This is a genomic window from Citrobacter europaeus (assembly GCF_037482245.1).
Taxonomy (GTDB): Bacteria; Pseudomonadota; Gammaproteobacteria; order Enterobacterales; family Enterobacteriaceae; genus Citrobacter; species Citrobacter europaeus.
Genome location: NZ_CP148084.1, coordinates 1,671,856 through 1,729,526, shown reverse-complemented (window position 1 = coordinate 1,729,526; position 57,671 = coordinate 1,671,856). Strand labels below are relative to the sequence as shown.

52 protein-coding genes and 1 tRNA gene (2 of these 53 only partly in view) are annotated in these 57,671 nt (G+C 53.0%); 21 read left to right on the top strand and 32 right to left on the bottom strand.

What is annotated here, in order from left to right:
- Nucleotides 1–437 carry the start of a fused PTS fructose transporter subunit IIA/HPr protein gene (gene fruB / locus WHR59_RS07890; RefSeq protein ID WP_043016976.1) on the bottom strand. 694 nt of this gene lie to the left of the window's left edge, so only the first 437 of its 1,131 coding nucleotides appear in the window; it begins with the start codon at nt 435–437; its stop codon lies off the left edge, out of view.
- Nucleotides 438–805: 368 nt separating this feature from the next.
- Here fruB and setB point away from each other — a divergent pair, with 368 nt between their 5' ends.
- Nucleotides 806–1,987: a sugar efflux transporter SetB gene (gene setB / locus WHR59_RS07885; protein ID WP_043016978.1), complete on the top strand. Its 1,182-nt coding sequence runs from the start codon at nt 806–808 to the stop codon at nt 1,985–1,987.
- Here the strand turns inward: setB and WHR59_RS07880 are convergent.
- Complete coding sequence (locus tag WHR59_RS07880) at nt 1,984–2,238, bottom strand: YkgJ family cysteine cluster protein (protein ID WP_016153739.1); 255 nt, start codon at nt 2,236–2,238, stop codon at nt 1,984–1,986. The genes setB and WHR59_RS07880 overlap by 4 nt on opposite strands.
- 157 nt (nt 2,239–2,395) lie before the next feature.
- Here WHR59_RS07880 and yeiP point away from each other — a divergent pair, with 157 nt between their 5' ends.
- On the top strand, nt 2,396–2,968 hold the full coding sequence (gene yeiP / locus WHR59_RS07875; protein ID WP_005129255.1) for an elongation factor P-like protein YeiP: 573 nt from the start codon (nt 2,396–2,398) through the stop codon (nt 2,966–2,968).
- A gap of 461 nt (nt 2,969–3,429) precedes the next feature.
- On the opposite strand, the gene torD is transcribed toward yeiP, so the two are convergent.
- Genes torD through torC form a run of 3 tightly spaced genes read right to left on the bottom strand, consistent with a single transcriptional unit; the run spans nt 3,430 to nt 7,693 of the window.
- On the bottom strand, nt 3,430–4,062 hold the full coding sequence (gene torD / locus WHR59_RS07870) for a molecular chaperone TorD (protein ID WP_080624913.1): 633 nt from the start codon (nt 4,060–4,062) through the stop codon (nt 3,430–3,432).
- Nucleotides 4,052–6,550, bottom strand: coding sequence for a trimethylamine-N-oxide reductase TorA (torA, locus tag WHR59_RS07865; RefSeq protein WP_075145904.1), 2,499 nt, complete (start codon nt 6,548–6,550; stop codon nt 4,052–4,054). The genes torD and torA overlap by 11 nt, the downstream gene beginning before the upstream one ends.
- A gap of 9 nt (nt 6,551–6,559) precedes the next feature.
- Nucleotides 6,560–7,693 (bottom strand): pentaheme c-type cytochrome TorC, encoded by a 1,134-nt coding sequence (gene torC, locus WHR59_RS07860; protein WP_087051317.1) that lies wholly within the window; start codon nt 7,691–7,693, stop codon nt 6,560–6,562.
- Between the two features lie 165 nt (nt 7,694–7,858).
- Here torC and WHR59_RS07855 point away from each other — a divergent pair, with 165 nt between their 5' ends.
- The gene (locus WHR59_RS07855) at nt 7,859–9,334 is read left to right on the top strand and encodes a PLP-dependent aminotransferase family protein (protein ID WP_338843787.1); all 1,476 of its coding nucleotides are present in this window, start codon (nt 7,859–7,861) and stop codon (nt 9,332–9,334) included.
- Between the two features lie 42 nt (nt 9,335–9,376).
- Here the strand turns inward: WHR59_RS07855 and uxuA are convergent, their stop codons facing one another.
- Nucleotides 9,377–10,567 (bottom strand): mannonate dehydratase, encoded by a 1,191-nt coding sequence (gene uxuA, locus WHR59_RS07850; protein WP_043016983.1) that lies wholly within the window; start codon nt 10,565–10,567, stop codon nt 9,377–9,379.
- 202 nt (nt 10,568–10,769) lie between these two features.
- Here uxuA and WHR59_RS07845 point away from each other — a divergent pair, with 202 nt between their 5' ends.
- The 9 genes from WHR59_RS07845 to yejF all read left to right on the top strand — a co-directional run bounded on the left by WHR59_RS07845 (nt 10,770) and on the right by yejF (nt 22,431).
- Nucleotides 10,770–12,236, top strand: a complete 1,467-nt coding sequence (locus tag WHR59_RS07845) for a mannitol dehydrogenase family protein (protein ID WP_087052513.1) — start codon at nt 10,770–10,772, stop codon at nt 12,234–12,236.
- Between the two features lie 119 nt (nt 12,237–12,355).
- Nucleotides 12,356–13,342, top strand: coding sequence for a CobW family GTP-binding protein (locus WHR59_RS07840; RefSeq protein ID WP_047409913.1), 987 nt, complete (start codon nt 12,356–12,358; stop codon nt 13,340–13,342).
- 28 nt (nt 13,343–13,370) lie between these two features.
- Complete coding sequence (locus tag WHR59_RS07835) at nt 13,371–14,090, top strand: phosphatase PAP2 family protein (RefSeq protein WP_220771458.1); 720 nt, start codon at nt 13,371–13,373, stop codon at nt 14,088–14,090.
- A gap of 413 nt (nt 14,091–14,503) precedes the next feature.
- A complete protein-coding gene (gene mepS, locus WHR59_RS07830; RefSeq protein ID WP_003027474.1) occupies nt 14,504–15,073 on the top strand; it encodes a bifunctional murein DD-endopeptidase/murein LD-carboxypeptidase in 570 nt (189 codons plus the stop codon).
- Nucleotides 15,074–15,246: 173 nt separating this feature from the next.
- The gene (locus tag WHR59_RS07825) at nt 15,247–16,806 is read left to right on the top strand and encodes a cyclic di-GMP phosphodiesterase (protein WP_043016987.1); all 1,560 of its coding nucleotides are present in this window, start codon (nt 15,247–15,249) and stop codon (nt 16,804–16,806) included.
- Nucleotides 16,807–16,905: 99 nt separating this feature from the next.
- Nucleotides 16,906–18,720 (top strand): extracellular solute-binding protein, encoded by a 1,815-nt coding sequence (locus tag WHR59_RS07820; protein WP_043016988.1) that lies wholly within the window; start codon nt 16,906–16,908, stop codon nt 18,718–18,720.
- Complete coding sequence (locus WHR59_RS07815; protein WP_043016989.1) at nt 18,721–19,815, top strand: microcin C ABC transporter permease YejB; 1,095 nt, start codon at nt 18,721–18,723, stop codon at nt 19,813–19,815.
- A complete protein-coding gene (locus WHR59_RS07810; RefSeq protein WP_043016990.1) occupies nt 19,815–20,840 on the top strand; it encodes an ABC transporter permease in 1,026 nt (341 codons plus the stop codon). The genes WHR59_RS07815 and WHR59_RS07810 overlap by 1 nt, the downstream gene beginning before the upstream one ends.
- Before the next feature lies 1 nt (nt 20,841).
- Complete coding sequence (gene yejF, locus WHR59_RS07805; protein WP_087051314.1) at nt 20,842–22,431, top strand: microcin C ABC transporter ATP-binding protein YejF; 1,590 nt, start codon at nt 20,842–20,844, stop codon at nt 22,429–22,431.
- A gap of 3 nt (nt 22,432–22,434) precedes the next feature.
- On the opposite strand, the gene WHR59_RS07800 is transcribed toward yejF, so the two are convergent.
- From WHR59_RS07800 to rsuA, 3 genes are all read right to left on the bottom strand, one after another.
- A complete protein-coding gene (locus WHR59_RS07800) occupies nt 22,435–22,779 on the bottom strand; it encodes a YejG family protein (RefSeq protein WP_087051313.1) in 345 nt (114 codons plus the stop codon).
- A gap of 333 nt (nt 22,780–23,112) precedes the next feature.
- Nucleotides 23,113–24,303, bottom strand: coding sequence for a Bcr/CflA family multidrug efflux MFS transporter (locus tag WHR59_RS07795; RefSeq protein WP_087051312.1), 1,191 nt, complete (start codon nt 24,301–24,303; stop codon nt 23,113–23,115).
- Between the two features lie 15 nt (nt 24,304–24,318).
- The gene (gene rsuA / locus WHR59_RS07790) at nt 24,319–25,026 is read right to left on the bottom strand and encodes a 16S rRNA pseudouridine(516) synthase RsuA (protein WP_087051311.1); all 708 of its coding nucleotides are present in this window, start codon (nt 25,024–25,026) and stop codon (nt 24,319–24,321) included.
- A 151-nt stretch (nt 25,027–25,177) separates the two neighbouring features.
- Here rsuA and WHR59_RS07785 point away from each other — a divergent pair, with 151 nt between their 5' ends.
- Complete coding sequence (locus WHR59_RS07785) at nt 25,178–26,938, top strand: DEAD/DEAH box helicase (RefSeq protein ID WP_087051440.1); 1,761 nt, start codon at nt 25,178–25,180, stop codon at nt 26,936–26,938.
- Between the two features lie 124 nt (nt 26,939–27,062).
- Nucleotides 27,063–27,347, top strand: a complete 285-nt coding sequence (gene rplY, locus WHR59_RS07780; RefSeq protein ID WP_003027502.1) for a 50S ribosomal protein L25 — start codon at nt 27,063–27,065, stop codon at nt 27,345–27,347.
- Nucleotides 27,348–27,448: 101 nt separating this feature from the next.
- Here the strand turns inward: rplY and yejK are convergent, their stop codons facing one another.
- Nucleotides 27,449–28,456 carry a nucleoid-associated protein YejK gene (gene yejK / locus WHR59_RS07775; RefSeq protein ID WP_043016995.1) on the bottom strand — a complete coding sequence of 336 codons (1,008 nt, stop codon included), beginning with the start codon at nt 28,454–28,456 and terminating at the stop codon, nt 27,449–27,451.
- Nucleotides 28,457–28,590: 134 nt separating this feature from the next.
- Between yejK and WHR59_RS07770 the strand changes: the two genes are divergently transcribed.
- From WHR59_RS07770 to narP, 4 genes are all read left to right on the top strand, one after another.
- Nucleotides 28,591–28,818, top strand: coding sequence for a YejL family protein (locus WHR59_RS07770; RefSeq protein ID WP_003027506.1), 228 nt, complete (start codon nt 28,591–28,593; stop codon nt 28,816–28,818).
- A 31-nt stretch (nt 28,819–28,849) separates the two neighbouring features.
- Nucleotides 28,850–30,610 (top strand): LPS biosynthesis-modulating metalloenzyme YejM, encoded by a 1,761-nt coding sequence (yejM, locus tag WHR59_RS07765; RefSeq protein WP_043016996.1) that lies wholly within the window; start codon nt 28,850–28,852, stop codon nt 30,608–30,610.
- A gap of 74 nt (nt 30,611–30,684) precedes the next feature.
- A tRNA-Pro gene (locus WHR59_RS07760) sits at nt 30,685–30,761 on the top strand.
- A gap of 207 nt (nt 30,762–30,968) precedes the next feature.
- Nucleotides 30,969–31,616 carry a nitrate/nitrite response regulator protein NarP gene (gene narP, locus WHR59_RS07755; RefSeq protein WP_016153764.1) on the top strand — a complete coding sequence of 216 codons (648 nt, stop codon included), beginning with the start codon at nt 30,969–30,971 and terminating at the stop codon, nt 31,614–31,616.
- Between the two features lie 96 nt (nt 31,617–31,712).
- Here the strand turns inward: narP and WHR59_RS07750 are convergent, their stop codons facing one another.
- The 15 genes from WHR59_RS07750 to napF form a co-directional block, all read right to left on the bottom strand.
- A complete protein-coding gene (locus tag WHR59_RS07750; RefSeq protein WP_043016997.1) occupies nt 31,713–32,762 on the bottom strand; it encodes a cytochrome c-type biogenesis protein CcmH in 1,050 nt (349 codons plus the stop codon).
- Nucleotides 32,759–33,316, bottom strand: coding sequence for a thiol:disulfide interchange protein DsbE (gene dsbE / locus WHR59_RS07745; RefSeq protein ID WP_080626298.1), 558 nt, complete (start codon nt 33,314–33,316; stop codon nt 32,759–32,761). The genes WHR59_RS07750 and dsbE overlap by 4 nt, the downstream gene beginning before the upstream one ends.
- Nucleotides 33,313–35,268 carry a heme lyase CcmF/NrfE family subunit gene (locus WHR59_RS07740; protein WP_047409894.1) on the bottom strand — a complete coding sequence of 652 codons (1,956 nt, stop codon included), beginning with the start codon at nt 35,266–35,268 and terminating at the stop codon, nt 33,313–33,315. The genes dsbE and WHR59_RS07740 overlap by 4 nt, the downstream gene beginning before the upstream one ends.
- Nucleotides 35,265–35,744, bottom strand: coding sequence for a cytochrome c maturation protein CcmE (gene ccmE / locus WHR59_RS07735; RefSeq protein WP_080626297.1), 480 nt, complete (start codon nt 35,742–35,744; stop codon nt 35,265–35,267). Before ccmE ends, WHR59_RS07740 begins: the two co-directional genes overlap by 4 nt.
- Nucleotides 35,741–35,953 carry a heme exporter protein CcmD gene (gene ccmD / locus WHR59_RS07730; RefSeq protein ID WP_016157004.1) on the bottom strand — a complete coding sequence of 71 codons (213 nt, stop codon included), beginning with the start codon at nt 35,951–35,953 and terminating at the stop codon, nt 35,741–35,743. Before ccmD ends, ccmE begins: the two co-directional genes overlap by 4 nt.
- Entirely contained in the window at nt 35,950–36,687 is a 738-nt protein-coding gene (locus WHR59_RS07725; RefSeq protein WP_043017001.1) for a heme ABC transporter permease, read from the bottom strand. The genes ccmD and WHR59_RS07725 overlap by 4 nt, the downstream gene beginning before the upstream one ends.
- 75 nt (nt 36,688–36,762) lie before the next feature.
- Nucleotides 36,763–37,422 (bottom strand): heme exporter protein CcmB, encoded by a 660-nt coding sequence (gene ccmB, locus WHR59_RS07720; protein ID WP_003027542.1) that lies wholly within the window; start codon nt 37,420–37,422, stop codon nt 36,763–36,765.
- Nucleotides 37,419–38,039, bottom strand: coding sequence for a cytochrome c biogenesis heme-transporting ATPase CcmA (ccmA, locus tag WHR59_RS07715; RefSeq protein WP_087051309.1), 621 nt, complete (start codon nt 38,037–38,039; stop codon nt 37,419–37,421). Before ccmA ends, ccmB begins: the two co-directional genes overlap by 4 nt.
- Before the next feature lie 20 nt (nt 38,040–38,059).
- Nucleotides 38,060–38,662, bottom strand: coding sequence for a cytochrome c-type protein NapC (napC, locus tag WHR59_RS07710; protein WP_006683729.1), 603 nt, complete (start codon nt 38,660–38,662; stop codon nt 38,060–38,062).
- A 9-nt stretch (nt 38,663–38,671) separates the two neighbouring features.
- Nucleotides 38,672–39,121, bottom strand: a complete 450-nt coding sequence (gene napB, locus WHR59_RS07705; protein ID WP_016153772.1) for a nitrate reductase cytochrome c-type subunit — start codon at nt 39,119–39,121, stop codon at nt 38,672–38,674.
- Nucleotides 39,118–39,981 carry a quinol dehydrogenase ferredoxin subunit NapH gene (gene napH / locus WHR59_RS07700; protein ID WP_043017003.1) on the bottom strand — a complete coding sequence of 288 codons (864 nt, stop codon included), beginning with the start codon at nt 39,979–39,981 and terminating at the stop codon, nt 39,118–39,120. Before napH ends, napB begins: the two co-directional genes overlap by 4 nt.
- Nucleotides 39,968–40,663 carry a ferredoxin-type protein NapG gene (gene napG, locus WHR59_RS07695; protein ID WP_043017004.1) on the bottom strand — a complete coding sequence of 232 codons (696 nt, stop codon included), beginning with the start codon at nt 40,661–40,663 and terminating at the stop codon, nt 39,968–39,970. Before napG ends, napH begins: the two co-directional genes overlap by 14 nt.
- Before the next feature lie 6 nt (nt 40,664–40,669).
- Entirely contained in the window at nt 40,670–43,156 is a 2,487-nt protein-coding gene (napA, locus tag WHR59_RS07690) for a nitrate reductase catalytic subunit NapA (protein WP_043017005.1), read from the bottom strand.
- On the bottom strand, nt 43,153–43,416 hold the full coding sequence (gene napD, locus WHR59_RS07685; RefSeq protein ID WP_080626296.1) for a chaperone NapD: 264 nt from the start codon (nt 43,414–43,416) through the stop codon (nt 43,153–43,155). The genes napA and napD overlap by 4 nt, the downstream gene beginning before the upstream one ends.
- On the bottom strand, nt 43,406–43,897 hold the full coding sequence (napF, locus tag WHR59_RS07680) for a ferredoxin-type protein NapF (protein ID WP_087051308.1): 492 nt from the start codon (nt 43,895–43,897) through the stop codon (nt 43,406–43,408). Before napF ends, napD begins: the two co-directional genes overlap by 11 nt.
- Before the next feature lie 413 nt (nt 43,898–44,310).
- Between napF and eco the strand changes: the two genes are divergently transcribed.
- On the top strand, nt 44,311–44,808 hold the full coding sequence (gene eco, locus WHR59_RS07675; RefSeq protein ID WP_075146372.1) for a serine protease inhibitor ecotin: 498 nt from the start codon (nt 44,311–44,313) through the stop codon (nt 44,806–44,808).
- Nucleotides 44,809–44,903: 95 nt separating this feature from the next.
- Here eco and mqo read toward each other — a convergent pair whose 3' ends face one another.
- Nucleotides 44,904–46,565 (bottom strand): malate dehydrogenase (quinone), encoded by a 1,662-nt coding sequence (gene mqo / locus WHR59_RS07670; protein WP_043017007.1) that lies wholly within the window; start codon nt 46,563–46,565, stop codon nt 44,904–44,906.
- Between the two features lie 278 nt (nt 46,566–46,843).
- Here mqo and WHR59_RS07665 point away from each other — a divergent pair, with 278 nt between their 5' ends.
- Entirely contained in the window at nt 46,844–48,091 is a 1,248-nt protein-coding gene (locus WHR59_RS07665) for a SulP family inorganic anion transporter (RefSeq protein ID WP_043017955.1), read from the top strand.
- On the opposite strand, the gene mgtE is transcribed toward WHR59_RS07665, so the two are convergent.
- From mgtE to WHR59_RS07635, 6 genes are all read right to left on the bottom strand, one after another.
- On the bottom strand, nt 48,054–49,490 hold the full coding sequence (gene mgtE, locus WHR59_RS07660; protein WP_043017008.1) for a magnesium transporter: 1,437 nt from the start codon (nt 49,488–49,490) through the stop codon (nt 48,054–48,056). The genes WHR59_RS07665 and mgtE overlap by 38 nt on opposite strands.
- Nucleotides 49,491–49,595: 105 nt before the next feature.
- Entirely contained in the window at nt 49,596–51,239 is a 1,644-nt protein-coding gene (locus WHR59_RS07655) for a multidrug ABC transporter permease/ATP-binding protein (RefSeq protein WP_338843782.1), read from the bottom strand.
- A gap of 75 nt (nt 51,240–51,314) precedes the next feature.
- The gene (gene alkB, locus WHR59_RS07650; protein ID WP_043017010.1) at nt 51,315–51,965 is read right to left on the bottom strand and encodes a DNA oxidative demethylase AlkB; all 651 of its coding nucleotides are present in this window, start codon (nt 51,963–51,965) and stop codon (nt 51,315–51,317) included.
- Nucleotides 51,965–53,029, bottom strand: a complete 1,065-nt coding sequence (ada, locus tag WHR59_RS07645) for a bifunctional DNA-binding transcriptional regulator/O6-methylguanine-DNA methyltransferase Ada (RefSeq protein WP_087052503.1) — start codon at nt 53,027–53,029, stop codon at nt 51,965–51,967. The genes alkB and ada overlap by 1 nt, the downstream gene beginning before the upstream one ends.
- A gap of 79 nt (nt 53,030–53,108) precedes the next feature.
- Nucleotides 53,109–54,161 carry an FAD:protein FMN transferase ApbE gene (apbE, locus tag WHR59_RS07640; RefSeq protein ID WP_043017012.1) on the bottom strand — a complete coding sequence of 351 codons (1,053 nt, stop codon included), beginning with the start codon at nt 54,159–54,161 and terminating at the stop codon, nt 53,109–53,111.
- Nucleotides 54,162–54,276: 115 nt separating this feature from the next.
- Nucleotides 54,277–55,401 carry a porin OmpC gene (locus tag WHR59_RS07635; protein WP_043017013.1) on the bottom strand — a complete coding sequence of 375 codons (1,125 nt, stop codon included), beginning with the start codon at nt 55,399–55,401 and terminating at the stop codon, nt 54,277–54,279.
- Nucleotides 55,402–56,140: 739 nt separating this feature from the next.
- On the opposite strand from WHR59_RS07635, the gene rcsD reads away from it, so the two are divergent.
- Nucleotides 56,141–57,671: the 5' portion of a phosphotransferase RcsD gene (rcsD, locus tag WHR59_RS07630; RefSeq protein ID WP_043017014.1), read on the top strand. The gene runs 1,139 nt beyond the window's last position; only the first 1,531 of its 2,670 coding nucleotides appear in the window; its start codon is at nt 56,141–56,143; the stop codon falls past the right edge of the window.

Genomic DNA, 57,671 nt, shown 5'->3' with positions numbered 1-57,671 from the left:
TCGCTTTGCTTTTCGCCCATCAGCAACGCGCGCAACTCTTCCGCCGTGGTCGCAGATTTCAGCTGTTCAGCGACGGAGTCATCGCTCAGCACGTGCGTCAGCTGACGCAGTAAACCAAGGTGCTCATCGGAACTGGCGGCAATGCCGATCGCCACATAAGCAACCTGACCTTCGCCCCAGGTCACGCCTTGCGGAAACTGGAACACCTGCACGCCGGTTTTCAGCACCCGATCGCGCGTGTCCGTCGTACCGTGAGGAATAGCAATACCGTTGCCGAGGAACGTGGACGTCTGTTGTTCACGCGCCAGCATGCCATCGACGTAGCCTTCCGCCACGTTACCCGCCTGTACTAAGGCAGCGGCAACCTGGCGAATAGCCTCTTCTTTATTCCCGGCCTGTTCGCCCGGGTGAATATCCTGAACAGATAACTGGAACATGGTTCTCCTCTCCCGCTGATTTGAAACGATTCAGCTAACATGAGAAAAAAGGCGTCACCTGACTCCATCAGTTATGGCGAGATGACGCTGAAACGTTTCAAGAAGTCTTGCTCTTTTTTCTTCAGCACACAAGTAAAGTTGACAAATTACTTGCTGAATTTAGAGATAACGCACATTTTCTCTGCGTCGGAGAAAAAAATGCTGACGAAAAATCGGCGTCAGCATGTCAGATTCAGCAGCGTCAGCAAACGGCATTCTCTGACTGAAATGCTATTTTGATTTTTGATGCCGATTTTGATTTGGCTCCCTGTTTATTTTCTGACAAGCAGCGTAAACTCCGCGTCTCTTCACATCATTGATATCAAAACATGCATAACACCCCCGTAGCCGCCACACCCAAGGCGTTTGATTTAACGTCTTCGGCGTTCCTGCTTGTCGCATTTCTGACGGGTATCGCCGGTGCGTTGCAGACGCCAACGCTTAGCCTTTTTCTGACGGATGAAGTCCATGCCCGTCCCGGCATGGTCGGTTTCTTTTTTACCGGCAGCGCCGTGATCGGCATTTTGGTGAGTCAGTTTCTGGCCGGACGCTCGGATAAAAAAGGCGATCGCAAAAACCTGATTGTGTTTTGCTGCGTGCTGGGGATGCTGGCCTGCGTGCTGTTCGCCTGGAACCGTAACTATTTTATTCTGCTGTTTATCGGGGTATTCCTCAGCAGCTTTGGATCGACTGCCAACCCGCAAATGTTTGCTCTCGCCCGCGAACACGCCGACCGTACGGGTCGGGAAGCCGTCATGTTCAGCTCAATATTACGTGCGCAGGTTTCGCTGGCCTGGGTGATTGGCCCACCGCTGGCCTACGCGCTGGCCATGGGTTTCAGCTTTACGGTCATGTATCTCAGTGCGGCAGTGGCGTTTATTGTTTGCGGCATAATGGTCTGGCTGTTCTTACCCTCAATGAGTAAAAACGTGCCTCTCGCGACGGGCGCGGTAGAGGCCCCGCGCCGCAATCGACGCGACACGCTTTTGCTATTTGTTATTTGCACATTAATGTGGGGCACGAACAGTCTCTATATCATCAATATGCCGTTGTTTATCATCAACGAACTGCATCTGCCGGAAAAGCTGGCGGGTATCATGATGGGAACCGCCGCAGGGCTGGAAATCCCAACCATGTTGATTGCCGGCTACTTCGCTAAGCGTCTGGGCAAACGCCTGTTGATGAGGATTGCCGTCGTCGCCGGATTCTTCTTTTATGCCGGCATGCTGTTAGCCCACTCTCCGGCGATATTGCTCGGCTTACAGCTGCTGAACGCGATTTACATCGGCATCCTCGGCGGGATTGGCATGCTCTATTTTCAGGATCTGATGCCGGGACAGGCAGGTTCAGCCACGACTCTCTACACGAATACCATTCGCGTAGGCTGGATTATTGCCGGATCGCTGGCGGGGATTGCCGCTGAAATCTGGAACTATCACGCGGTGTTCTGGTTTGCGCTGGTGATGATCGTCGCCACCGTCGTGTGCCTGGCGCGCATCAAGGACGTTTAAGGCGCAGTCAGCGCTTCAAGCTCAATAAGATAAACCATGGCCTGGTGCGTCGTCTGTCCGCACATTTCCGCACTGGGCTGTAAACCGGCGCACACTTTTGGCCGCAGCGGTGATGCAAAAATTTTACAGCGCAGGGATTCATCCAACTGAACGCATGGCGTATTAGCGGGTTTGCCATCAGGCATACCGGGGATGGGACTGGAGATTGAAGGCGCGGTGCAGCATGCACCACAATCCGGACGGCATTCCATACAGTACTCTCTTTATCGTAAACCATCGGATTGTGTGGGAAGCGCACAGTACCACCTTTTTTGCACCAGCAAAAGCATGAATTCCGCTTGCCTGAATGCCCCGGCGCGAGTAGTTTTACGCGATATTTTAGACACTCCTCACTACAGGATTTTTTCGATGCCAAGAGCGAACGAAATTAAAAAAGGTATGGTACTGAACTACAACGGCAAGCTGCTGATTGTAAAAGATATCGATATTCAATCACCGTCCGCACGTGGTGCAGCCACGCTGTACAAAATGCGCTTTTCTGATGTCCGTACCGGTCTGAAAGTTGAAGAGCGCTTCAAAGGCGACGATATCGTCGATACCGTCACCCTGAGCCGTCGTGGCGTTGATTTTTCCTACGTCGATGGCAACGAATATGTCTTTATGGATAAAGAAGACTATACCCCGTATACCTTCACCAAAGACCAGATTGAAGAAGAGCTGCTGTTCATCCCGGAAGGCGGGATGCCGGACATGCAGGTCCTGACCTGGGATGGCCAGCTACTGGCGCTTGAACTGCCGCAGACCGTAGACCTGGAAATCGTTGAAACCTCACCGGGTATTAAAGGTGCTTCAGCGAGTGCGCGCAACAAGCCAGCAACCCTGAGCACCGGTCTGGTGATCCAGGTTCCTGAGTATCTGAGCGCGGGTGAAAAAATCCGTATTCATATCGAAGAACGTCGCTATATGGGCCGTGCAGATTAATCTCCTGTCGTTACAGGTGAACCAAAGATAATGACATGTTGTCTCTGGCAAAATGTTCCGTTCACTTTAGTGATATCACTTATCTGAAACAATACTGCCTGTGAACGTGTTAGGGTACTATCGCCGTACCCTTAACAATCCCGGCTCCCGGCGGGAAAATTGCCACTTCGTGGTCCCCTCCGCTTATTTCTTCAGGCTACCGGGCCGGGCGCGAGGTAGCATCCCTGCAAAGCGCGCCCTGAACCCGCATCCCAGCTGGTTCTCCCGGCCTTACGAAAACACGTCGGCAATTTTCAGCCGGACCAACCCACACCTGACCATCTGCGTTTTTTGTTTAAACAGCAAAACAGTGTTAACTGGAAGTCAGAGCGTTGAAGCGATGAGCATGAGATGAACGGAACTCTTTCTCCGAGATAGCCTGTTCTTTACCTCCGCCAGCACAGGTTGTCCCTTTGTCATATTCAGCGCTGGCTGCTGAGATAAAAATCATCCATCAGCAGTGATTCCAGATACTGTTCATCCTCGCGCATAAAACGCACGACCAGGTTAACCGCCTGAGGATAAAACCCCTCTTCATCACGCGCCAGGCAGCTATCGCGCAGCAACGACGCCCAGCACATAATATGATGATGCAAAAAGTAATATTGCGTGGAGAGCTTCTCCTCTTTAGCAACCATCCTCGCCATCAATGCCAGCTGTACAGCAATATGATCGGAGGATTCATTTTCCCGCGCCGCCAGCCCCTGCTCAACCAACAGCACATTCATTTGCCGACGTTCTGCCGCAGCTGTCGTATGTGGATAGTGCCCTGCATAGGGAGAAACACTGGCAGGCGGAGACAGCATAAACAACGAGGCAAAATCTGCCGCCAGCTCCAACTGCCGGGAGTCACGCCGCAGAACCCGCTCCAGGCTACGCACAAAATGTTTAACCTCGACAGACAATCCGGGAATTGCCGCCAGTGAGGCAATCCACGCCCGGTTATCGCCATTTTCCAGGCTGGCGAGCTGTTTTTCGTCCAGCTCACGAAATAGCAACTGTGAAAACCACTGATAGATCGCCGTCCGTTGCTGATGAATTTGATTATGCTGCACTTGTCCCCTCCTCTTTCACTGTCTGCGGACCACCGAATGCCGTTACCTGCGGGGCTTTCTGCTGATAACGCTCGACCTCCACCAGCACGGTATGCGCTGAAGGGCCCTGCGCCAGCTGTGAAGTACCGATATCCGCGCTCAGCACATTCGGATCGCCATAGGTGCATAACGTCCCGGCTTTTCCTCCTTCCTGCGGGGAGTACCACGCCCCTTCATGAATGCGTACCACGCCGGGTGGAAAATCCGGACTGACAACCACGCCTGCCAGCACCTGGCCACGCGCGTTAAAGACGCGGGCAATATCACCGGCTTTCAAGCCACGCGCGGTGGCATCCTGTTCGCTGATATAAAGCGGCTCTCTCCCGGCAACCGCATAGGTATTGCGAAACGCCTCGCTTGAGCACAACTGGGAATGCAGACGTTTATCCGGATGGCAGGATTGCAGATGCAGCGGGAATTTATCTGTTTTGTCGCCATGGCTACGCTCAAATGGCTCCATCCACACCGGATGCCCCGGACAGTCCTCGTAGGCGAAGCCCGCGATGGTTTTACTGTAGATTTCAATCAGACCTGACGGCGTTCCCAGCGGATTAAGGTCTGGCTGGTCGCGAAACTCACCGTGACGCACCCACGGCTGCCCTGGCGGATATTCAATATATCCTTCCCCCTGCCAGAACGTTGTAAAGTCCGGTAAGGAGACGCTGAGTGATGCGCCCATCTTCACACCTTCGTCATAAAGCGCCTGTATCCACTGCATTTCATCCCGGTTCTCACGGTACACAGCCTCCTTGTCAAAGCGCTTACACAGCCCGGCAAATACGTCGAAATCATGCCGCGCTTCATATTGCGGTTTGACTATTTGATGCAGCGCCATCAGCCCTTTATTCGAATGCGTACCGAACTGCTCAATATCGTTACGTTCAAAGCGAGTGGTAACGGGCAGGACGATATCGGCAAAACGGCACGACGCGGTCCATTGATGATCCAACACCACCACGGTTTCCAGCTTCTTCCACGCGTCGATCATGCGGTTTCTGTCCTGCTGCGCATGGAACGGATTGGCTGCGCTGTAGATCGCCATTTTGATGTCAGGCCAGGTTAACGTTGCGCCGTTGAAGGCAATTTTTTTGCCCGGCTCAAGCAGACAGTCCACGATGCGCGAGGTGGGGATATGCTCAGACGCGCCGCGAAAATCCGCTTTATATTTCGCCGGTGGAGGATTAGCAATACTCCCCAACCCAGAAAGTACGGGACCGGCGGATGTCACCGTCCCCCCGCCGTTATAGTGCCAGCCAAACCCTACGCCGCCGCCTGGCAAGCCAATTTGTCCAACCATGCTGGCCAGCACCACCAGCATCCACGGATACTGCTCACCATGGTGCATGCGCTGTACGCACCAGCCGCCCATAAACTGTGTCCGGCCTTTGACCAGCAGGCGGGCAAAGTCACGGATCTGCCCGGCCGTCAGACCGCAGATTTCCGCCGCCCATTCAGCGTTTTTGGGTTGTTTATCGCTCTCACCCAGCAGGTACGGCAAAAACTGTTCAAAGCCGACGGTGTAATCGGTAATAAACGCCGTGTCGTGCAGTTTTTCTTCGTACAGGGTATGCGCCAGCGCCAGCATTAACGCGACATCCGTTTGCGGTCGCAACGCCAGTTGTTCACAGCCAAGATAGTTTTGCGATTTGCTGCGTACCGGATCAACGCTGATAACGCGCATCTTCCCCTGCGCTACCGCCTCTTTAATTTGCTGCCAGTAGCCAAACGCATCGTGATCGGGAACCAAAAACTCGATCTGCAGATTCTTGATCGGATCGCATCCCCACAGCACAATGGTATTACTGTTCTCGATAACCAGCGGCAGTGACGTTTGTTGCTCATAAACTTCCAGCGAACCGATGACATGCGGCAAAATGACCTGCGCCGCTGCCGCAGAGTAGTCACCAACGGTCGTCACATAGCTGCCATGCAAGCCCAGTGCCCGGTCCATCGCCCCGCCCGCTTTATGGTATTTGCCCACCATTTGCCAGTCGGCGAGCCCGGTAAATACGCCTGATGAGCCATAGGTTTTTTGCACCCGCTCCAGCTCTTCGTAAAACAGATCCAGCGCCCGATCCCAGCTTACCCGCACAAAACGGTTATCTCCGCGCTGGTTGCGATCCGATTTCTCACGCTTACGCAGCCAGTCCAGACGTACCATCGGGTAGCGTACCCGCGAAGGGTTGTAGACCACTTCCCGCACCGCGTTCAGCATATCGCAGGGATATTTGTCATGTTTGAATGGGCGGGTCTCTGTCCACTCGCCGTTGACCACTTTGGCTTCAAAAGCGCCATAATGCGAGCCGGACTGGATCCACTGTTCGGGGTTTTCTCCCGCCGCCCACACTTTTGATATCAACGGATTGGGCGCCAGGGCGCTGGCAGCGCCCACTGCCAGCATACCGCTCAGAAAACGGCGGCGAGACGGATTAAAGTCATGAATATCCATACATTATCCTTACTTTTTAATGGGTTGAGACACATCGCTGGCATGGGTCTGGAGGTATTTCAGCAACGTACGCTCCTCCACCGGGTTAAGACGGTAATAGGTCGACATCGCTTTCAATCCGGCGATCCAGCCGTTAGCGGTATAACGGGTGGGAGGAGGAGTGCTATGGCAGGCACTACAGGTGGATTGCAGCATTTGATCTGAGTATTCCCAGATGGGCTCAAGCGTGCTGATAAGATCCTGCCCGGAGGTCCAGGCGGTGACGCTCACCTGCTGCCAGGCCTGATGTGAGTCAGGATCGACCTGGGTTTGTAGCACTTTTACGTTAGCCATCAGGGAGTCATCGAGAACGGCGGAAAACACGCGCTTACCCATATACTGGGTGATCACCCGCCCGCGTCCTTTGGTTTCACGCCAGCCCGTGATTTCGACCTGCACGTTACTGCCTCCTTTTTGCAGCACCTTGACCTCGGTGGCGGGAAATAACAGCGCTTTGCCTGCGGGGCTTCCTGCCGTTGCCGTCAGTGCTTTTTCACTTAACGAGAACAGCGTGCTCGCCTGCGATGACGACGCATCCTGACGCTGTAGCTGCTTAAAGCGATCGCGAAAACCGCTGCTCATATCGGGTTTGTGATGGGCAATTCCTTTGTGGCAATCAATGCAGTTGCTGTCTTTTGCCGCCGCCGCAGTCATTTGTGCCGCCGCATTTGCCGATTGTTTGCCGTGATCCATCGCCTCATAGCTGTGGCAGGATTTACACGCCGCTGAATTATTCGCGCTCATGCGCGCCCATTCCCGCTGGGCCAGCTCCGCCCGTTTTGCGGCAAATTTTTCGGGGGTATCGATCGAAGGAGAAATAAAGGTGTGGTAGAGATCGTTTAAGGCTTGCGTTTTACGAACCAACGTTGGCACGATGCCCGGCGGAATATGACAATCCTTACACTCCGCACGCACGCCAGAAGCATTGCGAAAATGCACGCTGGTTTTATATTCCTCTCCAGCCGTGCGCATCGAGTGACACGATAAACAAAACCCGGTAGTACTGGTGTAATGAACGCCTTGCCACGCTCCCCAAATCGCCAGGGCCATGACTACCGCTCCGACGAATGCGCACCACAGTGCATTTTTTCTTATCCACGACATGCTAGCCTCCATTTTTTTAATAGCGACACGCTAAGGGATAATAAAAATCAAAAATAGAGACAGCGCAGGCAGAGTATAGGAACAGCAATCACTCTATGAGATTCGTCAAATAGTAAAGAGCAGAAATTCGTAATATAGTGACCATCTATAAATAAGGATTTTCTCATGCTCACACTGACTCTCAATAGAGAAAGCCGTACTCCGCTACAGTTGCAGATATTTCAATTTTATTTACAGGCTATTCAGCAGGGAGATTTGTTGCGTGGAGATAAACTCCCTTCTATTCGCGAGCAGGCTCAGGTATTGAATGTAGCCAAAATAACGGTCGTGATGGCCTATGATAAGCTTATGGCGGCTGGGTTAATTAAGAGCCGACACGGCATTGGCTATGAGGTGATATTCACCACGCCTGTTCGTATCCCGCCTGCGCATGTTCCCATGTCCCAGGGCTCTCCGCCAGTAACACCCAAAGCAGCCGGGGTCTCTACCGATGTTTACGCAGAGCCTGGGCGGGAGTGTTACTGCCGGATGGGCGTCCCCGATCCCAATGCTTTTCCCTGGGCCAGTTGGCGAAAATGGAATAACGCGCCAAGCGTACTTAAAGAACAATTGCTTACCCGGTATCATTCACCAAACGGATTATTTTCACTGCGTGAACAACTGGTCAGATACCTTAATTTATCTCGTGGCATTAATACCCGGGCAGAGAACATCATTATTACCAACGGGATCCAGGAAGGATTGTCGCTGTTGAGTCAGATATTTATTATTCATCATGCCGTCAGCCAGCAAAAAAAAAGCCACGTTGTGACCGAATCCCCTTGTTATTCTGGCGCATGGCATCTGTTTAATTATTACGGCGCAAACATTACGTCAATTGCCGTAGATAACCACGGACTGCAAACAGATAATTTACCTGAATATGAAACTCAGCTTTGCTATGTGACGCCGGCCCACCAGTATCCGATGGGGAGCGTACTTTCGCTGGAGCGCCGTCAGGCATTATTAACGTGGGCACAGCGCGTCGGCGCTTATATCATAGAAGACGACTACGACGCTGTTTTTACCTATGGCGAGAATCACCTTCCTGCGCTGAAAGCCATGGATTATCACAACCGGGTTATCTACATGGGGACATTTTCTAAAACGCTGGGACCGGGGGCGCGTCTTGGCTACCTCATTTGCCCTGATGAATTGCTCCCGGCGGTACAGAATATGAAAGCGCTCAATAACAACGGCAGTCAGTGGTTGTTGCAGCAATTTTTAGCCGAATTAATGCAAAACCAGGTGTTTTATACGCATATCAGCAAGCTGGCCAGCAGCTATGCGGCGCGCCTCAACCAGTTACGCGATGGCCTTTCCGCGCGGTTTCCCACAGGGAAAATCGCTGGCGCAACGGCGGGTCTGCATCTCTCGTTACGCGTTGAAAGACACCCCGATACGATAGCCAGGCTGCAACAACGCTGCCTGCAGGCTGGGATCCGGTTTGACACTCTGGCGGATATAGAAAATGGGTCAGAAACCGCATGGCGTAAGGAGAACAGCGACGTGGTGATGTTTTTTGGCTTTGGCGGGTTGCAGATACAGCAGATTAATAGGGTACTGTCGGTACTGGAGCAGGCGCTGACGCAGCCTTGCTGAATAACAGGGATCGCGCCGGTGGCGCAATCCCTGTGGTAAGTCTTACAGCAGATCGCGGAACTGAGTTTGTTTCAGCGCCAGCTCAACGCCGCGAACTTCCGCCAGCCCTTTCAGACGACCAATTGCGGAGTAGCCGGGATTGGTTTTCTTGTGCAGATCGTCAAGCATCTGGTGTCCGTGATCCGGACGCATCGGGATAGGACGCAAATCACCCGCCTTTTTACGCCGCTGTTCTTCACTCAGGATGGCAGCGACCACCGATACCATATCCACATCGCCTTGCAGGTGCGCACCTTCGTGGAAGGTTTTCGGGTTATCTTCACGGCAGGTGGAGCGCAGATGCGTGAAGTGGATTCGATCGCCAAAGGTTTCGATCATTTTCACCAGATCGTTATCAGCACGCACGCCGTAAGAGCCGGTGCACATGGTGAAACCATTATTGATGCTGTCGACGGTTTCTTTCAGCCACTGCATATCTTCGATAGTCGAAACAATGCGCGGCAGGCCAAGGATCGGACGCGGCGGATCGTCAGGATGCACAGCCAGGCGCACGCCCACTTCTTCTGCCACTGGCACGATCGCCCGCAGGAATACCGCCATATTATCGCGCAGATCGTCTTTACTGATGCCGTCATATTCAGCGAGGCGCGCACGGAATTGATCCAGCGTATAGCCCTCTTCCGCGCCGGGCAGTCCGGCAATGATATTGCGGGTTAGCTTTTCAATTGCGGCATCGCTCATGGCATTGAAGTAGTCCAGCGCCTGACGTTGTTCTTCTGCGGTGTAATCCGCTTCAGCTCCCGGGCGTTGCAAAATATGCAGTTCGAAGGCCGCAAAAGCAATCTGGTCAAAACGTAGCGCTTTGGAGCCGTCTGGCAACTGATATTCCAGGTCAGTACGCGTCCAGTCGAGGATCGGCATGAAGTTATAGCACACAGTATCAATGCCGCAGGTCGCCAGATTGCGGATACTCTGCTGATAGTTGGCAATCCATGTTTGGTACTGGCCTGAACGCGTTTTGATATCTTCGTGAACAGGAATACTTTCCACCACCGACCAGGTCAGCCCTTTTTCAGCCAGAATGGCCTGACGCTGTTGAATCTCTTCTACCGGCCACACTTCACCGTTAGGAATATGGTGCAAGGCAGTCACAACACCCGTTGCGCCAGCCTGACGCACATCATCAAGCGATACCGGATCGTTAGGTCCGTACCAACGCCAGGTTTGTTCCATTGCTTCACCTCACAAGTTGTTATACCAAATTAAACTACCTGAATGATGACTACCATACAGGCATCCCATGGATGATCAACAGATGGCCGGTCATTGATTGATCCAGCTCACATTCCCCTGATAAATGAGGCACACCAATTCAATTTGCTGTCATATAACTTTATACTGCCATTGTTAATTAATGGTTAATCAGGTGTATTAAATGAAAACTATTGCCTCAGCGCCACTGGCGGAAAATGTCATGATGCCGCAGTACGACCGCCAGCAATTAAAAACGCGGATTGTGCATTTTGGTTTCGGTGCTTTTCATCGCGCCCATCAGGCGTTATTAACCGACAGGGTGCTGAACGCGCAGGGTGGAGACTGGGGAATTTGCGAGATCAGCCTGTTCAGCGGCGATCGGCTGATGCGTCAGCTTCGCGAACAGGACCATTTATTTACCGTGTTAGAAAAAGGAGCAAACGGCAATCAGCCCATCGTCATCGGCGCCGTTAACGAGTGTCTGAACGCCACGCTGGATTCGCTGGCGGCCATTATTGAAAAATTCTGCGAGCCTCAGGTGGCGATTGTCTCGTTAACTATCACCGAAAAAGGCTACTGTATCGATCCGGCGACGGGATCGTTGGATCTCTCTAATCCGCGAATTATTCACGATATGCAGACGCCGGCTGAACCGCACTCCGCGCCCGGAATAATTGTAGAAGCGCTGCACCGCCGACGTGAACGCGGGCTGCAACCATTTACCGTCCTCTCCTGCGATAACATCCCGGACAATGGCCATGTGGTAAAAAATGCCGTACTGGGAATGGCGGAAAAACGCTCACCTGAGCTGGCGCACTGGATCCAGGAGCACGTCAGTTTTCCGGGAACCATGGTGGACAGGATTGTTCCCGCCGCCACCGACGAGTCGCTGGCTGAAATCGCCCACGAGCTGGGTGTTGCCGATCCTTGCGCAATCAGTTGCGAACCGTTTATCCAATGGGTGATTGAAGACAACTTTGTGTGTGGTCGTCCGCAATGGGAAACCGCGGGTGTCCAGATGGTCGAAAACGTGTTGCCGTGGGAACAAATGAAACTGCGGATGCTGAACGGTAGCCATTCGTTCCTTGCTTATCTCGGCTATCTGGCCGGATTCCAGCACATCAGCGACTGTATGCAGGACAGCGCATTTCGTGAAGCCGCTTACCGGCTGATGCTCAATGAACAGGCCCCCACGCTGCAAATTACCGATGTGGATTTAGACCAGTATGCTTTAAGCCTGCTGGAACGCTTTGCCAACCCGGCGCTGAAACACAAAACCTGGCAAATAGCGATGGATGGTAGCCAGAAATTACCCCAGCGCATGCTGGAAGGGATCCGCGTACATTTAGCACGTCAAAGCGAGTGGCCGCTGCTGGCGCTCGGCGTCGCAGGCTGGATGCGCTACGTGAGCGGCGTGGATGATTCAGGCACTGCGATTGATATTCGTGACCCGTTAAGTGAGAAAATTGCCGCTCTGGTTAAACAGAGCACTGAATCAGAACGCGTCAGCGCCCTGCTTTCACTGCATGAGATTTTCGCCGCCGATCTCGTACAGAATCCGCAGTTTGTCGCGGCCATTCAGCAGGCCTGGCAGCGTATTGCCCAATACGGCGCGCATCAGGCTGTCATTGAAACGTTAAAAAATTAACGATTTCTGCCATTAAGCAGGACGAAGCACGTCTTCGTCCTCCCACCCCTTCTCTTTTTCCCCGTTTTTCGCCAGGATTGTTAAATGCCATTACGGTAATTTATGATTCTGGAGTAAATGTGACTAAAACCAATCTCATCACTGGTTTTCTCGGCAGTGGCAAAACCACCTCTATTCTTCATCTATTGGCGAACAAAGATCCCGCAGAGAAGTGGGCCGTGCTGGTCAATGAGTTTGGCGAAGTAGGCATCGATGGCGCACTGCTGGCCGACAGCGGCGCACTGCTAAAAGAGATCCCCGGCGGCTGTATGTGCTGCGTTAACGGTCTGCCAATGCAGGTAGGCCTTAATACGCTGCTGCGTCAGGGAAAACCCGACCGTCTGCTGATTGAACCCACCGGCCTCGGACATCCCAAACAGATTCTGGATTTACTCACCGCGCCGGTTTACGAGCCGTGGATCGACTTGCGCGCAACTCTCTGTATCCTTGACCCCCGCCTGTTGCTGGATGAAAAAAGCGTCGCCAATGACAATTTCCGCGATCAGCTGGCCGCCGCCGATATCATTGTTGCCAACAAAGCCGACCGGGCCACGATGGAAAGCGAAAATGCCCTGCAAAGCTGGTGGCAACACTACGGCGGCAATCGCCAGTTGGTTCATGCCGACCATGGGAAAATTGACGGGCAGCTACTGGATTTACCCCGACTCAACCTTGCGGAGCTTCCGACAAGCGCGGAGCATAATCATCGTCATGCCGACAAAAAGGGGCTGGCGGCGTTGAGTCTTCCGGCGCAGCAGCGCTGGCGGCGCAGCCTGAACAGCGGTCAGGGCCATCAGGCCTGCGGCTGGATTTTTGACGCCGATACGGTATTCGATACCATCGGTCTGCTGGAGTGGTCGCGTCTTGCTCCTGTTGGGCGCGTGAAAGGTGTAATGCGTATAAAAGAGGGACTGGTGCGCATTAACCGCCAGGGAGACGACTGGCACATTGAGACGCAAAACGTCGCGCCGCCGGATAGTCGTATTGAACTCATCTCTGATACCGAGACCGACTGGAATGCGTTACAGAGCGCATTGTTGAGACTTCGTTTAGACGCCAGCGCGTAAGGTTGCCTTCGTTTTATAGCAATGGTAAATGACGATGAAAACCCGATACCCTCTTATCCTCCTGCTTAATATCGCGGGCCTGGCGCTGTTTCTTTCCTGGTATCTTCCTGCCGGGCATGGGATCTGGTCTTCAATAGATACGGGCGTTTTCCGCTTCTTTAATCAGAAGCTGGTGGAAAGCCCGCTATTCTTATGGATTGTTGCTATTACCAATAACCGGGCATTTGATGGCTGCTCATTGCTGGCAATGGGCGCATTGATGCTGCATTTTTGGCTGAAAGAGACGTCGGAAGGTCGCCGACGCATTGTCGCTATTGGTCTGGTTATGCTGCTCACCGCAGTGGTATTAAATCAGTTAGGTCAGGCGCTTATTCCGGTTAAACGCGCCAGCCCCACTCTGATGCTGGATAATATTTACCGCGTCAGCGAACTGCTGCATATTCCGACCAAAGATGCGTCCAGAGACAGTTTCCCCGGCGATCACGGTATGATGCTGCTTATTTTTTCCGCATTTATGCTGCGTTATTTCGGAAAAACCGCCGGAATAATCGGCCTTATTATTGCTGTGGTTTTTGCCTTCCCGCGCGTAATGATTGGTGCTCACTGGCTCACCGATATCTTGATCGGTTCCATGACGGTCGTCCTGATTGGTCTGCCCTGGTGGCTAATGACGCCTTTAAGCGACCGATTAGTGACTCTGTTTGCGAATTACCTGCCGGGCAAAAACAAACAATTTTTAAACAAATAACGCAGAGTAATTAACATCATCAGAGATACTTCTGATTCCCTGATGATGCTTACTGATATTTCATCATTGTGGCTGTCATTCTCCTGTCATCTTATTCACGTTAAAAATGAGTAAGTTGCGTCTTTTTTATCCCAATTGTTCTTAATTTATACAATACCGATTATTCACTTTCTGTATCAATTTTTCTTATAAGAAATCACGTAAAATCACTCGCAATGACCGGAACGATCGGGTAATCTCGAACTCGTTTTGCCTCGCGGGATAATTATTCTCTTTATGAATAAATTTGTGCGTTCTGCCACAGATTTGACCTTAAAGAATTGTCTCATCGTGCGAGGGTAATTAGTCTCGTCACGTTTGGCATTTTTTATAACGATATTTATCGTTAAGGACTTCAAGGGAAAACAAACAAAATGGTCAAATCTCAACCGATTTTGAGATATATCTTGCGGGGCATACCCGCGATAGCAGTTGCGGTTCTGCTTTCTGCATGTAGCACAACGAACACCGCCAGGAATATGCATTCTGAGACGCATGCTGTGGGCAATGGAGATAACTCTTCACTGCAAGCCTCTCAGGATGAATTTGAAAATATGGTGCGTAATATCGATGTTAAATCACGTATTATGGACCAGTATGCTGACTGGAAAGGCGTGCGTTACCGCCTTGGCGGCAGCACCAAAAAAGGTATTGATTGTTCAAGCTTCGTACAACGTACGTTCCGTGAGCAATTTGGTTTAGAGCTTCCTCGCTCAACCTACGAACAACAGGAAACGGGTAAATCCGTTTCGCGCACTAACCTGCGCACAGGCGATCTGGTTCTATTCCGTGCTGGTTCCACCGGCCGTCACGTCGGTATTTATATCGGCAACAACCAGTTCGTACATGCCTCGACCAGCAGTGGCGTTATCATTTCCAGCATGAACGAACCTTACTGGAAAAAACGTTACAACGAAGCTCGCCGGGTCCTGAGCCGCAGTTAATTTCGTTTGGCAGCTATCCCTTGGCTATCCTGATGAGACATATTGAAAAGCACTGCTTCGGCGGTGCTTTTTTTTTGGCTTCGCCTCGTGACTAAGAAAAATCTCACAAGGTGAGTCATTTCAGGTTATATTCATACAGAATAAGCGCTTAACTCAGGTAAACATAAGGAACTATGTTCAGACGCTCCTCTTCATCCGGTCGGAAAATCCTGCTTTCCTGTATGTTAACGGGGCTTATCGTCGCGCTCCTTGTGAGTACCCTGCAATTTTTCGTGACCTGGCATAAACGAGACGTTAAGTACGACACGCTCCTTACCGATATCCAGAATTATGTCAGTAGCTACTTTGCCGATCTCCAAACCACCACTGATGCCCTTCAGCCACTTGTCGCCAACAGTTGCCAACAAGTCGGCGCTAAACTGACCTCCAGCGCGGCCTTTAGCCTCAACGTCCGCGCATTTTTACTGGTCAAAAACGGCATTGCTTTCTGCTCCTCCGCAACGGGTTCAATGTTCACCCCGATTTTAGATCTGGTTCCAAGTCTTGATATCAGTAGAACTATTGACGTGGAATTACTCCCCGGCACGCCCATGATGCCGAACAAGCCGGCGATAATGATTTGGCACCGCAACCCATCGTTTACTGACAGCGGCGTGTTTACCTCACTGAATATTAATCTGGCTCCTTACCTGCTTTATACCGCCCGACAGGATGATTTTGACGGCATTGCCATCGTCGTCGGTGATAACGCAATTTCGACATTTTCATCACGGATTATTGATGTCTCCGCCCTGCCTAAATCTCGCTGGCGGCAGGCGAGTCTGGAAGGTATCCCGCTACAGATTCGTTTATATGCCGATGAGTGGACCTACACCGACGTCTGGTATTCGATTATGTTGGGGTGTATGGCGGGGATTATTGCCGCTCTTCTTCTCTGGTATTACATCTACACCATCCGTTTACGCCCGGGCAAAGATATCCTCAACGCTATCAAACATAACCAATTTTATGTGGTGTACCAGCCCGTTGTAGAGGTGCAAACGCTCGAGGTGAAAGGTGCCGAGGTGTTATTACGCTGGAATCATCCGACAACGGGTGAAATCCCGCCGGATGCCTTCATTCACTACGCCGAATCACAGAAAATGATTGTCCCGCTGACCCAGCATCTCTTTAAGTTGATTGCGCAGGACGCGCCGATGCTGCAAAAAGTCTTACCCGCTGGCGCAAAATTGGGGATCAACATCGCGCCAACGCATCTGCACGGCGAAACGTTTAAAGACGACATTCATCGCCTGCAGGCTTCGCTTCCCGCCAACCATTTCCAGATGGTGCTGGAAATCACCGAACGGGATATGCTCAATCAACACGAGGCCACGAAGCTATTTGAATGGCTTCATTCAGCAGGTTTTGAAATTGCCATTGACGATTTTGGCACCGGTCATAGCGCACTGATTTATCTGGAACGCTTTACCGTTGACTATCTGAAAATCGATCGCGGCTTTATTAACGCCATCGGAACAGAGACCCTGACCTCTCCGGTTCTGGACGCTGTGTTGACACTCTCTAAGCGTCTTAATATGCTGACGGTTGCTGAAGGGGTTGAAACGCCTGAGCAAGCCCGTTGGCTGCGCGATCGTGGGGTGCATTTTTTCCAGGGATACTGGATTAGCCGACCATTAAAGCTTGCTGATTTCGTGCGTTGGATGGCACAGCCCAATAAGCCGACGTGGTGATCGCAGTATGCGAATCATAAACTCTCACTCGCCGCTACATCCCTTATCTTTCAGGCATGATGCCCGTCGGGTTGTAGCAGGAAAAGGAAATCGCTTTTAATGATCCCTCGCGTATTGCTTCTGTTCATCGCCCTCATCGGGTTTAGCGCCGAGGCGCAGTCCATCAAAGAAAGCTATGCTTTTGCCGTACTGGGCGAACCGAAGTACGCGTTTAACTTTAATCACTTTGATTACGTGAACCCTGCTGCCCCCAAAGGCGGGCAAATCACCCTCTCTGCCATTGGCACCTTCGATAACTTCAACCGCTATGCGATGCGCGGTAACCCCGGTGCACGTACCGAAACGCTTTACGACACGCTGTTTACCACCTCCGACGACGAACCTGGCAGCTACTATCCGCTCATCGCCGACAGCGCACGCTATGCTGACGACTATTCCTGGGTAGAAATCGCCATCAATCCGCGGGCGCGTTTTCACGATGGCTCCCCCATTACCGCCAGCGATGTCGCATTCACCTTCCACAAATTTATGACTGAAGGCGTGCCGCAGTTTCGTCTGGTCTATAAGGGAACAACGGTAAAAGCGATCGCGCCATTAACCGTACGCATTGAATTAGCCAAGCCGGGTAAAGAGGACATGCTCAGCCTGTTTTCATTACCCGTGATGCCAGAGAAGTACTGGAAAGATCATAAACTCAGCGATCCCTTATCATCGCCTCCGCTCGCCAGCGGCCCTTATCGCATCGCGAAATGGAAGATGGGTCAGTATATAGTCTATTCACGCGTCAAAGATTATTGGGCCGCGAACCTGCCAGTTAACCGCGGGCGCTGGAACTTTGATACCATTCGCTACGACTACTATCTGGATGACAACGTCGCCTTTGAAGCGTTTAAGGCTGGGGCGTTTGACCTGCGTCTTGAAAACGATGCCAAAAACTGGGCAACGCGTTATACCGGGAAAAATTTCGCCAATCATTACATCATCAAAGATGAGCAAAAAAACGAATCCGCCCAGGATACCCGCTGGCTGGCATTTAATATTCAGCGACCGGTGTTCAGCGACCGGCGGGTGCGGGAAGCCATCACGCTGGCCTTTGATTTTGAATGGATGAATAAAGCGCTGTTCTATAACGCCTGGAGCCGGACCAACAGCTATTTTCAGAATACCGAATATGCCGCGACAAAATACCCCGATGCGGATGAACTGGTGATACTCGCGCCTTTGAAAAAAGATCTCCCCCCTGAGGTCTTTAGCCAAATATACCAGCCGCCAAAATCAAAAGGCGATGGCTACGATCGTGACAACCTGTTGAAAGCCGATACCTTACTGGAACAGGCCGGATGGGTCTTAAAGGGACAGCAGCGCGTAAACAGCACCAGCGGTAAACCTCTGAGCTTTGAACTGTTGCTCCCGGCGGGCAGCAACAGTCAGTGGGTGCTGCCGTTCCAGCACAACCTGCAGCGCCTGGGCATTACAATGAATATCCGCCAGGTGGATAACTCACAAATCACAAACCGCCTGCGCAGTCGCGACTATGATATGATGCCAAGGTTGTATCGCGCAATGCCGTGGCCGAGCTCCGACCTGCAAATTCTTTGGGCCTCTGACTATATTGACTCCAGCTATAACGCTCCAGGAGTGCAAAGCCCGGTGATTGATAAACTGATCGGTCAGATCATCGCGGCACAAGGTGATAAAGCCAAGCTGATCCCGCTGGGCCGCGCACTGGACAGGGTATTAACCTGGAACTACTACATGTTGCCGATGTGGTTTATGGCAGAGGATCGCATTGCATGGTGGGATAAATTTTCGCATCCTGCTATTCGCCCAATTTATACTATTGGCCTCGACAACTGGTGGTATGACGTCAATAAAGCGGAGAAGCTGCCCGCAGCCAGGCGGCAGGGAGAATAAATGGGCGCTTATCTGATTCGACGTCTGCTGCTGGTGATCCCAACGCTTTGGGCCATCATCACCATCAACTTTTTTATCGTGCAAATCGCCCCCGGCGGCCCGGTTGAGCAGGCCGTCGCCGCTATTGAGTTCGGGCAAAGCGGGGCATTACCCGGCGCGGGCAGCGAAGGCGTTCGCGCCAGCCACGCGCAAACCGGCGTTGGAAACATCAGCGACAGTAATTATCGAGGCGGACGGGGTCTGGATCCGGAGGTTATCGCCGAAATCACTCGCCGCTACGGGTTCGATAAGCCTATTCATGAGCGTTATTTCAAAATGCTCTGGGACTATGTTCGTTTCGATTTCGGCGATAGCCTGTTTCGTAGCGCCTCAGTGCTGACGCTTATCAAAGACAGCCTGCCTGTTTCCGTTACGCTTGGGCTGTGGAGTACGCTCATCATTTATCTGGTGTCGATCCCGCTTGGGATCCGCAAAGCGGTACACAATGGCAGCCGATTTGATGTCTGGAGCAGCGCATTTATTATTATCGGCTATGCCATACCGGCCTTTCTGTTTGCCATTTTGCTGATTGTCTTTTTTGCCGGGGGAAGCTACTACGACCTGTTCCCGCTTCGCGGGCTGGTTTCCGCCAATTTTGACTCCCTGCCCTGGTATCAGAAAGTGACCGACTACCTTTGGCATATTACCCTACCGGTGCTGGCGACGGTGGTTGGCGGGTTTGCCGCGCTGACCATGTTGACCAAAAACTCATTTCTGGATGAGGTACGCAAGCAGTATGTCGTCACCGCGCGCGCCAAAGGTGTCAGCGAGAAAAATATTCTGTGGAAACATGTGTTTCGCAATGCCATGTTGCTGGTGATCGCTGGCTTTCCGGCGACGTTTATCAGCATGTTTTTTACCGGCTCACTGCTGATTGAAGTGATGTTCTCGCTTAACGGTCTGGGACTTCTGGGTTATGAATCCACCGTATCACGCGACTACCCGGTGATGTTCGGCACGCTCTATATTTTCACCCTGATCGGTCTGCTGCTGAATATCCTCAGCGACATCAGCTATACGCTGGTCGATCCCCGTATTGATTTTGAGGGACGCTAATGTCGCGATTAAGCCCCGTTAATCAGGCTCGCTGGGCGCGCTTTCGCCACAACCGTCGCGGCTACTGGTCGCTGTGGATTTTTCTGGTGCTGTTCGGTCTTAGCCTGTGTTCAGAACTGATTGCCAATGATAAGCCGCTGCTGGTGCGCTACGACAATAGCTGGTATTTCCCGCTGTTCAAAAACTACAGCGAAAGCGATTTCGGCGGACCGCTGGCGACCCAGGCTGATTATCAGGATCCGTGGCTACAGCAACGCCTGGAAAACCAGGGCTGGATCCTGTGGGCACCAATCCGCTTTGGGGCCACCAGCATTAACTTTGCCACCGATAAGCCCTTCCCTTCCCCGCCTTCGGCACAAAACTGGCTGGGCACAGACGCCAATGGCGGTGACGTGCTGGCGCGGATCCTCTACGGCACACGTATTTCTGTCCTGTTTGGATTAATGCTAACCCTGTGCTCCAGCGTGATGGGGATCATGGCTGGCGCAATCCAGGGCTACTATGGCGGCAAGGTGGATCTGTGGGGGCAACGATTCATTGAAGTTTGGTCAGGAATGCCAACGCTGTTTCTGATCATTCTGCTGTCGAGCGTGGTCCAGCCTAACTTCTGGTGGCTGCTGGGCATTACCGTGCTGTTTGGCTGGATGAGCCTGGTTGGCGTGGTGCGCGCGGAGTTTTTACGTACCCGAAACTTTGATTACATTCGTGCCGCTCAGGCGCTTGGCGTAAGCGATAGCAGTATTATTCTGCGTCATATGCTGCCCAACGCGATGGTCGCCGCCCTGACATTTTTACCGTTTATATTATGCGCCTCGATAACCACCCTGACCTCGCTGGATTTTCTTGGGTTCGGTTTACCGCTTGGCTCGCCATCGCTCGGAGAACTCCTGTTGCAGGGTAAAAACAACCTGCAGGCACCGTGGCTTGGGATCACCGCGTTCATCTCCGTCGCTCTGCTATTATCGCTACTGATCTTCATCGGTGAAGCAGTACGCGACGCGTTCGATCCCAATAAGGCGATTTAAGATGACACAACCGCTGTTAGCTATTGAGAATTTATCGGTAGGTTTTCGCCAACAAGAGACCGTGCGCACCGTCGTCAACGCCCTCTCACTGCGGGTTGATGCCGGACAAACTCTGGCGCTGGTGGGTGAATCTGGTTCGGGTAAAAGCGTGACCGCGCTTTCTATTTTACGGTTATTACCCTCCCCTCCGGTAGTCTACCTTTCCGGCGACATTCGTTTTCATGGAGAATCATTACTTCACGCCAACGAGCAGACGCTTCGCGGCGTACGAGGGAATAAAATCGCCATGATTTTCCAGGAGCCGATGGTGTCACTGAACCCGCTCCACAACCTGGAAAAACAGCTTTATGAAGTGCTGTCGCTGCATCGGGGGATGCGTCGCGAGGCTGCACGGGCCGAGATTCTGACCTGTCTGGATCGCGTTGGCATCCGTCAGGCGGCCAAACGTCTTGCAGACTACCCGCACCAGCTGTCCGGCGGTGAACGCCAGCGTGTGATGATCGCCATGGCGCTGCTAACACGACCGGAGCTGCTTATTGCCGATGAACCGACCACCGCGCTGGACGTTTCGGTACAGGCGCAGATCCTGCAGTTGCTGCGAGAGTTGCAGCGTGAGCTGAACATGGGATTACTGTTCATCACCCACAACCTGAGCATTGTGAAAAAGCTGGCCGATACCGTTGCGGTCATGCAAAACGGCCAGTGCGTTGAGCAAAATCGAGTAGCACAGCTGTTGGCTGCGCCAACGCATCCCTACACGCAGAAATTGTTAAACAGCGAACCTTCCGGCGATCCGGTGCCTGTACCTGCTGGGCAAGCTCCGCTGCTGGAAGTGGAGAAACTCCGCGTCGCCTTTCCCATCCGCAAAGGTATTCTGAAGCGCGTGGTGGACCATAACGTCGTCGTTAATAACGTCAGTTTTTCCCTCCGGCCCGGTGAAACGCTGGGGCTGGTTGGGGAATCTGGATCGGGGAAAAGTACTACCGGGCTGGCGCTGCTGAGACTTATCACCTCACAGGGTAGCATTGTGTTCGATGGTCTGGCGCTACATACCTTAAATCGTCGCCAGCTGTTGCCGGTCCGTCACCGCATTCAGGTGGTTTTTCAGGATCCCAATTCCTCGCTGAACCCGCGCCTGAGCGTGCTACAGATTATTGAGGAGGGGTTACGCGTTCATCAGCCAACCCTGTCAGCCGAACAGCGCGAAGCGCAGGTGAAAGCGGTAATGGCGGAAGTGGGTCTGGATAGCGAAACGCGGCATCGTTATCCGGCGGAGTTTTCCGGCGGCCAACGTCAACGTATAGCCATTGCCAGAGCGTTGATTCTCAAGCCTTCCCTGATCATTCTGGATGAACCAACATCGTCGCTCGACAGAACCGTACAGGCGCAAATCCTGACGTTGTTAAAGTCGTTACAGGAAAAGCATCGCCTGGCTTATATCTTTATCAGCCATGATTTGCACGTAGTACGCGCGTTATGCCATCAGGTTATTGTACTAAGGCAGGGAGAGGTCGTGGAACAAGGACAATGCGAGCACGTATTTAACGCGCCACAACAGGCATATACGCGTCAGCTGCTTGCGCTAAGCTGACGCTCAAAACGGATTGTTATTTGAAAACGGCTCTGCGATAGCCACGCCGAAATTTTTCAGCCTGCAGGTCGCGGCAAATTCATCCTGACGATTCACAAACAGGCACGGCTCTCCTTCGCATTCCAGTACAGAACAAGGTACCTCAATGTCGCTGAGGGCCTGGCTGAGTTTATGCATGACTGACCATGCGCTGTCACCATCAGGGCTAAGCAATTTGAGCGCCACCAGGCTGTTCTCATTGCTCTGACCGTTGTGCGGAATCGGTTCAACTTTTGAACCTGCGAAACCCACCGACCAACGATAGCACTGCGGCAGACGATGAACGATTGAGAGTTGTAATGTCATCACTTTCTTTCCCTGGAAGTACAATTACTTCACAATTATTTTACATCAATATTAACACATCATTGACAATACGTCTTTAAACAGTTGGTAAACGTTTACACCCTGTCGTTATGCCGTTTTCCGAACCCACTATTTAAATTTATTCAACGGTTCTGGCATATTTCCGCGCTATATGTACTCGTTTCTGCGATCTAACTCAACCTTTTTAACTACAATGATGTGACTTTTTACATAAATTGATTTTACATAAAATAAACATAAGCAGGGGAAATGATAGATTTGCGGTTGATGTACATCAACTCTGGAGGCCTTATGACCCCCAGGTTGTGTAATAGATCACCGTTTTTTGGCGCGACTGGCGTAGAGATAGAAGAGAATTGAACTGGTAGCGCAAAACGCTATCGACCATATCATTGGCCAGGCCGAGTTAAAGGTTGCCAGAGATAACAGCGCCCCAACGATAGCGCCAATGCCGAAGCGGAATGTCCCAGCCAACGATGACGCCGTTCCCGCCATATGCGGAAATTCATCCAGAATAACCGCCATGGCGTTGGATGACACCATCGACACACAGCCAACGAACACCGCAACACCCAGCACCAGCGCCCAGAAACCAACCCCGAACAGTGCGCTAAAGACCATCCAGCCCGCCATCACGAACTGGATCCACAGGCCGGTACGGAACATATTCAATGCGCCAACCCGACGAACAAAGCGGCTGTTGATGATGGTCATCACGAACAGGAAAACAATATTCAGCGCGAAGTAATAACCGAAATGCTGCGGCGAAACGTGGTTGATCTCAATATAGACAAAAGGTCCCGCGCTCAGGAACGAGAACATCCCGGCAAAGCTGAACCCACTGGCCAGCATATAGCTCAGTACGCGTTTATGGCGAAACAGCGAGGCAAAATTGCCAAGAGTAGTACGCAGGCGAAACGGCTGACGACGCTCTACCGGTAAGGTCTCTTTAATCAGCGTAAAGATCATCACCGATGCCAGAATAGCCGCCACGGCGAGGATCCAAAAGATGTAGTGCCAGCTCAGCCATACCAGCACCCAACCGCCTACGATGGGCGCTAACAGCGGCGCAATTGTCGTGACCAGCATGACAAATGACATCATGCGTGAAAACTCTTCCTTCGGATAGATATCGCGCATCAGGGCGTTGATAACCACGCTCGCCGCCGCAGCCGCCAGACCATGGAAGAAACGCATGACGATCAGTTGATCGATAGTTTGCGCCAGCGCACAGGCAACTGCCGCCGCCGCAAATACCAGCGTCCCGCCCAGAATAACCGGCTTGCGCCCAATGCTGTCAGCCATTGGACCATACAGCAACTGCCCCACCGCGAACCCAAGAATATAGGTGCTGAGGGTCATCTGCGCGCTACCTGCAGGCACACCAAACTGTTCAGAGATAACAGGCAGCGCCGGAAGATACATATCAATCGACAACGGCATCAGCATGGCTAATAAGCCAAGGATAAAGACAATGGCAATTGACGAGTTCTGCCGGGTGGTCACATTTAGCTCCTGAAATTAACGCGGGGTTAAGTTAACGCTGGCGATTTCTTCTTCAGTCAACGGACGGTATTGACCCGGCTCCAGATCATCATCAAGCCTGATGTCACCAATCCGTTCACGGTGCAGTTCCACAACGTGGTTACCCACGGCGGCAAACATACGTTTAACCTGATGATAGCGCCCTTCACTGATGGTCAATCGCACCTGAGTTGGCGTAATGACTTCCAGCACGGCCGGTTTGGTCAGGTCTTTTTCGTTATGCAACTGTACGCCACGGGCAAACTGTTCGGCGGTATCGTCTGCCACTGGCGACTCCAGCGTCACCAGATAGGTTTTCTCACAATGGTGACGTGGCGACGTGATGCGATGCGACCACTGTCCGTCATCGGTCATCAGCACCAGTCCGGTAGTGTCGATATCCAGACGCCCTGCCGCATGCAGTTTGTAGGCAACCGGTTCATCAAGGAAATAGAGGACCGTCGGGTGATCGGGGTCATCCGTTGAGCAAACATAACCCTGAGGCTTATTCAGCATAAAATAGCGCGGGCCATTTTGCTGAGCCAGGGAATTACCGTCATATTCTACGTCGTGTTCTGGCAGCAGCTTAAAAGCGCTATTTCTGACGATTTCACCGTCTACGGTAACGCGGTTAGCACGGATCTCACGCCCGGCAATAGCGCGGCTGACGCCGAGTTGCTGAGCGATAAATTTATCAAGTCGCATGAGTGTGATTTTTGCCTGTAAAAATACGAGAAGCGGGTTTGCGCCCGACAAGTTGGACTATTATCCGCCCAGTATAGCGGCGTTACACCATCCCTCAAGGGAAATGATTCATGGCATACTATACATTGTTGCTGTTTACCTTAATGAGCCCATGATTTTTACTCTTCGCCCGTACCAAAAAGAAGCCGTGGACGCCACGCTCAACCATTTTCGCCACCACCGCACGCCGGCGGTTATCGTCCTGCCAACTGGCGCAGGCAAAAGCCTGGTGATAGCGGAACTGGCCCGCGTGGCACGTGGTCGCGTGCTGGTACTGGCACACGTCAAAGAACTGGTCGCGCAAAACCACGCCAAATATTGCGCGTTAGGGCTGGAGGCCGATATTTTTGCTGCCGGGCTGAAGCGTAAAGAGAGCCACGGAAAAGTGGTGTTTGGCAGCGTACAGTCGGTGGCGCGTAATCTGGACGCCTTTCAGGGAGAGTTCTCGCTGCTTATCGTCGATGAATGCCATCGCATTGGCGATGATGAAGAGAGTCAGTATCAGCAAATCCTCACTCACCTGACTAAAGTAAATCCCCACTTACGCCTGCTCGGGCTTACCGCCACGCCTTTTCGTTTGGGTAAAGGCTGGATTTATCATTTTCATTATCACGGTATGGTGCGCGGCGATGAAAAAGCGCTGTTTCGCGACTGCATTTATGAATTACCGCTGCGTTACATGATTAAACACGGCTACCTGACGCCGCCAGAACGCCTCGACATGCCGGTAGTACAATATGACTTCAGCCGCCTGCAGGCGCAGAGTAACGGCCTGTTTAGCGAAGCGGACCTGAATCAGGAATTGAAAAAACAGCAGCGAATAACGCCGCATATCATCAGCCAGATTGTCGAGTTTGCCCAGACGCGCAAAGGGGTGATGATTTTCGCCGCCACCGTTGAGCACGCCAAAGAAATTCTGGGCCTGCTGCCCGCTGACGACGCCGCGCTAATCACCGGAGATACGCCAGGCGCTGAGCGCGACGTGCTGATTGAAGAGTTCAAAGCTCAGCGCTTTCGCTATCTGGTGAATGTGTCGGTCCTGACCACCGGCTTCGATGCCCCGCACGTCGACCTTATCGCTATTCTGCGCCCAACAGAGTCAGTTAGCCTTTACCAACAAATTGTCGGTCGTGGGCTGCGCCTTGCTCCGGGTAAAACCGACTGTCTGATCCTCGATTACGCCGGCAACCCACACGATCTGTACGCGCCGGAAGTGGGAGCGCCGAAAGGAAAAAGCGACAACGTTCCGGTACAGGTATTCTGTCCTGCCTGCGGGTTTGCCAACACCTTCTGGGGCAAAACAACGGCTGACGGCACGCTGATTGAACATTTTGGCCGCCGCTGCCAGGGATGGTTTGAAGATGATGACGGCCATCGCGAACAGTGTGATTTTCGTTTCCGTTTTAAAAACTGCCCACAGTGCAATGCGGAAAATGATATCGCCGCCCGCCGTTGTCGGGAGTGCGACACGGTGCTGGTCGACCCGGATGACATGCTGAAAGCCGCGCTCAGACTCAAAGATGCGCTGGTTCTGCGCTGTAGCGGTATGGTGTTACAAAATGGCCTGGATGAAAAAGGCGAATGGCTGAAAATCACCTATTACGATGAGGATGGCGCCGACGTCAGCGAACGCTTTCGCCTGCACACTCCCGCGCAGCGAACGGCCTTCGAACAACTGTTTATTCGCCCGCACACCCGAACGCCTGGCATTCCCTTACGCTGGATAACCGCCGCCGATATCCTCGCCCAGCAGGCGCTGTTACGTCATCCTGATTTCGTGGTGGCGCGTATGAAAGGTCAGTACTGGCAGGTGCGTGAAAAGGTCTTCGATTATGAAGGTCGCTTTCGCCGGGCACATGAATTACGCGGTTAATCGTACTTTTGATTGATGTACCAGCCGTTTGAGTATAGAATCTCGCCCGCTTTTGCATACGCAAAGCAGATCACTTACCTGTTGCTGGGTCGCCTGTAGCAGGAATTATTAAAGAGAGATTTAAATGTTTACTATCAACGCTGAAGTACGTAAAGAGCAGGGTAAGGGTGCGAGCCGCCGCCTGCGTGCCGCTAACAAGTTCCCGGCAATCATCTACGGTGGCGCAGAAGCCCCGATTGCTATCGAACTGGATCACGATGCAGTTATGAACATGCAAGCTAAAGCTGAATTCTACAGCGAAGTTCTGACCATCGTTGTTGACGGTAAAGAAGTTAAAGTTAAAGCTCAGGCTGTACAGCGTCACCCGTTCAAGCCGAAGCTGTCTCACATCGACTTCGTTCGCGCGTAATCGCCTGGAAGTTGAAGAAAAACCCCGCCCCGGCGGGGTTTTTTTATGGGGTTTATCCGTGGGCCGGATAGGGCTTTACGCTGCCATCCGACATTCACGGTTTATTTCCCGCCCGACGTGCGACGCTGGAGCTGATCGCGCAGGTTCGGCGGCGTACCTTTGATGGTCAAGGTGTCCGTCGCCGGATCCCAGAAAATACGCTCGCCAAGTAACATGGCGTCGAAGTTAATGGTTAACCCACCGCCGCTGCCGGCAAATTTGGTTAACTGACGCAACGTGCTGCGATCCGCCGGGAAGCTCTCTTCCAGCTCGTAGCCTTTATCAGCGGTAAATTCGCTGAAGCTAATTTCACTGACGCCGGAAAGCTCTTTGGACAGTGATTCCAGCTCAATCTCTTCACCAGCCTGCAACTGCTCGTTACAGTAGCTGTACACCTGCTGACGCACGTTCTGGCGTTCGGCTTTGTCGAGTTGCGCCTCATTGGTAAAGTCATCGACCGCCTGCAGCAGCCCACGGTTTTGCGCTTTGGCATTAAGACCTTCGCTGGCACCGAGGAAGTCCATAAAGAAATCGGCGACTTTGCGCCCTACCCGCCCTTTCAGAAACGTCAGATAGCGCGTGGACTCCGGGTTGGTTTCCCACTCGGTTAAATCAATACGCGCCACGATATCCGCATGATTGATATCCAGATAGTGCGTTGGGTTGATATCCAGATTTTCATTGACGCGCATACTGCTTAAATTGTTCAGCACGGCGACCAACAGATACTCTACCGCCAGATAGCGGTAATGGCAGAACAGAACAATACCGCCGTCGGCAAAAGGATATTTCGCCAGTTCGTCCCGCAAACGCCCTGTCGCTGCACGACTAAAGGCCAAAAAATCCTCTTCGCCCTGACGCTGTAAACGCAGCGTTTGCGCCAGTTCACTCTCTTCGCTAAACAGGCCATAAGCTTTATTCTTGGCGCTATATACCCGATGCAGCTCAGCCATCATATCGACAACGGTCGCTGTCGGTTCCAGTAATGAATCGCGCAAGACCAGCTCAAGGTTCTGCTCGTCGCGTTTGATAAGCTGGTGCAGGGCAATCTGGTTGATATCCAGACTCATGATAAACTCTCCTTTTAGACCGGGCGGTATTCAACCACCTGCCGGGCAGTGACGCAATAGAAGATAAAAAAGCAGAAAAAAAACTGTCCGTACGGTAATATGTTGCCCTTTCATGAACAGACTGATTTCGATTTATGCCACAAATTTCCCGCTATAGTGACGAACACGTTGAACAACTGCTGAATGAGATGCTCAACGTACTGGAAAAACATAAGGCGCCGACCGACCTTTCCCTGATGGTACTGGGAAATATGGTGACTAACCTTATCAATACAAGCATCGCACCGGCCCAGCGCCAGGCGATTGCCAACTCTTTTGCCCGCGCATTGCAGTCTTCGGTAAACGACGACCAAGCGCATTAAGAGCCTGCTCCGGGGAAACGAACAACAGTTTATGGTAACTCATCGTCAGCGCTACCGTGAGAAAGTCTCCCAGATGGTTAGCTGGGGGCACTGGTTTGCCTTGTTCAACATTCTGTTGGCCATGGTGCTCGGTAGCCGTTACCTGTTTGTCGCCGACTGGCCGACAACCCTTGCAGGTCGTGTATATTCCTACCTGAGCGTTGTCGGGCATTTTAGCTTTCTGGTGTTCGCCACCTATCTGCTGATCCTGTTTCCCCTGACGTTTATCGTCATGTCCCAGAGGCTGATGCGATTCTTATCAGCTATTCTGGCGACGGCAGGCATGACGCTGTTGCTCATCGACAGCGAAGTTTTCACCCGCTTCCACCTGCACCTCAATCCGATTGTCTGGGAACTGGTCATCAACCCTGACCAGAACGAAGCGGCGCGTGACTGGCAGCTGATGTTTATCAGCGTGCCGGTTATCCTGTTAATTGAAATGCTGTTTGCGACCTGGAGCTGGCAAAAGCTGCGCAGCCTGACGCGTCGTCGACATTTTGCTAAACCGTTAGCCGCATTCTTCTTCGTTTCCTTTATCGCCTCGCACGTGGTGTATATCTGGGCAGATGCCAATTTCTATCGCCCGATTACTATGCAGCGCGCGAACCTGCCGCTCTCCTACCCGATGACGGCACGTAAGTTCCTGGAAAAACATGGCCTGCTGGACGCGCAAGAGTATCAGCGTCGCCTGATCGAACAGGGCAATCCGGAAGCGGTTTCCGTGCAATACCCGCTTAGCGAACTGCGCTATCGTGATATGGGCACTGGTCAGAACGTCCTGCTGATCACCGTCGACGGCCTGAACTACTCACGCTTTGAAAAGCAGATGCCTGCGCTGGCTGAATTCGCCGGGCAAAATATCTCCTTTACGCGTCACATGAGTTCCGGCAACACCACGGATAACGGGATCTTCGGCCTGTTCTACGGTGTCTCACCAAGCTACATGGACGGCATTTTGTCGACCCGAACGCCTGCGGCGCTGATTTCTGCACTGAATCAGCAGGGTTATCAGTTAGGGCTGTTCTCCTCGGATGGCTTTACCAGCCCGCTTTATCGCCAGGCGCTGCTGTCAGATTTCTCCATGCCGAGCGTGCAAACACAATCTGATGAACAAACCGCAAGCCAGTGGATTAACTGGCTGGGACGCTACGCGCAGGAAGATAATCGCTGGTTCTCGTGGGTCTCCTTTAACGGCACGAACCTTGATGACAGCAACCAGAAGAACTTTGCCAGACGCTATGCCAACGCCGCTCAGGATGTGGATGCCAACATCAACCGCGTGCTTAGCGCCCTGCGCGACTCCGGCAAACTGAACAACACGGTGGTGATTATTACCGCAGGACGCGGTGTGCCGCTGACGCAGGAAGAGAACAATTTTGCCTGGTCACGCGGTCATCTGCAGGTGCCTCTGGTTATTCACTGGCCGGGAACGCCTGCCCAGCGCATCAATAGCCTGACCGATCATACAGACCTGATGACAACGCTTATGCAGCGCCTGTTGCACGTCAGCACGCCAGCTAACGAGTACTCGCAGGGGCAGGATCTGTTCAATGCAACCCGCCGTCATTACTGGGTTACCGCCGCCGACGGCAGCACGATGGCCGTTACCACGCCAGAAATGACGCTGGTGCTGAATAACAACGGTAATTATCAAACCTATGATTTACGCGGCGAGAAAATAAAAGATCAGAAACCACAGCTAAGCCTGCTGCTACAGGTTCTGACGGACGAGAAACGATTTATCGCTAACTGATTAATTATAAATCAGTTAGCGAAGCATCCTCTTGCATTCGCAGCGGAAAGCAGTAGTATTAGCAGCCATAGCGTCGGCACGTAGCGCAGCCTGGTAGCGCACCGTCATGGGGTGTCGGGGGTCGGAGGTTCAAATCCTCTCGTGCCGACCAAAAATCCCGGAAAAACCAACCCTTGTGGTTGGTTTTTTTATGTCTGCGATTCCGTCTTCCTGAGTATTACCACTACCTTCAGCACAGGTTTTACTACTTACCCATGCACAAATTGGGGTAAAATTTATCCTCTCATCAGCGTGATGAATCTGGACGATTGATGCGCTGAAAACAATAATGATACTAATAAAAACTCAGGAGAATAGTATGCCTGAAGCAACGCCTTTTCGGGTGCTGATTGTTGACGACCACCCACTAATGCGGCGAGGAATTAGTCAATTATTGCAACTGGATCCCGCATTTAACGTAGTCGCGGAAGCGGGTGATGGTGCCAGCGCTATCGATCTGGCAAACCGCCTGGACCTTGATGTGATCCTGTTAGATCTCAATATGAAAGGGATGAGCGGACTGGATACCCTGAATGCGCTGCGCCGGGATGGCGTCACTGCGCAAATTATTATTCTTACCGTTTCGGATGCCGCCAGCGATGTGTACGCCCTAATTGATGCCGGCGCGGATGGTTATTTGCTTAAAGACAGCGATCCTGAAGTCCTGCTGGAGGCCATTCGCAGCGGAGCCAAAGGCGGTAAAGCTTTTAGCACACGCGTCAGTGAATATCTGCGCGAACGCGACCTGTTCGGCGCTCAAGAAGATCCGTTCAGCATTCTCACCGAACGTGAACTGGATGTGTTGCATGAGCTGGCTCAGGGGCTGTCGAATAAACAGATTGCATCGGTGCTGAATATTTCCGAACAGACGGTGAAGGTGCATATTCGCAACCTGCTGCGCAAACTGAACGTGCGCTCTCGCGTTGCTGCCACCATCCTGTTTTTGCAAACGCGCGGCATGCAGTAATCAATGAGATGCCGGATGGCGACGCAGCAGCGTCTTATCCGGCCTACAAAGCCCGCACAGGCCCGAAAGCAACACGCCTTCGGGCAATCTGGACTCTTACTTCTCCTGCGGCGTTAGCTGCTCCATCGCCTGCTTAATACTGCGTTCTATTACCGCCCGACGGGTATCGTTGGCGGGTAATAATTTCAGCATCATCTCCCACGCCGCAACCGCCTCGCCGAAGCGCTGCTGTTCAAAAGCGTTAAACGCGTACATGCTGAGAACCCGCACGTTAGCATGCTCGCCACGCACCAGTTGACGTAACAGCTCCCCTCCCCGACGGTTATCATCAGGATCGGATGAACGGGTCAGCGCTTCCGCGTAGCCCAGCGCCGCATCGCTATTTTTAGGATCCAGTCGATAGGCATTGGCATAGGCTTCAGTGGCTGTACTGGCGTTACCGAGTACCATGCCAATACGCCCAAGCATGATCCAGCCTTCAACATTTGCGGGATCGGCTTGTAAACGCGTGCGCAGTCCCAGCGCCAGACGTGTCATATCCTCTTCATTGAGCGGGTCAGCTTTCGGATCCAACGCGCGTTCCAGCAGGGCCGGAGCCTGAGCGGTGGCCTGCTGCCAGACCTGAACCTGCTTATAGCTGCCGATTTCATAATAGCTCACTGCGCCAACCACCAGCGCTACCACGATACCAGGCACAAACAGCCCAAATCCACCGCGCTTGCCTTCCGGAATAACGTCGTCAGGAAACGCTTCCTGTTTCACCCGGACACGTCGGCGGGTACGGGCGAAAATAATCCAGCCACCCAGACCAATCGCTACCACCGGCATCACCCACAGCAGCACGGTAAGCGGTGTTAAGGGTGGATCGTAAGTGACGAAGTTACCGTAGCGCGCCACCATATAATCAACAATTTCTTTCTGACTTTTCCCTTCCTGCATCAGTTCATACACTTTCTGGCGCAGGTCAGTGGCAATCATCGAGTTAGAATCGGCAATACTGTTGTTCTGGCATTTAGGACAGCGCAATTGTTCGGTAAGCTGACGGAACTGCTGCTCCTGCGCTTCATCCTTAAACTGCATCACGTCGATAGTCGCAAGCGCAGATCCCGAGATAACCAGCATCAGCAGGCCCAGTAAAAATCTCATTGCTTAGCCTCCTTACTGTACTTATCCCACAACGGTTTGATCTCGCTCTCCCACACCCGGGCATTCAGATCACCGGCATGGCGATAGCGAATAATGCCTTTGCCGTCGATCAGAAACGTCTCCGGCGCGCCGTACACGCCCAGATCCAAACCGAGCATACCGTCGCCGTCAAACAGACTTAATGCGTATGGATTGCCCAGCTCTTTCAGCCAGACAATAGCTTTCTGACGATCGTCTTTATAGTTCAGGCCCACTACCCGCACACCTTGCGCAGACAGCTGATTCAGATACTGATGCTCGGCGCGACAGGTCGGGCACCACGTCGCCCAGACGTTCAGCAATACTGGCTTGCCCTGCGTCAGCACATCGGCCTGATAGTGCTGACCCGGATTTTCCAGCGACTCCAGGCGGAATGTCGGAACAGGTTTGCCGATCAGCGCCGATTCCAGATTCGTGGGATCGTCCCCCTGAGCGTTACGCGCTAACTGCCACAGCAATGCCGCTGCAATAATGAGAAAAATAATAAACGGAATTAACAGTGCGTTGCGCTTCATACAGCCTCCGACGCATTTTTTTGCACCGCAGCGCGAGGACGTGTGCGCTGGCGATAGCGTGGATCAAACAGGCAGAACAACCCGCCCAGCGCCATCAGCAATCCTCCGGCCCAAATCCAGCGAATAAACGGTTTGTAGTACAGACGCACAGCCCATGCGCCGTTATCCAGTTCTTCCCCCAGCGCAGCGTACAGATCGCGTGTGAATCCGCCGTCAATTGCTGCTTCGGTCATCATCGAGCTGGTGCTGTTATAGAAGCGTTTTTCCGCATGCAGCGTGGCTTCCGGTTTGCCATCACGGGTAACGCCGATAATGGCAACGCCACCCCGGTAGTTTGGTCCGGTAATGTCTTTCACTTCGCGGAAAGTAAACTGATAGTCATGGATACTGACGCTATCACCTGCTTTCATGCGCACATCGCGTTCTACACTGTAGTTCTGGCTAAAGGCGATACCGACAATGGTAACCGCCAGCCCAACGTGACCCGATACCATGCCCCAGTAGCTGGCCGTCAGTTTTGTCCCGCGGGAAACACGCAGGTACGCTTCGGACATCGCCAGCACGAATATCCAGCACGCCATCGCCAGCCCCACCACCGTCATAGCGGCAATGCGATCTTCAAATAGCCACGGCAGCAGCAGCGACAGAACAAGCGTGGTGACAAACGCGATAATCAGTAACGTTTTCAATTTACGCGGTCGGTCGCGGCCCCAGCGCACTAATGGCCCAATCCCCAGCAGCAGTGCGAACGGCGCCATCAGCCAGGTGAACATAGTATTGAAGAACGGTTCGCCAATCGAAATGCTGCCCAGCCCCAACTGTTTGTGCACCAGTGGCAACAGCGTGCCCAATAGCACGACCAGCATGGCGGCAATCAGCAGGACGTTGTTGCCCAGTAGTAGCGATTCACGCGACCACAGCGCGTTGTTTACCCGTGAGCGAACCTTGTGACCGCGCACCGCAAACAGCAGCAGGGAACCGCCAATGACCAGCACCATAAAGGCCAGAATAAACATTCCGCGCGACGGATCGGAGGCGAAAGCATGCACCGACACCAGCACGCCGGAACGCACCAGGAAAGTACCTAACAGGCACAGCGAGAACGCACAGATTGACAGCAGCAGCGTCCAGGCTTTAAAACTGGCACGCTGTTCAGTTACCGACAACGAGTGCATCAGCGCCGTCCCCACCAGCCATGGCATAAATGAGGCGTTCTCAACCGGATCCCAGAACCACCAGCCGCCCCAGCCCAGCTCGTAATAGGCCCAGGCCGAACCGAGCACAATGCCCAGCGTCAGAAACACCCAAGCCGCCAGCGTCCATGGACGAGAAAAACGGGCGAAGGTACTGTCCAGTCGTCCGCTCATCAGCGCGGCAATCGCAAACGCAAAGGCTACAGAGAAGCCGACATACCCCATGTACAGCAACGGCGGATGGAAAATCAGCCCCGGATCCTGCAATAGCGGGTTCAGATCGCGCCCTTCAATAGGGAAGTCAGGTAACGTGCGGGCAAACGGGTTAGAGGTAAACAGAATAAACAGCAGGAAGCCAACGCTCACCATCCCCATCACCGCCAGTACGCGGGCGACGATATCCAGCGGCATACGCTGACTGAACGCCGCAACGGCGAACGTCCAGCCGCTCATCAGCAGCACCCATAGCAGCAGTGAACCTTCATGCGCGCCCCACGTCGCCGCCACCCGATACCAGACCGGAAGCTGGGTATTGGAGTTACTGGCTACATAGGTGACGGTAAAGTCATTAACCACGAAAGCGTTGACCAGAATCAGGAACGCCCCCATCACGCAGATAAACAGAATCCAGGCAAAGGGCCGCGCGGAGGCCATCATCCGCACATCACCGCGCGCTACGCCCCACAGCGGATAGACCGACAGCAGTAATGCAACGCCAAGCGCAAGGCACAACAGCGCATTGCCAATTTCAGGCATCATGACGTTTTATCCTTATACACGCTTTCCGGACGACGGTGGTTTTCCTGCATCGCCTTTTCGACTTCCGGCGGAGTGTAATTTTCATCATGTTTGGCGAGCACTTCTTTGGCCTGCACATGATTTCCATTGTCCAGCTCGCCCTGAACGACGACGCCCTGCCCTTCGCGGAACAGATCCGGCAGAATGCCTTCATAAGTTACATCCACCACACCTTCGGCGTCGTAGATGCTGAAATTCACCTTCAACGACTGCGGATCGCGCTTCACGCTACCGGGCATGACCATGCCCCCCACGCGCAGGCGCTGACCGACTTCGGGCATCTGCTGCGTCTCGCGCTTACCGTAGAGTATCTCTCCCGGCGTATAAAATAGATCGATATTGGAACGCAGCGCGTAGAGCACCAGCGTAATGGTCAAAGCCAGACCCGCCAGGACCGCGCAGGCAATCCATAGCCGATTTTTACGTCGAATATTCACGCCGCCTCCCGTTGCACTTGCGCCGCACGCATGCGCGCTTCTCTCGCCCGCTGCTGCGCCACACCGCGTAAGATTGCGCGATGCTGTAACGCAGAATGCAGCACCAGCGCCACCAGTGGGATAACGCTCATGGCTACAGCCAGCCAGACATACAAGGCGTAACCGCCCATCGCGAAAAAATCACTCCATGATGCAAATGCAGGGGTCATTGGCGGCCTCTTTTTAAGATCAGTTCGCTCACCCACGGGCGGCGTTTTTCCATCATCAAAATCAGGTTACGCATGCGCATTAGCGCCAGCGTGACAAACAGTAACAGGTAGCCGACGATCGCCAGACGCAGCGGCGCGCGCATTGCCGGATCGATACTCTGCTGCATACGGGTTGACCCCTGATGCAGCGTATTCCACCACTCGACCGAGTAATGAATGATCGGTAAGTTGACCACGCCAATCAGCACCAGAATACCGGCAGCGCGACCTGCCAGACGACGGTCGTCAAAGGCATGCCACAGTGCAATGGCGCCAACGTAGAGAAACAGCAGCACCAGTTCCGAGGTGAGTCGGGCATCCCAAACCCACCAGGTTCCCCACATCGGTTTGCCCCATGCGGACCCCGTAACCAGCGCAATAAAGGTAAACACTGCACCAATCGGCGCCATCGCAGCCAGCGCCAGATTAGCCATTTTCATCTGCCAGACCAGGCCGATAAACGCGGCAACGGCCATCGAGGCGTAAATACCCATCGACCAAATCGCCGCCGGAACGTGCAGATAAATAATGCGATAGCTTTGCCCCTGCTGATAATCCGCCGGCGCGAAGCCAAAGCCCCAGATCCATCCTGTTATCAGTACCACCGCGCTGGCAATTGCCAGCCACGGGATAAACCAGCCACAGATCTGATAGAGCCGAGGAGGCATCGCCAATTGATGAAGTGTTTTCCACATAGTTCAGTCACCAGACTCCATAAATTAATATCCGTTTTGCCGGAGCGCCTTGCCCGGCCTGCACATCTAACTGCACTACTGCACGCTTATCCGTAACGCCGCGGCTGTGGCAAACGGGCTTAACGTAGCGCTGCCTACCAGCAACGCGCCCAGAATCGCCATGTACCCTTCGACCGGTAGGTGCATGGAAGCCGCATCCATCGCGGCGGTCGCAAAAATCAGTAAGGGTATGGTAAGCGGGAGTACCAACACGCTTAACAGCACGCCGCCGCGCTTTAAGCCCACCGTCAACCCCACACCCGGCGCGCCGAGAAAGCCCAGCGTCGGTGTTCCGAGTAACAAGGTCAGCGCCATAATTTTCCAGCCGTACATATCCATGCCCAGCAGCAGCGCCACCAGCGGCGAGAGGATTAACAGCGGCAGGCCGGTCACGACCCAGTGCGCCATCACTTTCGCCAGCACCACGGCCGGTAGCGGCAGCGGCAGCAGCATCAGTTGCTCAAGGCTGCCGTCCTGTAGATCATCACGAAACAGGCGTTCCAGCGCCAGCAACGACGCCAGCAGCGCCGCAACCCAGATGATGCCCGGCGCAATACGTGCCAGTAGCTGCGGCTCCGGCCCAATGCTCAGTGGGAACAGTGTGATAACAATCAGGAAGAACCATAAAGGATTAGCGATTTCCGCACTATGACGAAACGCAACCCGCAGTTCTAAACGGAAAATTCGCCACATCATTGCGTTGCCCTCTCGCTGGTCAGCGCAATACGTCGCACTTTATTAGTCTCGACATTGAGCGGTTGATGAGTGGTGAGAATAACAATACCGCCCTGCTCCGTATGCTGCGCCATACGCTGAGTCAGTCGCTCAACGCCGTTCACATCAATGGCGGTAAAAGGTTCATCGAGGATCCACAGCCGGGCGCGGGTCAGCCACAAACGAGCCAGCGCCACGCGCCGCTGTTGCCCGGCGGAAAGTTGGTTCACCGGGATATCTTCATATCCGGCAAGTCCCGCCTGCGCCAGCGCTGCCAGGCACTGTGCGATGTCGCCATCATGGTGGAAGAAACGCAGGTTCTCCAACGCCGAAAGCCGGGTTTTTATCCCCGGCTGATGTCCGATCCACAGCAATTGCTGATGGTAGCTGTCCCGTACGTGATGCAGCGGTTGCTCTTGCCAGCAAACCTCCCCTGCATCGGGACGCGCCAGCCCGGTAAGCAACCGCAGCAGAGTGGTTTTTCCTGCGCCGTTGCTGCCGGTAATTTGTACCCATTCCCCTGCGTTAACGCGAAATGACAAATCGCTGAACAGTATTCTGTCATCCCGCTCGCAAAGTAATTCTCTGGCTTCAAGCATACCTGGTTATCTACATCCTGTTAAAAGCCCGGTTTGACTTCGCGCATATCAGGCAGTTTGTGCGCTATCCCTTTATGACAGTCAATACAGGTTTGCCCGTCTTTCACGGCCTGGTCGTGCATTTTGGCCGCAACGCCTTTCTGGGCGGTTAAATCCATAAACTCGAAGTTGTGACAATTGCGACACTCTTGCGAATTATTATCTTTCATACGCCGCCACTCATTTTGCGCCATCGTCAGACGATGGTCTTCAAATTTTTGCGGTGTATCTATTAACCCCAGTGCTTTCGCGTACAGCTCTTTACTGGCCTTGATCTTACGGATCATTTTCGGAGCCCACTCATGTGGGACGTGGCAATCAGGGCAAGTTGCTCGCACACCACTGCGGTTGTTGTAGTGTACGGTTTCCATGTATTCCTGGTATACCGTATTGCGCATTTCGTGACAGCTAATGCAGAACTCTTCTGTATTGGCCTTTTCCATACCGGTATTAAAGCCGCCCCAGAAAATAATGCCGCCCACAAAGCCGATTAACAACAGCGTGCCGAGCGCCAGACGGCTGGGGCGACGCCACCATTGCCAGACGCGCTTAATCCAGCCTGGTTTACGGTTAGAATTTTCCATAATGACCTCTTATTTCCCGTAACCTTTCGAGGGGGTGAAGGTATTTTCAACAATCGGCGCGGCGTCAGCCTGCGGAACGTGACATTGCAGGCAGAAATAACGACGCGGCGCGACTTCAGCCAATACCTTGCCGTCGCTATCCATAAAGTGCGTCGGACTAATGCGCGGCGCACCGGTGGTGCGATAGCTTTCCACACCGTGGCATTGCAGGCAGCGGTTAGTGTTCGTCGTCACCTGATACCCTTCAACGCTGTGCGGAACCATCGGCGGCTGATTCACATAGTTCAGCGGCATACGCACTTGCTCTTTCGGCATGCGAATCGCCCCTTCCTGTGTCCCTGAGACTTCCGGTGACTGGCTCAGATCCACTCCGTTTGCAGCCCAAACGGCCCCACTGACTACCAGGGCCAGCGCAGCCGTCCATTGACTCAGCGCTTTAATCAGGTCATGGCTTTTCATGATTTCGCTCCCGAACTCCATCGTGTTGTTATTGTAAAAACATCCTCAGAACAGACATCCACGCAGCGACCGCAGGCCATGCAATCGCGGCTGGTTACCTGCACCGGACTTTGCTCATCCAGCACCGGCGCACGTAGCACATGCGGTTCCGGGCAAACATGAAAACAATCCATACAGCGGTTACATCTGTTACGTTCTTTTGCCGAAACGGTTAATGCACCCTTACTCCCCACCACGCTATACAGCGCACCCAGTGGGCAAAGATGCCCGCACCAGCCATGCTCAACGACCAGTAGATCAAATAAAAACAGCGCGAGGATCAGCAGCGCTCCGCTGCCAAATCCCATTACCAGGCTACGTCCGAGCAGCGAGACTGGATTTATCCACTCCCACAGCAGCGTACCGGTCAGCGCAGAACCGACCAGGATAACCACCAGCAGGACGTACCGTATATGGCGCGGCAGGGTTGCGGACTGATTCAGGTCAAACCTTCTGCGCAACCAGCTGGCTAAATCGGTGACCGGGTTCATGGGACAAACCCAACTGCAAAACAGTCGCTTACCGGCCAGGGCATACAGCACCGTGATGATGGCCGCCCCCGTGATTGCCACCGTCGCCGGCAGGTGTCCGCTGGCCAGGCTTTGCAGGGTAATCAGCGGATCGGTGAACGGAATGGCGTCCAACAACAAACTACTGCTGTAGTTACCATGCAGGATCCACACGCCAAGCCACGGGCCGCTCAGGAACATCGCCAGTATCAGAAACTGACTCAGACGACGCAGTAGCAGCCAGCGATGGCTCTTCCACCATCCTTTTTTTGCCTGCGCCTCACGCCCGGCATCACGTTTACGATTTGCCATTGTTCCCCTCCAGCCAACCGAAGCGGTAATGGTGTCCTAACTCCCCTTTCGCCAGCGACAGCGGCAGCACTTTTATTGCTGGCTGTTCCAGTACGCAGACTTTTTCGCATTTCCCACAGCCGGTACAGGCATCGCTGTGTACGGTTGGAATAAACCGCGCATGCTTGCCGGTACGCATGTTGCGGTCCAGCTCCAGGGTGATCGCCTCATCAATTTTCGGACACTCGCGATAGCAAACATCGCAGCGCAACCCTTGATAGTTGAGGCAGTTTTCGTGATCCAGCAGTACCGCCAGTCCCATACGCGAGTCGTCAATGGATTCAATTTCCCTGTCCAACGCGCCGCTGGGGCAGACTTTGGCGCACGGAATGTCCTCACACATTTCGCAGGGAATATCGCGGGCGACAAAATACGGCGTACCGGCTGCCAGCCCGGAGGCCAGCGTCGCCAGTTTCAGCGTGTCATATGGACATGCCTGAACGCACTGACCGCAGCGCACGCAGGCGCTGGCGAATGCTTCCTCGCTCAGTGCGCCTGGCGGACGCAACCGCACGCCGCTTGCACGAGCGGTTTGTTGTTGCAACCCCAGCGCCACGCCAACGACGGCCAGCCCGCCCGCTGCACGAACCATGTCGCGCAGAAAGCGGCGGCGGCCATTTTGGGGTTTTGCTGACCGGGACATAACGCGTTACACCTTCGCCAGTTTCACGGCGCACTTCTTGAAATCCGTCTCTTTGGAGAGCGGATCCGTCGCATCCAGCGTCAGGTTGTTCACCAGCTGTGCGGCGTCGAAGAACGGCATGTACACCAGCCCCTGTGGCGGACGGTTACGCCCGCGCGTTTCAACAATCGAGATAACTTCGCCACGACGGGAAACCACTTTGACTTTATCGCCACGGCGCAGATCGCGTGCTTTTGCATCCAGCGGATGGATAAACAGCACGGCTTCCGGGAAAGCACGGTGCAGTTCAGGCACGCGACGCGTCATGCTGCCGGTATGCCAGTGCTCCAGCACACGTCCGGTAGACAGCCACAGGTCGTACTCTTTATCCGGGGCTTCTGCGGCAGGCTCAAATGGCAGCGCGAAGATAACTGCTTTGCCGTCCGGCTTACCGTAGAACTTGTAGCTTTCACCCGCTTTCACATAAGGATCGTTACCTTCGCTGTAACGCCACTGGGTCTCTTTGCCCTCAACAACCGGCCAGCGTAAACCGCGCGCTTTGTGATAATCGTCAAACGGTGCGAGATCGTGTCCGTGGCCACGACCGAACCAGGCGTACTCTTCGAACAACCCTTTCTGCAGATAGAAGCCCAGCTCGCGGGATTCATCGTTAAGTTGATCTTCAGCCAGTTCAGCCACCGGGAATTTCGTCACTGCAGGCGTAGCAAACAGCACGTCATACAACGTTTTGCCGCGCAGCTCTGGTTTCTGCGCCAGCAGTTCTTCCGGCCACACTTCTTCGGTTTTGAAGCGACGGGAAAACTGCACCAGTTGCCACAGATCCGATTTCGATTCGCCCGGCGCTTTAATCTGCTGACGCCAGAACTGTGTACGACGTTCCGCATTCCCGTAGGCGCCTTCTTTCTCTACCCACATCGCGGTCGGCAAGATCAGGTCAGCTGACAGGGCGCTGACCGTCGGGTACGGATCGGAGACAATGATGAAGTTGCGCGGATCGCGCCAGCCCGGCATACGCTCTTCGTTGATGTTTGGACCGGCCTGCATATTGTTGGTACACATCGCCCAGTAGACATTGAGCTTGCCATCTTTCAGCGCACGGTCCTGTGCTACGGCGTGCAGACCAATTTTTGCCGGAATGGTCCCTGACGGAATATTCCAGTGCTTCTCGCAGATATCGCGGTGTTTTTCGTTCGTTACCACCATATCCGCAGGCAGACGGTGGGAGAACGTCCCGACTTCACGCGCGGTACCGCATGCGGAAGGCTGACCGGTCAAAGAGAACGGGCCGCAGCCTGGCTGGGAAATTTTGCCGGTCAACAGGTGCAGGTTATAGACCAGGTTGTTGGCCCACACGCCGCGTGTGTGCTGGTTGAAGCCCATCGTCCAGTAGGAGATGACTTTTTTCTTCGGATCGGCATACAGCTGCGCCAGCTGTTCCAGTTGATCTTTTGGTACGCCGGTCATTTCGGCGGTTTTATCCAGCGTGTACTCAGCAACGAAGGCTTTGTAATCCTCAAAGCTCATCGGTTCAGAGGCATCAGATCCCGGGTTCTTCGCCGCTTTTTCCAGCGGATGGGTTGGACGCAGACCGTAGCCGATGTCCGTCACGCCTTTACGCAGGTTAACGTGCTTGCTAAAGAAATCCTGGTTTATCGCATTGTTTTGAATGATGTAGTTAGCGATGTAGTTGAGGATCACCAGATCGGTTTGCGGCGTGAACACCATACCGTTATCCGCCAGCTCAAAGCTGCGGTGCTGGAAGGTGGAGAGAACCGCGACGTTCACGTTAGGATCGGACAGACGACGGTTGGTGATGCGCGACCACAGGATCGGGTGCATCTCCGCCATATTCGCGCCCCACAGGACAAAAGCGTCTGCATGCTCGATATCGTCGTAACAGCCCATCGGCTCATCCATACCAAAGGTACGCATAAAGCCGACTACCGCTGAGGCCATGCAGTGACGCGCGTTCGGATCGATGTTATTGGAACGGAAACCCGCTTTAAACAATTTGGCAGCGGCATAACCTTCCCAAATCGTCCACTGGCCAGAGCCGAACATACCGATAGACTCTGGGCCTTTCTCTTTCATCGACGTTTTGAATTTCTCTTCCATCACGTCAAAGGCCTGGTCCCAGCTAATCGGGGTAAACTCGCCTTCTTTGTGATACTTACCGTCCTTCATGCGCAGCATCGGCTGCGTTAAACGGTCTTTTCCGTACATGATTTTCGGCAGGAAGTAACCTTTGATGCAGTTAAGCCCACGGTTAACCGGCGCATCCGGATCGCCCTGGCATGCCACAACACGCCCTTGCTGCGTCCCGACCAATACGCCACAGCCCGTCCCGCAAAAACGGCACGGGGCTTTGTCCCATTTGATGGCTTCTTGCTGACCGACTACCGCGCGGGCTACGCCCGGCACGCTTAACCCGGCAGCCGCCGCAGCGGCCGCAACGGCGTTAGCTTTCATAAAGCTACGACGACTGAGTTTCATGGTGTTTCCTCACCTTGCTCATCCTGCTGGTGATAAACCAGCGACACCGCCAGTACGCCCGCAACGTTGCGTACTGACTCAATAGTTTTCATTAACGTTTCGCTGTGCTCAGCTTCCACCACCACGATCAACTGACCGCTTTCGACATCGCTGAGTGCAACTTCGCAACCCGGAAACAAACGCAACTGGGTGGCGATATCATTGATATGCTGACTTTTGGCCTGAACGACCAGGCTGCAGACCTGCCAGTTATTGTCCATGGTTGTACTCCGCGTTAATGGCTGATACCGGGCAGATAGCGACACATGCGCCACATCCGTTACAGGCCTGATTGTCGAGCTGCGGCTGATAAATGCCGGACAGCGTGGGGCGAAAGGTTATGGCCATGGGTTCACAGCTATCCTGACAGCGATGACATTCAACGGACTGATGTGCGAGACAGTTTTCCCCAATCGTAAAATTCAGATCCCATGCCCTGGTGTGGCGCGGAAGAAAAAGTGATTCGGGACAGGCTTCTGCGCAGGCATAGCAAAAGCTGCACTCGCCGTGTTTGAAATTTACGCTCGGGTAACCACCCTGGCCTCGCTGCAGGATGTCGGTTTCACACGCCTGGACGCAGGCGTCACAACGGAGGCAATGGGCGAGAAAGTTAGAGTCTTCCTTGCTCCACGGCGGACGGATCCCCGCGCTGGCGTTTCGCCAGCTACCTGTCAACATGCCTCGACGGGATAAATCAACCATGACATTGTCCTTCCATAATGACGCCCTCCCTCGGCGGGTTGAACGACATAAAAAACTGCACTATTTATGAGTAGTTATTTTTAGCCGTAAGATATTTCAGGATGTGTTAGAGGTGCATACCCCAATCGGGGTAAATGCTGTTGCCGGATCAAAGGAGTGTTGAGTTGGCGGAAAAAAATGCGCTTTTGCTCACATTTCAATGAGTTATATAACGGTTTATATAACGGTTAACTCAAAAAGATAAAGATCTCAATATTAGGATAATTCCTGGAATATATCGCTACTTTGATAGTAAACCAATACCCAATACACTTTAAATATAAGTAAATCCAGATTAATAGATTATACAAATATGTTAACCTGCTACAGACTCGTTCATAAGACAGAAGAAAGGAAACACTGTGAACAATAAGATGAAGACAATTGTCCCTGCCGTACTTTTCGCCGCCTTTGCCAGCACCTCTGCATGGGCTGCCAGTAACGATACCGCCGCTCAGCCGCTGGAAAAAGTCGCCCCTTATCCCAAGGCGGAAAAGGGTATGAAGCGCCAGGTTATCCAGCTTACCCCTGAGAAAGATGAATCTACTCTGAAAGTAGAACTGCTGATCGGACAAACGCTGGAAGTTGACTGTAATCAACACCGTCTGGGCGGTGAACTGGATAGCAAAACACTGGAAGGTTGGGGATATGATTACTATGTTTTTGACAAAGTTACCTCTCCGGTTTCAACCATGATGGCCTGCCCGGACGGTAAGAAAGAGAAGAAATTCATTACTGCGCATCTGGGTGATGACGGCATGCTGCGTTACAACAGCAAGTTGCCGATTGTGGTCTACACCCCGGAAAACGTGGAAGTTAAATACCGTATCTGGAAAGCGGAAGAAAAGATTCAGGACGCTGTGGCGCGCTAAGTGTGAATGTGCCGGATGGCGGCGTACCGCCTTATCCGGCCTACAGACGCATAAACCATGCCGGATAAGCGCAACAGCGCCATCCGGCATTTTATTTACAGTGCAATATCCGCGACAGCTTTCTGCTCAGGCTGCGGCTGTGCCTGAGGTTTCAGCTGTGGTTTCGGCGCTTCATCAGCAACCTGCGGCTTGTCATATTTCAGCCCCAGTACTTCACTGGTGTATTGCAGTTCTTGTTCCGTAGCCGCAACGTTACCGTTCAGCCTGGTACCATAAGACGGAATAATGGTTTTCAGTTTCGCCTGCCACTCGGGGCTGGCCACTTTATCTTTAAACACTTTTTCCATCAGATGCAGCATAATCGGTGCCGCGGTTGACGCACCCGGAGAAGCCCCCAGCAGCGCAGCAATCGTGCCCTCTTTATCGCTAACGACTTCTGTTCCCAGACGCAGCACACCGCCCTTCTCCGCATCACTTTTGATGATCTGCACACGCTGACCCGCCTGCCATAAACGCCAGTCTTCTTTTTTCGCCTGCGGATAGTACTCTTGCAGCGCGGCGAAACGGTCGTCATCGCTGAGCATCACCTGGCTTACCAGATATTTGACCAGATCGAAGTTATCCAGACCCACGTTGACCATCGGCATAAAGTTCGAGGTGGTGGTCGAGCTGAGCAGGTCCCACAATGAACCGTTTTTCAGGAATTTGGTGGAGAATGTTGCAAATGGCCCAAACAGCACGACGCGTTTGCCATCAAGGATACGCGTATCGATGTGCGGTACGGACATCGGGGGCGCGCCAACGGAGGCCTGACCGTACACTTTCGCCAGGTGGCGATTGACCACGTCCGGATTGTCCGCAACCAGGAACTGCCCGCCCACCGGGAATCCGGCATAGCCTTTCGCTTCCGGAATGTCGGTTTCCTGCAACAGTTTCAGCGCAGCGCCACCGGCACCGATAAAGACAAATTTCGCCTTGATATCGTGTTCCGTTTCGTTATTTTTCAGATCGGCGACCGTAACCGTCCAACTATTATCGGCATTACGCTTAAAGCCACGCACTTCGGTACTCAGTTGCAGCGCAAAGTTGGGCTTTTTCTGCAACGAAGCAATCAGCTGGCGCGTGATTTCGCCGTAGTTTACGTCAGTACCAATCTCGGTACGCGTTGCCGCGACTTTCTGCTGCGGATCGCGGCCTTCCATGACCAGCGGCGCCCACTCTTTAATCTGCGCATGATCTTCGGAATAACGCATACCGCGGAATAACGTGCTCTGCTGCAGTGCGGCGTAACGTGCGCGCAGGAAGTTCACGTTCTCGTCACCCCAGACAAAACTCATGTGTGGGACCGTGGTGATAAATGAGTGTGGTTCATGCATCACGCCATTATTGACCTGATAGGCCCAGAACTGGCGGGAAATCTGGAAGGCTTCGTTGATTTCGACTGCCTTTTCAATACTGATGCTACCGTCGGCCTTTTTAGGCGTGTAGTTCAGCTCCATCAGTGCGGAGTGGCCGGTTCCGGCGTTATTCCAGCCGTTTGAGCTTTCCTGCGCTACACCATCCAGTCGCTCTACCATGGTCATTGACCATTGCGGCTCCAGCTCCTGTAAATAGGTTCCCAGCGTGGCGCTCATGATGCCGCCGCCAATCAACAGTACATCCGTTTCCTGCTCTTGCGCCGCTTTCGCTTTTGCTGCCATTGAGACAACGTTCAGCCCTACAGCCATGGTGAAGAGCATGGCAGTCACTTTTTTCATAATGTTAATGCCTTACTTTTAGTATCGCTTTTTTGCTTTTAATGCAGGTGAAAATCGAGCGGCATCAACGGTAACACTTAAGTAAAAATAATTAAATATTGTTTATAAATTATATTTAATTTTTAAAAATGTTATTAATACGTTGATAGTTTATACGGTTATTGACAATCATTTCTGGAAACCAGTCCGTCAGACAGGTACTATGCTGCGCTTTGCTATTCACCGCACGGATGCCTGTCGGTCTGCTGTATCAGGCCATTTTTGACCTGAGTGTAACTATGTCTGCAAATCATCCTTCCTCTGTCGCTGTCGCGGAACACACGACCCGTGCCGTCCTGCGCCAACCCCGTCTGCTGGTTCGCGAAACGCTGGCCGGTGTGGTAACCGCCCTGGCGCTGATCCCGGAAGTGATCTCTTTTTCCGTTATCGCCGGCGTCGATCCTAAAGTCAGCCTGATAGCCTCGGTCGTACTGTGCCTGGCGATGTCATTTTTAGGCGGACGTCCGGCAATGGTAACCGCCGCTGCAGGATCGGTTGCGTTGGTAATAGGCCCGATGGTGCATCAATTCGGTGTGCAATATATTCTGCCTGCGGTGGTGCTGGCCGGGATGATTCAGATCCTGTTTGGCGTATTAGGAATGGCGCGTCTGATGCGATTCATCCCTACGGCCGTCATGACCGGCTTTGTGAACGCGCTGGGTATTTTAATTTTCTTTGCCCAAGTCCCGCATTTCTGGAGTAAAAGCCCGCTAATCTGGGGGCTGTTTGTCCTGACGCTGTTGATTGTGCTTTGGGTTCCGCGTTTTATTAAAGCAATCCCCGCACCGCTTATCGCCATCGTGCTGCTGACCCTGTTCACTGTCACCAGCGGGCAACTGTTACCGACCGTCGGTGACGAAGGTTCAATGAGCGGCGGCCTGCCGGGATTAACGCAGCTACTCGTCCCACTCAACCTGCACACGCTGGCGATTATCTGGCCCTGCGCGTTGAGCATCGCTTTTGTTGGTTTGATGGAGTCATTGTTAACCGCCCGTCTGGTGGATGATCTGACGGTTACGCCGTCGAATAAGAATCGCGAGAGCGCCGGGCTGGGGATAGCCAATATTCTGGCCGGATTTTATGGCGGTATTGCCGGGTGCGCGATGATTGGTCAAACCATCGTTAACGTTGAGATGGGTAAAGGACGCAGCCGCGTCTCAACGTTTGCCGCAGGGCTGGTATTGTTACTGCTGGTCACCGCCTTAAGCGAAGTGATGGCGAAAATCCCCATGTCGGTGCTGGCGGGGATTATGGTGATTGTGGCGGTGAAAACCTTCAGTTGGCACAGCATCCAGCCCACCACGCTGACGAAACTCCCCGTCACTGAAACCCTGGTGATGCTGGTGACCGTCGCGGCCACGGTGTCGACCGGCAACCTGGCGATTGGCGTGGTTGCCGGGGTAATGACGATGCTCATTTTGCCGCGTATCGTCAGACGCCAACGTGCGGCTACATCAGAAACAGCGTCGCCAGACCGAGAAAAATAAAGAAACCGCCGGTATCGGTGATTGCCGTAATCATGACGCTCGAGCCGACCGCCGGGTCGCGCCCGAGCTTCACCATCGTCATCGGAATAATAACGCCCATCAACGCCGCCATCAGCAGATTGAGCATCATCGCCAAAGTCATCACGGCGCCGAGCGCCATGTCATCGTACAGCCACCAGGTAATGCCGCCCATGATTCCGCCCCACACGAGGCCATTAATCAACGCTACGCCCATTTCGCGCAGGATCAAAAACGTCAGGTTTCCCGGCTGAATATTTTGTAGCGCCAGCGCGCGAACGATCATGGTGATGGTTTGATTCCCGGTGTTGCCGCCGATCCCCGCCACAATCGGCATCAGCGAGGCCAGCGCCACCAATTGCGAAATAGTATGTTCAAAGCCGTCGATCACTCGCGAAGCGATAAAGGCAGTACAGAGGTTAACGGCCAACCATGCCCAGCGGGTTTTTACCGCTTTGGTAACGGGAGCAAACACATCTTCTTCGGCGCTTAAGCCCCCCATTCGACGCAGATCGGTATCGGTTTCTTCATAAACCACATCAACGATCTCATCAATGGTTAAGCGACCCATCAGTTTACCTGAAGGGTCAACTACCGCGGCACTGACAAGGTTGTCACGTTCGAAGGTACGCGCAGCGTTTTCGGCGATATCTTCCGGAGAAAAGGTGAGCGGGTCATCTTCCATCACCTCGCTGACTTTTCGCTGCACATCATTGAGCAGAATACAGGTTAGCGTCAGTTCACCGACCAGCACTTTATTACGATCGGTCACGAAGAGTTTATCGGTGTTCTCCGGCATTTTCCCCAGTCGTCGCAGGTAGCGTTGCACCACTTCCAGCGTCACGTCCGGACGCACGGTGATGACCTCGAACTCCATGATCGCACCGACGCGGTTCTTCTCGTAGTGCAGCACCTGACGGACGCGCGCTCGCTCCTCGGCCGGTAACGTTGCCAGCAGTCGTCCCGTAAGGTTACGAGGGAGATGCTGGACCAGATAAATCTGCTCGTCGATATCAAGATATTGCAACGCATCCAGCAGCTCGCGGTCGCTCATCTCATCGATCAGATCGTCCCAGACGTTCTCTGACGCCTCAAGCAGTACGTTACCGCGCTTTTCACTTTCGACCAGTCGCCACAGGGCGTGGCGCTCTTCAGAGGGTAAGGCTTCCAGGGTATCGGCCAAATCGGGCGGCGGCAGGTGAGCTACCAGCGCCCCTACCTCAGCAATATCGTCGGCTAACGTACCGACGTCATATTGCTCAGCCAGGGTAAGCTTGCCCAACAGGGTTGAAATAATGGCTTTATCTGTGGTCAGCAGCCAGATTAGACGCGCACGCTCTTCATCACGCAGCCTGGCGCTGTTTTTGTTTGTAACGGACATTAATCATAAATCCATGATATGAAATATCATTAATCATGATGCCGATTTATGTAAATAACAATAAACAGTGCCGCCGGGTGGATAAAAAACCAGCGGCATGTGGGATCATGCCGTGCGCGCCACCGCGTCACGAGAGGCAGCATCACGCTCATCGCCCAGCAGTTCACTCAACTGTCCGTTGCGCATTTCCAGCAGGCGATCGGCATGAATAAAGTAGTGATCGTCATGACTAATGGCGAAGATGGTTTTACCCATTTCCTGCATCAGCGGTAGCAGGACCTGATAAAACTCCCGGCGGAAATGAGGATCCTGATCGGCGGCCCATTCGTCCAGCAGAATGATGTCGCGCTCCTCCGCCAGGGCCAGCAGCAGCGCCACGCGTTTCTTCTGCCCTTTCGACAGCTTCAGATTGAGGATACGGCCATCGCTCAGCTCCAGCTTGTGACCCATCTTCAGATGTTCCAGCCACTTCGCAACCAGCTGCGGATTAGCCTCTTTACCTTCCGGCCCCAGCAGTTTGTCGAACAGCCAGACGTCGGTAAACACGGCGGAGAACAGCTTGCGATAATCCTCCGGCTTTTCAACGGCAACGGCCTTACCATCAAGCAAAATCTTACCTGACTGCGGCTGGTATAGTCCGGTCAGTAACATCGCCAGCGTAGATTTCCCACTACCGTTACCGCCAATCAGAAAGATCAGTTCACCACGATGAATAGTCAGATTCACCGGCCCTACGGAAAATGCGTTGTCCTGATAATGGAAAACCACGTTACGTAGCTCCAGCGTTTGCCAATTAGGAAATGCGGTTGGACGCGGGAACTCTGCTTTAAAAGGTGCCAGTGCGAATTTATTCAGCTTGTTGAACGCCACCTGCGCGGTGAGCAGCGTCGGCAGTGCGCCAACGGCAGAGAGCAGCGGCGTACGCAGGAATAACAGTGTCAGAGAATAGGTCGCCGCCACGGCGGTATCCGCCCAGCCCAGACTGTTGGCCATCCAGAACACCAGGCCAATGGCGCCCAGCATCATGATGTTCGACCAGTTAACCGCGCTCAGGTGGAAAGTATCGGCACGGATAATATGATGACGGTACTCTTTGGCATCCGGGACGTACATCTGATTAAAGATATGCTCGGCGCGCTCGCGGTTGAGCGTCAGCTCTTTGCGCCCTTCCAGCACCGTCTGATAATCGTTGTACAACTTGTCTTCTGTTTCACGTAGGGTGGCCATGTGTTTATACACTCGCGCCACCAGTACAAATCCGCCCCAGATGGTAATTGCCATCCAGATTGCCGTCACCAGCAGCATTTTGGTCGACAGCATCGCCAGATACGCCGCCGACCCGACGGTCAGGATAATTCCCTGCACCAGTTCAGGCAGACGAACAAAGGCGATGGTGATATTGCGAATATCGCTGGTTAAACCGGCCAGTAACGAGGCACTACCAAGCTGTTCTATACGCTCGACGTGGGTATCCAGAATACGTTTGATAAATTCGCTACGCAGTCGGTAGACAAAGTGGTGGCCAAGCGTGGTCAACGCCAGCTGAGAGCCGAGAGTGACAACCATCAATAGCAGCAGCAGGCCAAGAAACTCCGGCAGCACCAACAGCGTGGTGTCGACCGTTTCAATCAGGCGCTGGTTGATAAACGCAATCAGCCCAATTCCCAACGCGGCGCTGGCGAGGCTGAGCGCCATAACGCTGATAAATGGCCAGCGATACTGCCGCCAGACAAGAAGTAAAAGTTCCATGCACACAACCCGGACAAGTAATAACAGCCCGCAGTTTAAACATCTCTTCGCTGACAGCAATAATAATTCTTATTTTTATTCTTTTTTACCCGCCTGGCGAAACGTCAGATTGTAGCGACAGTCTCCGGTCAACGGATGATACCCCGTTTTAAGCGGCTGGATCCCATGATAAAACAACCGCGAATTACCGCCCCACACCACGACATCGCCATGTTCCAGCAGCAAACGCTTTAAGGGATCATTACGGCGCAATCCGCCAAATTGAAAGATGGCCGGCAGCCCCAGCGACACCGAGACAATCGGCGCCCGCAGGTCAGGCTCGTCTTTATCCTGATGTAAAGACAGTTTTGCCCCTGGCGTGTAGCGGTTAATCAGGCAGGCATCGGGTTGAAAATCAGCATAGCCCGCCGCCGTCGCCGCCTGTTGGCACAAGTCAGCAAATGCGTCCGGCAGCGGCGGCCAGTGCGCGCCGGTGAGTGGATCAAACGGAGAATAAAGATAGCCATGCTGATCCGTCGTCCACCCCAGACGACCACAGTTGGTCATCGCCACCGACATCGTGTAACCGCCGGGCGTCACCATCTGGCGAAAAGGCGACTGTCTGGCGACAGCCGCAATCGCCTGCAGCAAAGGGGGCGCGGAATCAAAAGCGAAACGTCGCAGAATAACCGCACCTGAAGCCAGCGGCTCCTGCCAGGGTTTAGCATCCGCAAAGAGATCGAGCATTATGTTTCCTCGCCAGTAGTTTCACGTTGCAGTAACTGCGCCTTGCGCGCAATGCCCCACCGGTAGCCCGAAAGCGCCCCGTCGCCGCGAATAACCCGGTGACACGGGATAACAATCGCCAGTTTGTTGGCCCCACAGGCACTGGCCACCGCGCGTACCGCCTTCGGTTTACCGATAGCGCTGGCCAGTTGCTGGTAGCTCATCGTTTCGCCGCATGGAATTGTGCGCAGCGCCTGCCACACCTGCTGCTGAAATGCGGTGCCCCGGATATCCAGGGGCAGCGATAGCGACGCGTCACGCGAATTGATCGCGGCGATCACTTCGCGCACGCGCTGCTGAAAATCGGCATCTGCAGGAACATCCTGCGCAGCGGGAAACAGCTCATGCAGATCCGCAACCAACGCCGTATCATCATCACCAAGTAAGATCGCACAGATACCCCGCTCGCTTTCCGCCACCAGACAACGACCCAGGGAGCAATTTGCAAGGGTATAGCGTACAGAAACGTTGTCGCCGCCTTTACGAAATTGTTTTGCGGTCATGCCTAGCGCCTGATCCGCTTGTCGGTAGTAGCTGCTGCTGTCGGGGAATCCGGCGTTGAGAATCGCCTGCGTTACCGGATCGCCTTTTGCCAGGGCATCGCGCAGACGGCGGGCACGCCAGGACTGCTGCCACGCTTTCGGGGTCATGCCTGTCGTAGCTTTGAACAAGCGATGTAAGTGATAGGGGCTCATTGCCACCTGCCGCGCCAGTTCGTCCAGCGTAAGGGGGGGTTCCTGCTCCAGCAACTGGCAGGCGCGGGCTATTTTCTCCAGCCGATGCTGCTGTGCGCTGTCTTTATCTGGCTGGCAACGTTTACAGGGACGAAAACCGGCGGCCAGCGCCTGCCTGGCATCGGCAAAGAAACTGACATTTTTGCGTAGCGCATGTTTCGCCCGACAGGACGGACGGCAGAAAATGCCGGTAGTCTGGACGGCGAAAACAAACTGGCCGTCAGCGTCGGCGTCACGAGCCAAAACGGACTGCCAGCGGTCATCATCAGTTACGCGTAAACGATTTTTCATTATGGACTCCTTTGTTAAGCATAGCGCTTAGCCTCAGTGTGTCCCCATAGGCGGATACAAAAACCCGCAATCTTGCTTTTTAATTTTTCTCGCTGACCAGAAAGCTTTTGAACTGCGGCGACATCCAGGTTTTAAACCCCTCACCCTCTTTCATAATCATATAGACCGCCAGACCTTCACGACGTACCACCTCTTTGGCCTTTTGCGGGCCGAGGACCATCAATCCGGTATCCCAGCCGTCAGCCTCCAGCGCCGTTGGGGCAATCACCGTCACGGACACCAGGTTGTGTTCAATCGGACGACCGGTTTGAGGATCGATAACATGGGAAAGGCGCTTACCATCCAGCTCATAATAGTTACGGTAGCTGCCGGAGGTACTAATGCCATGCCCGTTAATGTCGACAATCGCCTGCACCGCGTTTTCACGATCGGTAGGCTTCTGAATCGCGACTCGCCACGGATTCCCTTCTGCATTCATACCGCGGCTGTTCAGCGCGCCGCCAACGGAAACCAGATAACGGGCGATCCCTTCCTGCTCCATTAATCGTGCCAGATGATCGGCGGCATAACCTTCACCAACGGTCGAGAGATCCACATACAACTCGGGCAAATCTTTTTGCAGATAGTTCCGATGAGCCTCATTAACAACCTTCAGATGTGAAAGCCCGGTTTGCGCTTTGGCTGCGTCAATTTGCGCCTGAGTGGGAATATGCACCGGTTGCTTATCCGGGCCAAATCCCCACAGATTGACCAACGGTCCCACGGTAATATCCATGGCCCCATCGGTTTTTGCGCCAATGCGCAGCGCCGAAGTCACGATATCTGCCATGGCATCATTAACCGGCCATGGCGACAGGCTTGTCGACAGGTTAAAGCGCATCAACGCAGAATCATTTTTATAGGTAGAGAGAAGTTGATCGTCGGCATCCAACTGAGTCTGGATCTTCGCCTGCAGTTCCCCGACGCGTTTGGCATCTACGCCCACCGCACTGACCCGCCAGAAAGTGCCCATCGTTTTACCTTCCAGAACGGTGGCAGGTGTCGTGGTCTGAGCGGGTTTCGGGGCCTCATCGCACCCGACTAAAAAGATCGTCACAGCCAGTAACGCTGCGCGATAAAAATTCACTTCCATACGTAATTATCCTCATGCGAACGGGCGCAAGAGTACACCAAAAATCGTTGTTTGTACGACGAAAAAACGGCATTAAAAAAGGCCCCGCAGGGCCTTTTAACGACATGAGCGCAGATTAGAACTGGTAAACCAGACCCAGTGCTACGATATCATCGGTAGCAATACCTGCTGCCTGGGTAAACGCATTGTCATCCAGCAGGTTGATTTTGTAATCAACATAGGTAGACATGTTTTTGTTGAAGTAGTAAGTCGCGCCAACATCAACGTATTTCACGATATCCTGGTCACCGTAGTTGGTGAAGCCATTGCTGATGTCTTTGCCTTTTGACTGCAGGTAAGCCACGGAAGGACGCAGACCGAAATCGAACTGGTACTGTGCCACAACTTCAAAGTTCTGAGCTTTATCTGCGAAGCCATATGCAGCAGTGCGGTTGCTACCGTTAGAGGTACCGAAACGGGTTGCGTTATAGGACTGGGAGTACTGTGCGGCCAGGTAAACGTTGTTAGCGTCGTATTTCAGACCACCGGTATAAACCGTTGCACGGTCACCGTTACCGTACACGCCAAGAGCATTCTGATCAGCGGTACGTTTAGAGGTAGTGATCGCACCACCAATACCAAAGCCAGAGCCGAGATCGTAAGTCAGGGAGCCGCCGTAACCATCGCCATTCTGGGTCAGCAGGCTACGACCAGCTTCGTTTTCACCGCTTACGCTGCCATTTTTACCCTGGTACTGCAGGGCAAAGTTCAGACCATCAACCAGGCCAAAGAAATCTGTGTTACGGTAGGTCGCATAACCGTTACCACGCTGCTGCATGAAGTTGTCCGCACCGTAGGTATCACCGCCGAATTCTGGCAGGACGTCGGTCCAGGACGTTACATCATAAGTTACACCGTAGTTACGACCGTAGTCGAAAGAACCTGCATCAGCGAATTTCAGACCTGCGAATGCCACACGCGTCCAGGCGTCGTTGCTGGATTCACTCTGATTGCCTTGAATCTGGTATTCCCACTGGCCGTAACCGGTCAGTTGGTCGTTAACCTGGGTTTCGCCTTTGAAGCCGATACGCATGTAAGTCTTGTCACCATCATCACCTTTGTTGTCGGAGAAATAGTGCAGACCGTCGACTTTGCCGTACAGGTCTAATTTGTTGCCGTCTTTGTTATAAATTTCAGCCGCATTTGCTGCGCCTGCTACCAGCAGTGCTGGTACCAGGAGGGACAGTACTTTAACTTTCATGTTATTAACCCTCTGTTATATGCCTTTATTGCTTTTTTATGCCACTGCATACTGATTAAGGTCATTAACCAGTCGGCAACTTCATTCTCCGCAAAAACACAGAATAATCCAACACGAATATGATACTAAAACTTTTAAGGTGTTTCATTTATCCACATAGGTGTTTCTAAATGTTAATAAGAGGGAACTTTTTAAAATTCAAAAAACAGGAAAAATAAGCACAAATAATCAAGAATTATTGAAATTTAATTAAAAATCAGCAATTTATAATGTAATTAGTTATAGCACTGAATGACAAAACAAAATCTTCACTCGCAACTAAAATAGACTCGCTATCATCATTAACTTTATTTATTACCGTCATTCATTCATGAATGTCTGTTTACCCCTATTTCAACCGAATGCTTCGCGTTCGGTTTTTTTTTACTCTTCTTTACACAAAACCTACCGTTCTGTGCTACCGATGAAAAACCATAACGACTATTAACTATCTCATAGAGTCGTATCCAGATATAAATCTGATTAATAATTTCTTGTTATTTAATGCTAAATGTATACATTCCGTACAAATATTTGTACTCGCTTTTATCCACTGTACACCTTTGCATCATGATGGCTGCAACAAAATGAGGGGCGGAAAAATGCGGGCCATGCGGCGTGGTGTAAGTGTGGCAATTCATACATTACCCTTTATACTGCCCCTTCATCTTTGGCGTCGTTTAACAGGTCATAAACACGAATGAGTCAGTCTGACACAACGGCTTCTACCCGATTCTCCCTGCTACCGGGAAGTATTACCCGTTTCTTCTTATTACTGATCGTTGTGCTGTTGGTGATGATGGGCGTTATGGTCCAAAGCGCCGTCAACACCTGGTTAAAGGATAAGAGCTATCAGATTGTTGATATCACCCACGCCATTCATAAAAGGGTCGATACCTGGCGATACGTGACCTGGCAAATCTATGACAATATTGCCGCCTCAGCCAGTTCGTCGGGTGCTGAAGGACTACAGGAAACGCGTCTGAAACAAGACGTCTACTATCTTGAGAAGCCGCGTAGAAAGACCGAGGCGCTGATTTTCGGCTCGCATGATAGTTCGACGCTGGAGATGACCCAACGCATCTCAAGCTATCTGGATACGCTATGGGGCGCGGAAAATGTTCCGTGGTCTATGTATTACCTGAATGGCCAGGACAATAGCCTGATCCTTATCTCAACGTTGCCGCTAAAAGATCTGACTTCTGGATTTAAAGAATCGACGATTGGTAATATTGTCGATTCACGGCGCGCGGAAATGCTACAGCAGGCCAATGCGCTGGATGAACGCGAAAGCTTCTCTTCACTGCGCCGGCTGGCCTGGCAGAACGGACATTACTTCACGCTACGCACGACCTTTAATCAACCAGGACATCTGGCAACGGTTGTCGCCTTTGACCTGCCGATTAATGACTTGATCCCGCCCGGCATGCCGCTGGATAGCTTCCATCTCGAACCTGACGCCACGTCCACGACCGAGCACCTGAATGAAAAAGAGTCGCCTGACAGCGTCAGCATTAATTTCAACAACAGTAAAATTGAGATCTCTTCGGCACTAAATTCAACGGATATGCGCCTGGTGTGGCAGGTTCCGTTTGGTTCATTGCTGCTCGATACATTGCAAAGCATTTTGCTACCGCTGTTACTTAACATTGCGTTGCTGGCCCTGGCGCTGTTTGGCTATACCACCTTTCGCCACCTCCCTGCCCGTTCCACCGAAGTGGCGCCAAACCTTGCGGCCAATAATGAATTGCGCGTTCTGCGCGCGATCAACGAAGAGATTGTCTCTCTGCTGCCGCTGGGCTTGCTGGTGCACGATCAAGAAGCAAACCGCACGGTTATCAGCAATAAAATTGCCGACCACCTGCTGCCGCATTTAAATCTGCAAAACATTACCAGCATGGCGGAGCAGCATCAGGGGGTGATTCAGGCCACCATCAATAATGAACTGTATGAAATCAGGCTATTTCGCAGTCAGATCTCATCAAGAACGCAGATCTTTATTATTCGTGACCAGGATCGAGAAGTGCTGGTGAATAAAAAGCTGAAGCAAGCGCAGCGACTGTATGAGAAAAACCAGCAGGCCCGCGCCGCCTTTATGCAGAATATCGGCAGCGCACTGAAAGACCCGGCTAAAACCCTGGCCGCTAATGCCGCCGCCCTTAATAGCCCTGACAGCCAGAAACTGGCAAATCAGGCAGACGTTCTGGTGCGTATGGTAGATGAAATCCAGT

Coding starts and splice junctions, on each gene's coding strand:
- setB (WP_043016978.1), top strand. CDS start 806: ATGCATAACACCCCCGTAGCCGCCACACCCAAGGCGTTTGATTTAACG.
- WHR59_RS07880 (WP_016153739.1), bottom strand. CDS start 2,238: ATGGAATGCCGTCCGGATTGTGGTGCATGCTGCACCGCGCCTTCAATC.
- yeiP (WP_005129255.1), top strand. CDS start 2,396: ATGCCAAGAGCGAACGAAATTAAAAAAGGTATGGTACTGAACTACAAC.
- torA (WP_075145904.1), bottom strand. CDS start 6,550: ATGGATATTCATGACTTTAATCCGTCTCGCCGCCGTTTTCTGAGCGGT.
- torC (WP_087051317.1), bottom strand. CDS start 7,693: ATGTCGTGGATAAGAAAAAATGCACTGTGGTGCGCATTCGTCGGAGCG.
- WHR59_RS07855 (WP_338843787.1), top strand. CDS start 7,859: ATGCTCACACTGACTCTCAATAGAGAAAGCCGTACTCCGCTACAGTTG.
- uxuA (WP_043016983.1), bottom strand. CDS start 10,567: ATGGAACAAACCTGGCGTTGGTACGGACCTAACGATCCGGTATCGCTT.
- WHR59_RS07845 (WP_087052513.1), top strand. CDS start 10,770: ATGAAAACTATTGCCTCAGCGCCACTGGCGGAAAATGTCATGATGCCG.
- WHR59_RS07835 (WP_220771458.1), top strand. CDS start 13,371: ATGACGATGAAAACCCGATACCCTCTTATCCTCCTGCTTAATATCGCG.
- mepS (WP_003027474.1), top strand. CDS start 14,504: ATGGTCAAATCTCAACCGATTTTGAGATATATCTTGCGGGGCATACCC.
- WHR59_RS07825 (WP_043016987.1), top strand. CDS start 15,247: ATGTTCAGACGCTCCTCTTCATCCGGTCGGAAAATCCTGCTTTCCTGT.
- WHR59_RS07820 (WP_043016988.1), top strand. CDS start 16,906: ATGATCCCTCGCGTATTGCTTCTGTTCATCGCCCTCATCGGGTTTAGC.
- WHR59_RS07815 (WP_043016989.1), top strand. CDS start 18,721: ATGGGCGCTTATCTGATTCGACGTCTGCTGCTGGTGATCCCAACGCTT.
- WHR59_RS07810 (WP_043016990.1), top strand. CDS start 19,815: ATGTCGCGATTAAGCCCCGTTAATCAGGCTCGCTGGGCGCGCTTTCGC.
- yejF (WP_087051314.1), top strand. CDS start 20,842: ATGACACAACCGCTGTTAGCTATTGAGAATTTATCGGTAGGTTTTCGC.
- rsuA (WP_087051311.1), bottom strand. CDS start 25,026: ATGCGACTTGATAAATTTATCGCTCAGCAACTCGGCGTCAGCCGCGCT.
- WHR59_RS07785 (WP_087051440.1), top strand. CDS start 25,178: ATGATTTTTACTCTTCGCCCGTACCAAAAAGAAGCCGTGGACGCCACG.
- rplY (WP_003027502.1), top strand. CDS start 27,063: ATGTTTACTATCAACGCTGAAGTACGTAAAGAGCAGGGTAAGGGTGCG.
- yejK (WP_043016995.1), bottom strand. CDS start 28,456: ATGAGTCTGGATATCAACCAGATTGCCCTGCACCAGCTTATCAAACGC.
- WHR59_RS07770 (WP_003027506.1), top strand. CDS start 28,591: ATGCCACAAATTTCCCGCTATAGTGACGAACACGTTGAACAACTGCTG.
- yejM (WP_043016996.1), top strand. CDS start 28,850: ATGGTAACTCATCGTCAGCGCTACCGTGAGAAAGTCTCCCAGATGGTT.
- narP (WP_016153764.1), top strand. CDS start 30,969: ATGCCTGAAGCAACGCCTTTTCGGGTGCTGATTGTTGACGACCACCCA.
- WHR59_RS07750 (WP_043016997.1), bottom strand. CDS start 32,762: ATGAGATTTTTACTGGGCCTGCTGATGCTGGTTATCTCGGGATCTGCG.
- dsbE (WP_080626298.1), bottom strand. CDS start 33,316: ATGAAGCGCAACGCACTGTTAATTCCGTTTATTATTTTTCTCATTATT.
- WHR59_RS07740 (WP_047409894.1), bottom strand. CDS start 35,268: ATGATGCCTGAAATTGGCAATGCGCTGTTGTGCCTTGCGCTTGGCGTT.
- ccmD (WP_016157004.1), bottom strand. CDS start 35,953: ATGACCCCTGCATTTGCATCATGGAGTGATTTTTTCGCGATGGGCGGT.
- WHR59_RS07725 (WP_043017001.1), bottom strand. CDS start 36,687: ATGTGGAAAACACTTCATCAATTGGCGATGCCTCCTCGGCTCTATCAG.
- ccmB (WP_003027542.1), bottom strand. CDS start 37,422: ATGATGTGGCGAATTTTCCGTTTAGAACTGCGGGTTGCGTTTCGTCAT.
- ccmA (WP_087051309.1), bottom strand. CDS start 38,039: ATGCTTGAAGCCAGAGAATTACTTTGCGAGCGGGATGACAGAATACTG.
- napC (WP_006683729.1), bottom strand. CDS start 38,662: ATGGAAAATTCTAACCGTAAACCAGGCTGGATTAAGCGCGTCTGGCAA.
- napB (WP_016153772.1), bottom strand. CDS start 39,121: ATGAAAAGCCATGACCTGATTAAAGCGCTGAGTCAATGGACGGCTGCG.
- napH (WP_043017003.1), bottom strand. CDS start 39,981: ATGGCAAATCGTAAACGTGATGCCGGGCGTGAGGCGCAGGCAAAAAAA.
- napG (WP_043017004.1), bottom strand. CDS start 40,663: ATGTCCCGGTCAGCAAAACCCCAAAATGGCCGCCGCCGCTTTCTGCGC.
- napA (WP_043017005.1), bottom strand. CDS start 43,156: ATGAAACTCAGTCGTCGTAGCTTTATGAAAGCTAACGCCGTTGCGGCC.
- napD (WP_080626296.1), bottom strand. CDS start 43,416: ATGGACAATAACTGGCAGGTCTGCAGCCTGGTCGTTCAGGCCAAAAGT.
- napF (WP_087051308.1), bottom strand. CDS start 43,897: ATGGTTGATTTATCCCGTCGAGGCATGTTGACAGGTAGCTGGCGAAAC.
- eco (WP_075146372.1), top strand. CDS start 44,311: ATGAAGACAATTGTCCCTGCCGTACTTTTCGCCGCCTTTGCCAGCACC.
- mqo (WP_043017007.1), bottom strand. CDS start 46,565: ATGAAAAAAGTGACTGCCATGCTCTTCACCATGGCTGTAGGGCTGAAC.
- WHR59_RS07665 (WP_043017955.1), top strand. CDS start 46,844: ATGTCTGCAAATCATCCTTCCTCTGTCGCTGTCGCGGAACACACGACC.
- mgtE (WP_043017008.1), bottom strand. CDS start 49,490: ATGTCCGTTACAAACAAAAACAGCGCCAGGCTGCGTGATGAAGAGCGT.
- WHR59_RS07655 (WP_338843782.1), bottom strand. CDS start 51,239: ATGGAACTTTTACTTCTTGTCTGGCGGCAGTATCGCTGGCCATTTATC.
- alkB (WP_043017010.1), bottom strand. CDS start 51,965: ATGCTCGATCTCTTTGCGGATGCTAAACCCTGGCAGGAGCCGCTGGCT.
- ada (WP_087052503.1), bottom strand. CDS start 53,029: ATGAAAAATCGTTTACGCGTAACTGATGATGACCGCTGGCAGTCCGTT.
- apbE (WP_043017012.1), bottom strand. CDS start 54,161: ATGGAAGTGAATTTTTATCGCGCAGCGTTACTGGCTGTGACGATCTTT.
- WHR59_RS07635 (WP_043017013.1), bottom strand. CDS start 55,401: ATGAAAGTTAAAGTACTGTCCCTCCTGGTACCAGCACTGCTGGTAGCA.